This is a genomic window from Sphingobacterium bovistauri, from assembly GCF_020295405.1.
Taxonomy (GTDB): domain Bacteria; phylum Bacteroidota; class Bacteroidia; order Sphingobacteriales; family Sphingobacteriaceae; genus Sphingobacterium; species Sphingobacterium bovistauri.
On record NZ_JADEYP010000031.1, the window covers coordinates 1 to 45613 of the forward strand.

Below are 45613 nucleotides of genomic sequence, written 5' to 3' on the forward strand. Positions count from 1 at the left end.
AACAGACCTACCAATTGAGCGCTTACAGGATGATTATCCAAATATCTTCTTTAAAAAAAGCCCGAATTCCGTTGTCATTCGAGTACCCTCACGCACCAGGTTCCAATCTCTTGTGACGATCTCTCCGGTATCCAGTACCGTCCAGCGACGACGGCGGATATGTAGCGTAACTTTCTGACCTCGAATGGGAAAGTCTGAAATTTCAGTGGAAGGCATAAACCCCTTTGACTCCAACTTGCTGTTCTCATAACTTGTCGGAGCAATATTAAGCTCATCTAAATAAATATGGAGTTGATTGTCAACTTGATCGACTTCTAAAATCTGAAAATATTCCAAAAGCCCTTCGGGCATCAATAAGGATAGTAATTTACGTTCGGCTTCTTGCAAGGGATATCTGTATTAAGGATACTAAATTAAGAAATTTTTAACACTCCCCCCAAGAATTCAGCTTGATCCATACTAGATTCGGTATAGAAGCTACCCCTATGAATTTTTAGGATTGTTATTAAATAACAAATGAATAGAGCAATCTAATTCATTTGTTACTTTAACAAAAAAAAAGCCTCACATTACTGTGAAGCCTTTAGAAGCGGGTAAGTAATCGGGCTCGAACCGACGACCCTCGGTACCACAAACCGATGCTCTAACCAACTGAGCTATACCTACCGTGATTGTGATACAAAAGTAGCATAAAACCCCATTCTTTGCAAATATTTCCGCAAAAAAAACCTCATTGTGAAATAACACAATGAGGATTAGGGAATTATTTTTACAATACGATTAAATCATATCAACGCTGCGCTTCACAAATGATGTCAAATCAGCTCCTGTCAACAATCCACGGGACAATAAAGCAAGATCAAACGCTTGTTTTGCTAGTTTTCCACCTTCTTCTTCCGAACTTTCGATGATTCGTTTCACTAATGGGTGATTACCATTAACAGTCACTTTGTAATTGTCAGGTAAGTTACCATAAAAGCCCATACCACCGCCAGTTTTTGCCATATCTTTCATACGACGCATGAATTCATCTAACGTTACAGACACAGGCAATTCGTCAGCAGCTAGTGCTTCTACATTCACATTCATATCTGTACGACTGATTGCCTTAGTGAATAATTCGGATGCTTTTTTACTTTCTTCCTCCGACAACGTTAATTCTATTTTTTCATCCTTTTGAATCAATTTGTCGATTATATCTGAATCAATGCGCTTCAGTTGAACCTTCTCCCCTCCTTTTTGTTCCAAATAAGAAGTGAAGTGTGTATCCAACGGCCCATCCAATACTAATACTTCATAGCCTTTAGTCTTAGCCGTAGAGATAAATCCATCTTGCTGAGCCACATCTGAAGTATACAAATAAACGATGTTTCCATCTTTGTCTGATTGAATATCCTTTATCTTTTCGTAATATTCTTTGATCGTATAGTTTTCACCATCGGTATTTTTCAATAGACAGAATTCATTTGCCTTTTCTGCAAATTTCTCTTCGCTCAACATACCATATTTGATAAACAAACCGATGTCATTCCATTTCTCTTCAAAACCCTTGCGATCAGTTTTGAAAATCTCTTGCAACTTATCTGCTACTTTCTTCGTAATGTAGTTACTGATTTTCTTTACATTTCCATCTGCTTGCAAGAACGAACGTGATACGTTCAATGGGATATCTGGTGAATCAATTACGCCGTGCAACAACATCAAATACTCAGGAACAATGTCTTTCACCTCATCCGTGATAAATACCTGACGTGAATACAATTTGATTTTATTGCGTTGAATTTCTAATTCATTTTTGATTTTAGGGAAATACAGAATACCTGTCAAGTTGAACGGATAATCTACATTCAAATGAATCCAAAATAATGGTTCATCAAACGAATTAGGATACAATTCACGGTAAAAAGCCAAATAATCCTCATCTTTTAATTCTGACGGTGCTTTTGTCCATGCTGGATTTGTATTGTTAATAATATTATCAACTTCTACAGATTTGTACTTTGCTTTACCTTCTTCATCCTCACCATCCGGCTCAGACGTAGTTTTAGTACCAAAGCGAACTTGAACAGGTAAGAATTTAGCGTATTTATCTAAAATTTCCTGAAGTCTAAATTTGCTTAAGAATTCTTTAGAATCTTCGTTGATATGAAGAATCACATCTGTACCGCGTGTAGTACGTGTACCTGCCGAAATTTCATAAGAAGTGCTACCGTCACATACCCAATGTGCAGCTTCTGCCCCGTCTTGATACGACAAAGAATCTATTTCAACTTTGTCAGCGACCATGAATGCTGAATAGAAACCTAAACCAAAGCGACCAATAATTTCATTCGCGTCATTAGCCTCTTTAAATTTCTCCATAAATTCAGTTGCGCCAGAGAATGCAATCTGATTGATGTATTTTTTTATTTCTTCAGCGGTCATACCGATACCATTATCCGAAATAGTAATGGTTTTCGCTGTTTCATCAAACTTCACATCAACTACCAAGTCACCTACTTCGCCATTAAATTGACCTAAAGATGAAAGACGTTTGATTTTTTGTGATGCATCTACTGAATTAGAAACTAGCTCACGTAAGAAAATCTCATTGTCCGAGTAAAGGAATTTTTTGATAACGGGAAATATATTCTCGGTGTGAATCGAAATAGTACCTTTTTCTGTGCTCATATATATTTATTATTTCAAGTTTAAATTTTACAAGATAGAATCATCAAGGCACGTTCCAAAAGGTTTAGTTAAGACATTTTGACAGAAAAAGTGTCAAAATTTAATTTTATTTGCAAAAAGAAAAATAATCTACTACATTTGTAGAGTATTCAGAATTGCTAAGCAATACCAACCGAGTGTAGACACCGCGGTGGTAAAATAATACGGGTTCAACACCAAAATAAACGTTCTGAAATAACGCTTGTTTCCCAAAAATTTCTGAATACAATTTATGGTTTAACCTTTTAAATTTTTAAATTGTATGTCAAACACAATCCATCTTTATCAGCACTTAATCGAAAAATTCAGCAATTATTCGATTGAAGAACTTATCCAACTCAATAATGAAACTGTAAAAGGTCAAGGTTGGGGAACTACTAAAGCAACCTTTCGAACAGCTATTATCACCGCTTTTTCAAGAAAGGGCATTGATCTGTCACATATTATTTCCAAAGAAGATGGTTTTACTTCCGTAAAATCAGTACCAGTTCGGTTGGAAGACAATACACTTATTCCATTGGCCTATTAACTATTTCAAACACAATAATTTTAATCTTTTGCCAAAAGATTATGCACCAAAAAAGAGACGCGATGCGTCTCTTTTTTGGAATTGATAATTGTCAATTTATAATGACTATTTTTTAATACAACGACCATCAAAAAATATTAATTTGCTTTCGCCAGTGCATACAATGCGAAAGTCCCTAACCAATGCGACCCCATATAATCATCCTTTGCAGATAAATTTGGCAATGAAAAATTGACATGGTCATTAGCAATCACTTTTAAGTGTGATAGTTCGACTACTTTTTGACTTATTCCATATAAACAAGCAGCACGACTATAGTTCAAGCCGTCTAAATGCACTAATTTACCATCCGAACGATCTTTTACAATAGCCGGCTTTAGTTCGAAGTCTTTAGCAAACAAATTTGGCATAAATTTTTTCAACCAATTTCTATATATATCCCCATCTAAGACTTTTGACATAAAATAAGCTTCTTCCAAACAAGGCGAAAGGAAATCATAACCACTTGGCTCATATGCCAAATCACAATTCACATCGTGCTGAAAAAGTCGTTTACCATGTTCAATTATCGCATTTTCAAAAGCTTTGTCACCTACAGATCGAGCATAATCTAAAGATAGGGACAAACCAAAAGCTGAATTATCATGCTGACCAGCACGTATTGGATAAACTAATTTTGGCAAATAATCTATATAGCGTTGTACTAATACATCAACTAAAGGTTGTAAATTAGATTTCCATCGCTTCGCATCGGCATCATCCCATTTAGATAGACTCTCCTGCAACTTAAATAACCATGCCCATCCATATGTACGCTCAAAACTTGTATTATTTTCATCATTAAAAAACGACAATTCAACAACGACATTTTCTGCTGTGATATGCTTATTTAATAATGCCCTAATATTTCCATCTGCATCCAAAGATGGGTATTTTTGCATCAACTCTACAATAGACCAATAGCCATGCACGGAAGAATGCCAATCAAAACAACCATAAAATATCGGACGCAACTGTTTTGGAGATTTCAAATCTGCATCAGAACCCAAAACTTGCATCAATTTATTTGGATATTCGACCTCCAAACAATGTATTGGTAGTTCAAAAATACCCTTTGCTTTCTCTTCACTCAACACAATTTGCTTGACTGTATCTTGTTGATTTAAGGATTGATTAACCTTTGACGACTTATCACTACAACCCCAAAAAGATATTGCAAGATAAAACAATGGAATGGAAACAACTTTAAACTTCATTTGTTAGATTTATATGTTAATTATAACTTTAAAAGTAAAACAAATTTATAAACTAAAAAAACATGAATATTACAGACTTAATAACTGGCGGTATAGGTTCAAAAGCGATCTCAACTATTGCTAAAACTTTAAATATTGACGAAAGCAGGGCAAAATGGATTGTTGCAGCAGCTGTCCCTTTAATGATTGCTGCGCTTAATTATAATTCTAAAAAAAGCGCTGAAAAAGAAGAAGGAATCAACAAAGCATTAGAGCAGCATGGTAACAGCAGCATCTTAGACCAATTAGGTGGAATATTAGGTCAAGGTCCAACGGATGATGACAATAAAATTGTAAATCACATGTTTGGAAGGAATACTGAATTAGTAACAAATAGTTTAGCTGAGAAAACAGGTATATCTACTTCTCAAATCGGAGGTGTATTAGCTACTCTGGCTCCTATTGTAATGGGGTATTTAGGAAATCAAAAACAACAATCATCTGGAGGCGGAATTGGAGATTTAATAGGAAGTGTACTTGGTGGTGGTCAATCTAATTCTTCTGCTGGTGGTGGAATTTTAGGTTCTATTCTAGGTAGTGTACTTGGTGGTGGCGGCGGAAGTAACCAACCTACTTCTCAAGGCGACTTGGGAGGCTTAGCAGATTTGGCAGGTGATTTTTTCAATCAAGGAAACGACAATAATAAAAAAGGCTCAATCCTTGACTCCTTAGCTGGAATTTTCGGGAAATAACCTCCACTATTATAATAGAAAAAGCGATGAATGTACATCGCTTTTTCTATTGTATTTTTAAGTAGATAAAGTTATCTATATTTCTTCAAGCGATTTTCCTTTTGTCTCTGGTAGGAACAAAATAAATATAAACGAAAATACAACCATAACAGCGTAAAGAAGAAAAATGTAAAAACCTCCTTGGGCATTTCCCTCTACTATGATAGGAAATATCCAAGAGATCAACGCTGCAAAAACCCAATGTGTAGTACTTCCCAAAGAAGAGCCTTGGGCCCGTACTTCATTTGGAAATATCTCTGCCAGGAACACCCAAATTACAGCCCCCTGTGATAAAGCGAAACAAGCGATAAATCCTATGATGTAAAATAAAAGATAACTTGAAGCTTCACCTTTTAATCCATAAGCTGTTAACATTAAAAAAATAAACATTCCTATTGCCCCCCAGAGAAGTAACTTTTTACGTCCTACCATATCAATAATACTCATTCCTAAAAGTGTAAATAGAACATTTGTTCCACCAATAAATATAGGCTGTAAGTAACTTAAACCTGCATCAAAACCAGCCATATCAAATATCCGTGGAGCATAATATAATATAGCATTAATACCCGTCATTTGGTTAAAAAATGCCAACATCACCGCTAAAATGATTGGTTTAAAATATCTCGCTTGAAATAAAGATGTTACTTGAGTTTGCTTATCATTAACCAATGTTCTTTCAAGACCCAATTTATCAAATACAACATTCGCCTTTTCACTATCTCCATTCAATGCCAACCAACGTGGGCTCTCAGGAATATTTCTCAATAACGCATAAAATGCTATAGATGGTATCGCCATAATGCCCAACATGTATCTCCAAGCATTGTCCCCTAAATTAGCAAATAAGAAATTTGTTAGATAGGCTATGAATATCCCAGACACAATCATAATTTGAAATAACCCAGTTAATTTACCCCGGTCCTTTGATGGTGAAATTTCAGTGATATATACAGGACCAACGACTGAACTAATTCCAACAGATACTCCACCCAAAAATCTAAAAAATAAAAACATGGACCAGAATCCTGCAAGTGCACAACCTATTGCAGACAATAAATATAATACAGCAATAAAGAGCAACACTTTTTTCCTGCCATATTGATTCATAATTTTACCTGCATATAGAGCACCTAAAATTGTACCTATAAGAGAAATAGATACAGTTAAACCATGCCAAAAGGAATCCAAGTGCCATAGTTTTTGTATTATTCGCTCAGCTCCAGAAATGACGGCAGTTTCAAATCCAAATAGAAAACCTCCTAACGAAGCAATCAAAGCATATTTCCAAACATTTTTCATAATTAGTTGATTAAATTGACTCAGAATTTCTTGTTGTATATTCAATCATTCCTAAAAACATATTTACTTCGTCCATAGAAGCAATTTGAATTGGAATGGTACAACTTGATTGTAAATTTTCGAAAAATAAATTATGCGATTTTGCAATACTCCCTCCAAGAATAATTACATCTGGATTAAGTGGAATAATATATTGCGCAATAAACTGTTGTAAAGCAATACATAAGAAGTTGAAAGCTTCATTCTTTTGCACTTCCCATTGTGGATGAATCACCAAATCTTTAATCTCCTCAAAACTATCCTGATCTGACTTTTTAACTTGCGCCAACATTCCTCGCGTTGATATATAATCTTCAGAAATACCGTTTCTAAAAGGTGAAGAACCATAATTTAGATCTTTGACAAACCCATTAACATAAAACGCTGAACCTAAACCAGTTCCTAACGTCAATCCAACAACAGCTTTATCAAATTTATTCAACCCAAAAACTTCACCCAATAAAAAGGCTTGCGCATCATTATAGAAGTAGATTCTGTCTGAAGAAACTTTATATTTATCTGAAAAATAAGCCTTTAAATCCATATTCAACAACGATTGATATTTATGCATACCATCCATTAATGATATACCATGTATATAATCGAAGGGACCTGGAATAGACACATAAATTTCAGAAATAGCTTCTTCTATTTTTTTCAACACTGAAGAAATCGCCTTATCCCATTGAGATAAGACAATATTTCTATCTGCCATACTATCTAAATCTACACGTGCATACCCATCTTTATAAAGCTTTTTATCAACTTTATGTACAACTGCGCACGAAATATGTGAACCTCCTACATCCAAGCATAAAACTAAACTATCCATCATTACTATTTAGTGTTTGGAAGCGGATCGAAGTTTGTTGGGTTTTTGGGGTCAAAAACAGCCACAGCCACTTGTGAATCTGCACAGCCATAGTATAAAAACCATTTAGATTTATAATATGATAATCCTTGTATAAAAACAGTTCCATCAACATATTGGCCACTTTTTTCAAAATCTTCCATCGGTCGCAAAAAAGGAGTATCCAATCTCTGAATTACCTTTGTAGGGTCATTTTTATCAAATAATACTTGACCTGCACTATATGTTCCTAGTGTAAATCGCTGATCGGCTAAATCTTTATTATTTTCATTTTTTCCATTATAGAGCAGAAGGATACCCTTATCTGTTAACACTGCAGGTGGACCACATTCTGTAAGTGCACTATCAAAAAATCCAGGTCTAACTTCAATAAACTTTTTCAATTCACCATTCTCATCTAAAACAGGCTCCCAATCAACTAGATTATCTGATGTTGCCCCTTTCACCCCATGTTCACCCCAATACATCCAATATTTTCCATTGACTTTAGTAATAACAAGATTTCCATCTCGTATTGTAGTTAGAATTGATGCTGACTTATGAGACATCTCCATTAAAGGCTTGTAACTCGAATTTTCGAATATAGGCCCATGCTTCTCCCATTTTCGCAAATCTTTTGAAGTAGCAACACCTAATCTAGGTACTTTTCTATTCCATTGGGTATAGAACACTACAAAAGTACCATCTTCTGTAACCGCAACACGAGGATCTTCCACACCTCCTGGCCACTCATATTCCTTTTGGTTATCATCTGCCGGAAACAGTACAGGTTCAGTATATCGCTCAAAATTGATCCCATCAATACTACTTGCTAACCCTAATCTAGAAGTACGCAAACCTATTCCTGTAGCCGTATTGTCCTCTGCCCTATACAAGACAAATAATGTATCATCTTTTACTACAGATCCAGGATTAAACGCATCACTTTCCTCCCATTTTAACATTTTTCCAGCCATTGGGTCTAGAAATACAGAATTAGTATCTGGTTTAATTATTGGATTGACTCCTTCGGGTCTTTCAAAACCTCCAAGAACCCAATCTGGAATTTGATTAATGACTATTTCTTTCTTTTGTCCTGAACAAGAAATCAGAAATAAAGATGATGCTACAAATAATATATTTTTCATAATTAATAATCTGGATTTTGCGATATTTTACCTACTGTTTTATCTACTTCTGCTTGCGGAATTGGGTACAACATGTGTTTGTCTGCAAATGGTTTACCTAATGAGTTTAATTTCTGTTTAGCAATCCCCCATCGTCTCAAATCAGAAAAGCGATGACTTTCAAATCCAAGTTCTACACGACGCTCTTGTTGCAACCAAGCCATAGCGTCAGTTGCACTTGCATTTGATGCACGGTCAGGCAAAAGAGAATTATCTCCTCCACGAGCACGTTGACGTATTTTATTTATTATTGCTATACCTGCAGCCACCTGATTATCTTTAATCAAAGCTTCAGCTTTCCACAACAATATATCCGCATAACGAATGTAGATTCTGTTTACTGGCGAATTATCATTTCCTTTAAAACTACCATTTTGTGCGCCCAATAATTTATAAATCTGTTGATCAGTTATATTCACTGTTAGTGATTTTCTTGGATCACCACTTTCAAATGAATTTAAAAAATCTGCTGATGGCGCTATAAATCCCCAGCCGAGTAATGCTGTGAAACCATTACCACGACTAGGTTGCATTCCAGGTTGATGATCATAAATAAAAATATTCTCACGCTCTGTATAGGCTTTTGAATCATCAAATGCATCAAAATAGTTGACATTTAAGTCATAAAAGTTTAATTGTTCAATAGCATTTACCTGAGCTACAACACCTTTCCAATCCTCTTCAAATAGAGATACTTTAGCCAACAATGCCATAGCTGCACCCTTTGAAGCTCTCCATTTTTCAGAATCACTACTGAATCGAGCATTAGGCAACCCTCCTATTGCAATATTTAAATCCTCCTTAATTTGTTTGAAAACCTCTACTTTACTCGTTCTAACAGCAACTTCATAAGCCTCATTAAAATTTGATAAAGGTTTAAGTAATAAGGGAATATCTCCAAACAACTTCACCAAATCAAAATAGAAAAACGCACGTAAAAATGAAGCTTCTGCTAACAAACGCGTACGTTGCTCATCTTGTATATTCAACTTTGCTAAAGTAGTCGGATCTGTAAGTTGAAAGATTGCTGTATTACTACGTGATATTCCTTCATAATTATATTTCCATATTCCAGCAAAAGCACCGTTTTCAGGAGTAAAATTGAAATTTGCAATATCGTCCATCCAAGCTTGATCACCATCAGGCGACCATTTTTTAATAACATCTCCTGAAGCAATATCTTCTAATAAAAAATCTGGACGAACTACTAGACCGCCATTCCAATCCCAATTACCATAAATATTCAATGTATAAGACAAAGGACGGTAAGCGTTTTCTATACCTGTACGAACTGTTCCTTCAGTAGGATCCACTTGCACTTGTTCTTTTGTCAAAATACCAATAGGATCTTTATCCAAATATTTAGAACAGCCAGTCATTGTTATTGCCGCTCCTATTATATATAATTTAAAATTTCTCATGACTTAAAAATTAAAATTAAGACCTACCAAAATAGATTTAGACTGAGGATAAGTGCCTTTATCTATCAGATCAGTTGTTTCTGGGTCCAGCCCCTTGTACTTGGTCCATGTGAAAAGATTTTGACCTGATACATATAGACGAGCATTATTTACACCTAATCTCTTTGCATATTGACCAAATGAATAGCCGACTTCTAAATTCTTCACTCTCAAAAAAGATGCATCTTCGATGTAAAGTGTAGAGAACTTGCTTATCCCAGTATCCTCAAATGCAACACGTGGTAATGTATTCGATGACCCCTCTCCATCCCAAGCATCCAACATACGAGTAGTATAATTAAATGGGCGTGTATCAAAATCTATAATACGCATACCATCATTATAACGATCTACTTTACTTACTCCTTGAAAAAACACATTCAAATCGAAACCTTTGTAATCAAATCCCGCAAAGAAGCCATAACTTAATTTAGGTATTGGATTGCCAATAAATGTACGATCCATATCATTTATCAATCCATCAGCATTCAGGTCTCTGAATTTTATATCGCCAGGCTTATTCGATGGATTGGTAACACCATGTAAATGACTAGTTATCTCATTTTGATTTTGATAAATTCCATCCATTTGATAGCCATAATATACATCTAAGGGCTGACCAATTTCTGCTCTCGAATATGTCCCGATAATACGTGGTACATTTTCATGCAATGCAACCACTTTATTATCTATACTTGTTATATTTCCACCAAATGAATAATTGCCATCAGTTCCTAATCTATTTCTATATTTTGCTGTGAATTCAAACCCCTTATTATCAACTTGACCTGCATTCACATAAGTTGCATCAACATTTCCAATAAATGTAGGAAGACTTACTGCCAATAAAATATCTTTTGTTTTCTTGTGAAAAACATCAGCCGTAACCTCCAACTTGTTATTCATTAAACGTAAGTCAATACCCAAATTGTTTTGCAATGTACTTTCCCATCTTAAATCTGGGTTACCGTATCGTGTTATATTTCCCTCTCTGCTAAATAATGACAAATAAGCGTAATTAGGTATATTTTGATTACCCAATTTTCCTGAACTTCCTCTTAATTTAAGGAAATTCACAACACCATCGCTTGGGAAGAATCCCTCATTACTCACAGTCCAACCTAATGCAATTGAAGGAAAATATCCCCATTTATTATCAGATCCAAACCTAGATGATGCATCTGCACGTAAGTTTCCTGTTATATTATAACGATTTTTATAAGAATATGTAGCAGAACTAAATACAGAAAACAACCCCCATTCATTAGCAAATCCTCCATTCCATAAGTCTTGCCCTGTGCCACCTAAATCCATATATTGAAACCTATCAAGTGTATATTCAAATCTTCTCCGTGAAGCATTAATTGAATTACTTACATTGTTTATAAACTCTGTACCTACCAAGGCATTTAATAAGTGGTCACCAATAGTTTTATCATAACTAAGTATATTATTCCAAGTGATTGTATAATCCTCACCTCTATCTTCATTCAAACCATTAGGTCGATTATGCCTTCCTTGACCAATATCCACAGATGGATTAACTCTTTCATCATCACCAAAATTTTGCATAAACACCTTACTATGATTGAAATTTAGTTCAACACCAACATTTGATCTGAAACGTAAAGATTTATCTTTCAAAATATCTACCCCTGCTTCTACATTACCAAATAATTTGAATTGCCTCTGGTTATTATTTGAGTAATAAGCTTGAGCTATAGGGTTTTGAGACCATTCGTATAAATTAGATTGAAAATTTGTTGGGCTTACATAAAATGGCAAATCCGTAAATCGATTGTGCTCCGAATAAGTTGGATCATTTTGATCTCTATAGACACCCAATACAGGAGGTCTCAATAATGCATGACGTATAATCCCTGGTACATCTCCTCTAGAAGATACAACCATCTTATCTTGATGATTCAATAAGATATTAGTCTTCAACTCCACACGATCTGATAGTTTAGCTCTAACATTAGAACGCAATTCTAAACGTCTATATTTATCATTATTAAATTTTACTATACCATTTTGATCATAATATCCTCCAGAAAATAAATAAGATATCCGTTCAGTAGCACCTGAAGCAGATAATTGCAAACTGTTTGTTTTCCCTTGTTCAAACAATTCATTTAGCCAATTTGTATTTGAAAGATCAGTTCTATTCTTTTGAGCTGCATACGGATTATTTCCTGAAGAATTTGAATTAGCCCAAGCTCTTTCTAGTGTATTTAAATAATCTGTAGTATTCATCATTTCAGGAAGATTAACAGCGTTGTTTACACCCGTATATACATTCACATCAAACTTTGCACTTCCAACTTTTCCAGATTTTGTTGTTATTAAAATTACACCTGCTGCAGCTCGAGAACCATAGATTGCAGCCGACGAAGCATCCTTTAATACAGAAATTGATTCTATATCTGCAGGATTAATGAAACTAAAATTGGTTGTAGGAATCCCATCTACTACAAATAAAGGTGAATTATTACCAATAGTACCCACACCTCTAACCCTAATGTCTATTGCATCTCCAGGTTGTCCTGTAGATTGTGTAATATTAATACCACTAGCTTGCCCCTGCAACATCTGAGCTACATCCTGTACTCTTCGTTTCTCAGCAACTTTCATATCTACTCTACTAACTGCTCCTGATATATTTGACTCTTTCAAACTATTATATCCGACAACTATAACCTCTTCTACTTCCTGAGTATCAGAATCTAAAGTAATTTTAAGATCATTGTCTCTAGATGTAATTACATAATTAACTGTAATGTAACCGGTATACGTGATAATCAATTCATCACCTTCTTTCGCCGAAACACTAAACTTACCATCTGATTTAGTAAAAGTAACCGCATTAGAGGTTTTGTTACGTACAGAGGCGCCTACTAAAGGTTGCCCCTCCGAGTTAACGACACTCCCAACATAAGTCTGCTGACTCAAGGAAGTCACAAATGACACCCGTGTACTAGAATACGCATGATGTAGCGGGATACAAATGGAGACGGAGACAATACTACATAATACTGACATCCGTTTATTAAAAAACTTTAATCTGTTCATAATGATTTAAATTGGTTATATCATTAAATTGCAAAACCGGTTTTGCAATTTAATTTAAATTTAGATTATCTAATTTATAATTCCAAATTTATTTTTTTGAACTAGCTCTTATAATCAATTCTGAAGGAATTATACATTCTTCGATCAGCTCGATCGAATCATTTAAACGGCTTATGATCATTTTTACAATTTCATTTGCAATAGCTTCCAAAGGTTGTCTAATACATGTTATATTGGGAGTATAAAGTTCAAACAACTCGTGATCATCAAAAGCAGCAATTCCATAATTCGTTGACTTACCTATTGACTGTAAGACCTTCAAAGTCTTTACACATAAATAATTTGTGCTAAAGTATAATGCATCCAATTCTGGGTATTTATGCAAAAACGATAGTAATTCCCCTAAGCCTTTATCTTGATTAGATCTGTAAGGTAATTTCAAAGTGAAGCTTACTAAAAAATTATCATTTAAGACCTCTTCATAACCTCGCAAACGATCTGTCATTTGAGGCTGGTCTGAATCAATGGTGATCATGGCTATTTTTTTAAATCCTTGATCAACTAAATGTTGTACAGCCTTCTTACTTGATGAATAATTGTCTGTTCCAACATAATTAGTACTTAACCCAATAACTCTCCGGTCAAACACTACTAATGGGAAATTTTTATTACGAATTTTTTGAATATTTTTCAATTGTCCTACAGCAGGAGAAATTATAATACCTTCTACCTTTTTTTCTATCATAGTTTCTAGAATTTCGTTAGAAATCTTAGTATCCCCCATTGTACTACTATAGAAAACTTGGTATCCGTATCTTCTTAAATTCTCTTCTATATAAAGTGCGATAGGTCCAAAAAAAGAATCGCCTATGTTTTCAACTATCAAACCTATGGTTTTAGACTTACCTGTCGCCAAACTCTGTGCTAAAGCATTTGGTTTGTAACCAATCTCTTCGACATAGTCTAATATACGTTTTGCTAAAGCTTTACTAATACGCCCCTGCTCTGCCTTTCCATTTATAACTAAAGAGACAGTAGATTTAGAAACTTTTAAATATTTAGCAATTTCGTTTATAGACATTTAATGAATAATTTAATCAATTACAATATTAATAACTAATTATAATATGCTCAACACATTTTATTTATTTTATATGTCTACTATTCTTAAAGCTACAATAATCATTATGTATCATTAAGAAATCATTTAAACAATCTTAGTGTACTTTTTACAATAAGCTTTCATTTAAAACTATTCATTATCAGTTTATTTAGCTACATTTGCAGGGTCTAAAATAGTTTTATATGTCAATTAACAAAGGCTTGATAGCTCTTGCGTTCGGTGGTCTTGCCATTGGGATGACAGAGTTTACCATGATGGGTATTCTACCTGATATCGCTAAAGATGTAAATATCGATATCCCAACAGCAAGTAATTTAATAGGTCTTTACGCATTAGGTGTGGTAGTAGGCGCTCCTACTCTAGTAGCAGCTACATCCAAATATCCTGCAAAGAATGTGCTATTATTTCTTATGTTGTTGTTTTTTATATTCAATGCCATTTTCACATTTGCTCCCAATCAATGGAGTTTGTTTATCTCAAGATTTATTTCAGGTCTACCGCATGGTGCTTTCTTTGGAATTGGCTCAGTGGTAGCTGCTAAGTTAGCCAAACCTGGAAAAGAGGCACAAGCCATATCTATCATGTTTACAGGAATGACCATAGCAAATTTGGCTGGCGTGCCCTTAGGTACATACATAGGTCACCATTACGACTGGCGTATTACCTACGGAGTGATTAGCGTACTGGGATTATTAACTTTTCTCACTATTTATTTGTGGATGCCGACTTTCCCTGCGAGTAAGAATAATAATATTATCAAACAAATTAGTTATTTCAAGCGCTGGGACGCATGGTTAATGATAGCAATTATTTCAATAGGTACAGGAGGTTTGTTTGCCTGGATTAGTTACATCTCTAAGTTAGTCACCACTGTTTCTGGTTTGTCAGAAAACAGTGTTTCCATTATTATGATACTTATAGGTGCAGGTATGTGTGTAGGTAATTTATTAGGGGGCAAAGTCGCAGATTCATTATCACCAAGTAAAGCTGCTATCGCTTGTTTCCTAGCTATGGCAACCTGTTTATTAATTCTATTTTTTGTTGCTCATATTACCATCTTAGCTTATCCCATGGCATTTATTACAGGAATGATCGCGTTCAGTATAGCACCTTCTTTACAGATGATGCTTATTAATAATGCTAAGGGAGCAGAAACTTTTGCTGCATCAGCAGGACAAGCCGCATTTAATATTGGAAATTCAATTGGTGCATATTTAGGTGCTATTCCAATCATATATGGCTTTTCTTACAATTACCCATCTTTAGTTGGTGTGGTAATGGCAAGTATTGGTGCTGTATTAACGTACGTATTCTTAATAAAGGTGGAAAAGAAAGACAAATCTACTAAAATACCTTCATCAGAATCTATTAATCAATTTCAAGAAGCATAATAATACTTCTTAACAATACTCAGAAAGCTCAATTTTAGTAAAATTGAGCTTTCTGAGTATATATAAAATGTTTTAAAACTGAAATAATACGAAATCACTCCGCATTTAAACAACAAAAGCTTTGATTTATAACCAATTAATCATCACATTCAACAAGATTTAATTATATTTACGCACTAAATCAGTTTAAACAATAGTTTTTATCTACCTTTTAATACATCGATCTAAAAAGTGCGTATCGACATCTCTAAAGTATTTGATAATGAAAATTATCTTATTGCAAAGTTAGTGCAATCAGATCATCATGCATTTGAATATATATTTAACATGTACTACCCACGTATTTGTATTTATGCACTTCAATTTACTACTGAGAATGCCCAAGCTGAAGATATAGCTAAAGAAGCCTTTATTAGAATTTGGAAAGCTAAAACTGTGTTCAAATCAATCGAACATCTTAAAAACACCCTTTATCAAAGTGCCCGACAAATAGCCACAAATTATCAAGTAGCCAATCAACGTTCCATAAATCGTGAGCTCATCTACCAAATGAATCAAGAGCAACACGAGGAACATGCCATGCACAATATCATATATACAGAAGTAATGTCAGAACTGTATAATGCCATTCAAAAACTTCCAGAACAAGCTAAAAATGTCATAATATCGACTTATTTGGAAGGGAAATCTAATCAAGAAGTGGCACAAGAAATGAGCCTTTCGTTACAAACAGTAAAAAACTATAAACTTCGAGGAATAAAGCAGTTACGACAATTACTTTCTTCAGAAATTTATATACTACTTATTGCTACTAACTTTTTTTTAGAAAAAAATTAACTTCAATAAGTACTTTTCATATTCGGTATGGTAATAGTAGTATAAATCTACCATTAATGTACCAGAATCAACACGAACCACAAGAAATTGGTCAATTACTTTTAAAAAAAATAAATGGAAATTTATCATTAGAAGATGAACAAGTTTTGAAACAATGGTTGTCAGCGGACCCACGTAATCAAGCATTGTACGCGCGTTGTATTGATCCATTACAGCAGAAACAAGTGTATGCATTCTTAAATAAGATAGACACCTCTAAAGCTTGGTTAGAAATTCAAACAGATTTAGAAATCACTCCTACTAAAATTCATAAAAGTAATCGGTATATATGGCGATACAGTGTTGCAGCTGCATGTGCGTTATTAATAGGATCTATTTTCTTATGGACAAAGCATAACAACACCTTAAATAACACCGAGACTATCACTAAACTGGATTATAAACCCGCTTCGAATAAAGCAATCATAAAATTATCCAATGGTGAGTCTTTTACATTAGATAACAATCAAGATTTGGTTGAAGTTAACTCGAAATCCATCACATATAGCGATGGAAAGACTATAACTTCAACCGATGACATTACTTCTGCAGAAATCAACACACCTAGAAGTGGGTATTACAAAATAATTTTACCAGATGGAACACAGGCACAACTGAATGCCGAAAGTAGTCTTTCTTACCCGCTGACTTTCCATGGTCATACACGTGAGGTTTGGATTACCGGTGAAGTTTATTTTGATGTAAAAAAGAATGAAAAACAGCCTTTTGTTGTACACACCCAGAGACAAGAGATACAAGTTCTAGGAACCTCATTTAATGTAAATGCTTATGATGAAAAAAACAGTATCAAGACCTCACTAATAAAAGGAATTGTAAAAGTCGCTAACAAATCGAATAAAGCTTCTTCGTCAAAAATATTGTATCCTAATCAACAAAGTATTTTAAGCACGGGCAAAATACTTGTCAAAGAAATAGATCCAAAAGTCGAAATAGCATGGATAAATGGGAAATTTAATTTCGATGGTAAACATCTCAAAGAGGTCATGCTCGAAATATCACGTTGGTATGATATTGATGTATTTATAAGTAATGACGTACCTAATATTGAATTTTTCGGAGGTACATTCCGCAACAATAACCTATCGACTATTTTATCCTTGTTAGAACAAAACAACATATCCTATACAATATCAAAGGACAAGAAATTATATATCAAAATGAAAAATTAACCTAAAAAAATGAAAGGAGAGCCCATAAAAAAATAACAAATAATAAAAAAAGCAGAGAAATGAGGCAACATTTCCCTGCTCAAAAAATGGTTCAATTAAACTGAACTATAACCTATGTGTAAGTAACAGAACTCTAACTAAACCTTAACAAATTTAATGAATTTAAATTACTTATTACGAGTGATAAAACTAACCGCGTTCCTGTATTTTACAGCTTTTTTACAAATTAGCTTTGCTTCTAATGCGCAAACTATTACCCATAATTCCAAAAGAGAGTCTTTGGAAAAAATACTTCAGATTATCAAATCACAAACACAGTTTGAAGTTTTGGGTACTAAAAGTATGTTGGATAATAGTGTTCCAATATCCATTGATGCTAAAAACATGCCATTGGAAACTTATCTACGAAAAGCTTTTGAAAAGCAACCCGTGGGTTTCAGAATTGTAGATCATACAATTGTCCTCACCAAAAAAAACACGTATAAATCACTTGATGCAAATCGTATGGTATTGGAACAAAAACAATCACGCATTATTTTAAAAATAATAAATGAAAAAAAAGAACCAATAGCAGGCGCTACTATTGCCTCTACTACAATTAACCTAGGAAATACCAATGAAAATGGAGTGTTTCAAGTTGAAACAGCTCCAGCAGATGGTATTATCATTGTAAAAATGCTTGGCTACGAAACTTTGAGACACAAATTGGCAGAAGGAAAATCTGAGTTCACATTAAAACTTGAAGAAGAAGTAAATGAAGTAAATGAAGTTATCATAACTGGATATCAAACTATTAACAAAAATTCTTTCACTGGAACTGCAATTTCCAAATCTGGAGAAGAATTGAGACAAGTAAATCCACAAAATGTATTACAAGCGATACAGGTGTTTGATCCTTCATTCAAATTATTAGACAATAATTTATTGGGATCCAATCCTAATGCTATGCCTAATATCACAATAAGAGGAACTTCATCGTTACCTACAGGAAACAATGAGATATTACGTCGTGATAACATCACCACGAATACCAATATGCCTGCATTCATACTTGACGGTTATGAAGTCGGTGTGGGTAAAATCTTAGACTTGGATATGACCCGTATTGAATCAGTTACGCTACTTAAAGATGCGGCGGCTACTGCAGTATACGGATCTAGAGCAGCAAATGGTGTTGTGGTTATTACTACCAAAGCACCTAAGGAAGGTCAATTACGTATTAGTTATTCCCATGAAACTCACGTAAACACCCCTGATCTAAGAGATTATAAACTTCTCAATGCAGCTGAAAAACTTGAATATGAACGATTGGCAGGATTGTATAGCAATGAAAATCAAAATGTCTCTCAAATTGAGCTTGATAGGTTATACCACAATAAGCTAAAGAGTGTCGTTGGTGGTATCAATACGGACTGGATTTCACAACCGGTACGTACTGCTTTAGGACAGAAACACGGAATCTATTTGGAAGGAGGCGCTCCTACATTCCGCTATGGTGTTGATCTTCGTTATCAAACACGTCCTGGTGTAATGAAAGAGTCTTCTCGAAATCAATATTCTGGTGGTGTAAATTTAAGTTATCATCTTAAAAACAAAATCAGATTCCAAAATGAGCTTGCTGTTAGTATGGTCAATGGTCATGAGTCTCCGTATGGAAGCTTCTCAAGTTATGCCCGAATGAATCCATATTATAGAATGACTGATGATAATGGGAATATTATTCAGCAGGTAGGTGGCTGGAATAGGTATTATAGCAATGGAGCATCTGTAGCAGAAAATGTGTTAAACCCTTTATACAATGCAACATTAAGTAATTTCGATCAGTCGAAATATTCAGAAATCATGAATAATTTGGCTATAGATTATGAAATAGCATCCGGTCTTAGATTAAGAGGTCAATTGAGTTTATTAAAAAGAATGAATTTATATGATACATTCTTATCACCTAAATCAAACGAATTTTACAACTACCCAACATCTCAAACTGATCAAAAAGGAAGCTATTCGAGCGGTAACAACGACGAAATATATTGGGATGGTAATATCCGACTGAATTGGATGAAAAGCATTGGTAAAAACCTAATCAACCTAGTAGCTGGATCAAACATACGTAGTGATTTTTCCGACTACCGTATGTTTACAGCACATGGATTTGCAAACGATAGATTCACAAGCATAGGATTTTCAAAAGGTTACCTTGAGAATGCTAAACCATACAGTAGTTTGAATGAGTCAAGACTTATTGGTGCATTTTTGAGCAGTAATTATTCTTACGACAACAAATATCTACTAGATTTCACTGTTAGGGCAGATGGTTCTTCGAAATTTGGATCAAATAATAGAGTTGCTCCTTTCTGGTCTACAGGTATAGGTTGGAACACACACAATGAAGAATGGTTCGATTCAGAAGTATTTTCCTTGTTGAGATTTCGTGCGACTACTGGTATGACTGGTGCTGTTCAATTCTCACCGTATATGTCGCGTACAACATATAATTACGACCAGGGCAATTGGTATTCATCGGGTATCGGTGCTATTGTAAATAATTATGGCAATGAAAACCTAGGCTGGCAAAAAACAAGATCAACAGATATTGGTATTGATGCAGGCCTTTGGAAAGATCGATTAACTTTATCTGCAAGATATTATTACAAATTAACTAAGGACATTCTTGCGGATATAAATATAGCTCCATCTACCGGATTCGTCTCATACAAAGAAAACTTGGGAGATATGGAGAACAAGGGTATTGAACTTAATTTCAATGTTTTCGCTGTGAAAAACAGCGATTGGACAGTAAGTTTTATGGCCAATATTGTACGCAATGAAAACAAAATTGTTCGCATCTCCAATGCACTAAAAAGCTACAATGACCGTGTAGATGAAGCACAGGGCGAAAATGATTTAATGGGTGTACCATTGTTGAGGTATAATGAAGGTCAATCTGTAGATGCTATTTATGCAGTACCGTCTTTAGGTATCGATCCTGAAAATGGTCGTGAATTGTTCAGAAAACAAGACGGTTCACTTTCTTACAATTGGGATGCTCGAGATATAGCCGTTGTAGCAGTAGCCACACCTAAAGCCGAGGGATTTTTGGGTGCCACTATACGTTACAAACAGTTTTCTGCTGTTACATACGTCCAAGTTCGTGTAGGAGGAAAATCTTATAATCAAACATTGGTGGATAGAGTAGAAAATGCGGATCCAAGATACAATGTAGACTCTAGGGTATTAGAAGAGAAATGGAAACAACCAGGTGACCTTAGTTTTTACAAAAGTATCCGTGATTTAGGGCAGACTCGTGTTTCTTCAAGATTTATTATGGACGACAATTTAGTGAATTTACAATCCCTATTTCTATCCTACGATGCCAAACAAGAGTTTGCTCAGAGATTCAAATTATCAAATTTGAGATTTAATATCACTACCAATGATTTACTCAGATGGTCATCTATACAGCAAGAAAGAGGAATTAGTTATCCATTTGCACGTAGCCTAAGTTTCGCACTACAAGCATCTTTTTAACAGAATAAATATTTGAAAATGAGAAGATCACTATCATTATATATTATCATTACAACACTACTTTGTACCTCCTGTGCAAAATGGCTTGATATTAAACCTGAAACAGAAGTAGATAAATCACAATTATTCACGACAGAAGATGGGTTTAAAGAAGCCTTGTTAGGAATTTACATTAGAGGCAGTAAAACAGATTTGTATGGTAAAGAATTAACAGTGGGTATGCCTGAAGTATTGGCACAAAACTACACTATGGCAACATTTGATTCGCACAGATATAAAGCCACATCCCAATACAAATACGACGACCAATATTTTATCTCAAGAAAAGATAATATATGGAAAGGTCTTTACAACGGAATTGTAAATGCCAATTTGATATTAGAAAATATTGACCAACAGCGTCGACTATTCTTTGAAAACAATTATGAGCTAATAAAAGGTGAAGCACTAGGGCTACGTGCCTATCTTCATTTTGATATTTTACGTCTATTTGCGCCGAGCTATATTCAAAATCCAAATGCTAAAGCAATTCCTTATGTGACAGTGTACAGTAACCTTTCAACACAATTTGCTACAGTGGCGACAACTATTGATTCTATCGTTGTTGATTTAGAAAAAGCAAAAGTATTGTTAGCAAATGACCCTATTATCAAAAACTCCTATCGAATAGGTTATCCAAATCAAATAGATACATTATTAAATTCTGAAACTTCCAATCCTGATCTTTTTCTGCAAAACAGAAGACATCGAATGAATTACTTTGCTGTGTGCGCAACTTTAGCACGGGTTCATTTGTACAAAGGAGATTATGCAAAAGCATTGACAAATGCTAAAATCGTAATTGACTCCAAGAAATTTCCTTGGACAAATACGACAGACTTTATTGCTGTAGATGACAAAAACAAAGATCGAATCCTGTACAAGGAGATTCTATTCGGATGGTACATTCCATTATTGAATACAGAACTAAACACAAATTGGTTCTCCAACGGTAATTCTGGAATGTATTTAGAGCAAATTGATGCACAATCAATTTATGAGACCTCAAGTATAGGAGCAACGGATTTACGTTATAACCATTGGTTTATGACCGTAAGTAACGGTAACAATTATCTTTCAGAGATTGTCAAATACCGTCGTAATCCTCTATCTGATAATCAATCGGCCAATTTACACTTCTTGATGGCACCAGCTTTAAAATTAAGTGAAGTGTATTTGATAGCAGCAGAAAGCAGTTACGATAGTAACCCAACTCAGGCACTACAATATTTGGATGAAATCCGTAGAAATCGAGGTATCGGACAGCCTGTACTCGTTTCTAACAAACAAGAGTTCATTCGAGAAATTTTGAAAGAATTAAGGAAGGATACGTTTGCTGAAGGTCAACTTTTTTATGCTTACAAAAGACTGCACTCTCCTATTGCAGGATTACAAGGAACAACTATTCAGCCGGACAACAAAATATTTGTTTTACCTCTTCCAGACGATGAGATCATTTATGGAAATCAAAAAGATTGATGTATGAAAACAAATTTAAAATTAGCATATACAGTTTGGAGTATAATATTGACAGCAATTATTTTAACAGCCTGTCAAAAGGATGAGTTAACGACTTTTGATCACGACTCGGGAATTTACTTCGACCTATTAGGTGATGACAGAGATAGTATCATTTATACATTTGCCTACAATATGAATAAAGCTTCAGATACTGTACACATACCTGTAAGTATATCTGGAATTAGAGAATCTAAAGATAAATCATATAGCGTCTATGTAGAAGCTGACTCTTCAACTGCTAGTGAGGGCATACATTACCAAAAGCTATCGGAAAATTATATCGTGAGCAGTGGAAATGGTAAAACTACGCTGCCAGTAATCATACACAATACACCAGATCTAGAAGAAAAGAGTGTATCCTTAATTATCAAATTAAAGGAAACTAATGATTTTCACATTGAAAACCCTAGAATCATTCGCACTCGAGTGGTATTTTCAGCACGACTAGAGCAACCTATATGGTGGAGTATGTGGCTAGGTGAATATTCTAGAACCAAACACCAATTATTCATGATAGCGACGGAACAAACAACTTTGACAATGGATGGACTCGACGCTCCAAAAAACTTATTTTTTGCTGACATGCTGAGAATTATGTCAAATAATCCTTTCCAATGGGTGGATAGAAATCCTCTTAAGGGTTACGAAATCAAAACAGATGATAACGGTGCGACCTATAAATTCTTTCACAAAGAAAACCCAAATAGGACAATATTACTCCGTAAAAATGCTGGATCAGGATTATACCATTTTATTGACGAATTAGGAAGAGAGGTAAGATAATGAAAAGAAAAACACAGAGTTTAAGGATATTTCAATATAGTTTGGCTTTTTTATTCATATTAGTACTTGGATCTTGCTATAAGGACAAAGGAAACTATGCGTATAATATGCCTATTGAACCAAAAATTATAGGGCTAGATACCCTATACAATGCAATGGTCGGAGATAGCCTTATTATCAATCCAACTTTCGAAAATATTGCGAAAGAAGATATTGAATGTACTTGGGAAATTGCCGTACCTGAAGCGATAGACCCTACCCAATATAAGTACGTAGGCAATTCGGTACGTACTATCTTTGGTCTGCAAGCCAAATTATATAATGCGCGCCTCACCTTATTAAATAAATCAAATGGAATCAAATACTTTCACGACTTCAAGATTCAAGGTCAAACTGAATTTTCAAAAGGATCACTCGTGCTGAGTATAGAGAATGGTACTACTCAATTATCCTTTGTTAAACCAAATGGAGAGGTGCAGCCAAGAATCTATGAAGCTATAAATTTGAAACCTCTACCATCCATTCCCCTATCTATACATTACATCTCCAATAAATTCACAGGCAATACGCCTTTAGGCTACTGGATAGTGTGTAAAAATGATGGTGTCAGAATCAATGTCAATAACCTCAAGCAGGAAGAATTAAAATCTGGAACAATAAAAGATAACTTCTTCCTACCTCCCGCTTCTATAGATATTGGAAATCTACAAAAGCATGAGCAAGGAGTATTAATGGGTGTTATCAACAATAAATTCTATGGTGGTATCACGACGACTTGGGATCAAGCGAATACCTATGGAATGTTTGGAAATTATGCGGATGGGGATTACGAGCTAAGTGACAAATTTGTGATGCTGAATATCAACAACCAGGTAAGTTTCGTTGGCTTTGAAAAAACTAGAAAACAATTTTTACGTTTCAATGTCTACGGAGCACCGATGTATTTTGGCACACAATACACCGTATCCAGTACCGCTACATTTGATCCGACTAACTTAGGCTTAGACTTGCTGCACATTGTTCAAATCAACAATACTGATATTTACGCTTATGCAAAAGATGCATCAGGACAAATATTCGAATTGAAATTTAATGTGAATTTCAATGGTCCCTTTACCTTCACTCCTTTGCATAAAATAGCTTTTACAAACCAACAGATACTAAATGCAGCTAGCAAAATAGTAGCTACACGGGTAGGAAACATTTTCATCGCTAGTGGAAATAAGGTATACAGATACACTCCAATTAACCAGAACTTGACTGAAATAGAAACAAAATTCACAGCAGACATAACTATGCTCAAGCTTACAGAAGATGAGCAATCTTTGGTCGTTGGTGCAGGAACAAGTATTTATTACACCAATATTACGACAGGATCAAATGGTACACTCAAGGAGAAAATCGATGGTTTACCTGGTACAAGTATTGACATGACATGGCGTTAACCATCAAAAAAGAAAATTTTATGAAATCAATTTATTTAGTTTTAACTATAATATCGCTTGGTATCACAGCCAATGCTCAAAACCCAAGTTTCTCTATTGATGGCAAAGCCTCAAAAAAATTAGAAGGGAAGAAAATTTACATCGACTATGTGAGCGGCGGCTATTCTAAGGCCGATTCAACTGTCATTAAAAATGGTAAATTCTCCTTCACAGGTAATGTAGAGGAACCAAACTATGCTCGCATGATACTTGACACTGAAGGATTGGGTAAAATGAAAACTCAATACAACGGTGATAGATTGTATTTTTATATTGGAAATGAAAACTTCAAATTCAACATAAAAGATTCTATCAAAAATGCAGAAATTACGGGTTCTGATTTACACCAGTCCTTCGTAAACTATATAAAGTTTATCGGCGGTGACTTTATGGACATTATTGATCAAGGTAACGCTGCATTTAATGCTGTACCAGAAGATGCTGCAGACAAAAATGATCAATATGTAGCTATCAAAGCCAAATTCGATAAAAAATTTGATGACAGGAATGACAAACAGCTGGAATACGCAAAACTAAATCCAGCGTCTTTATTCGCAGTTGAGGGGTTGATAGAAGTAGCAAACAAAAGAGGTACAAAAGCAGTAGAACCAACATTTTCAGATTTAAGTAAGCCAATGAAGAGTTCTATTAAAGGTAAAGAACTAGAGGCTAGAATCTTTGCCGATAAGAATATTAAAGTTGGCAGTATAGCACCCAATTTCTCACAACCTGACCAAGACGGTAAAATGATTCAATTAACCGATTTCAAAGGTAAATTTGTCTTATTAGATTTTTGGGCCAGCTGGTGTGCACCTTGTAGAGCTGAAAACCCGAACCTTAGGAAAGCCTATATTAATTTCAAACCTAAAGGATTAGAAGTATTTGCGATCTCCATAGACGAAAACAACGGTCGTGACGCTTGGATTAAAGCGATCAAAGATGATGATCTTCCTTGGATTCATGCTGCAGACCTAAAAGGCTGGCGCAACGAGGCAGCCGTGCTTTATGGTGTGAGGGGCGTTCCTCAAAACTATCTTATCGATCCCAATGGTAAAATAGTAGCGATCAACCTCAAAGCAGAAAACCTGCACAAAGTATTAGCCGATTACTTAAAGTAATGTTGTATTAATTTTTAAATTGTGACAAACCAGATTATAGAAATATAGTCTGGTTTTTAAAAAATATAGGTTATCAGAATATATACTGTAAACAACAAAGCTCAACTTCTATGAAGTTGAGCTTTTATTTTTAGAGCCTCTTATCGGAATCGAACCAATGACCTACTGATTACAAGTCAGTTGCTCTACCAGCTGAGCTAAAGAGGCTGTTGGAGTGGAGGGAGAAGGATTCGAACCTTCGAAGCCGAAGCAACGGATTTACAGTCCGTCCCATTTGACCGCTCTGGAACCCCTCCAGACCTGTGAATTCTCACATTTAGAGCCTCCTATCGGAATCGAACCAATGACCTACTGATTACAAGTCAGTTGCTCTACCAGCTGAGCTAAGGAGGCGTATTATTTAAGAACGAGCTGCAAATATCTTAAGTTGATTTCAATAATGCAAATATTTACAACATAAAATCCGCCCCTAAATAGTAATAAACTGAATATCAAATCATTTTTTTTTGTAAAAAATAGTTTGAATTATTGCCCATAGCTAACTTTAACAGTGATATTCGCAGTTTTTGCTCTAGATGAAGTATTAAACACACCGCCATAAGAGAAATCTTCGTTATTATTTTGACCTGTAATTTGGAATACCCCTAGATCAGCTTTAAGCAATGCTCCTAAACTTCCCCCCGATTCTTTAGCAATATTCTCCGCACGTACTTTTGCATTTTTAGATGCTTCAGCGATTAATGCCAATTTCAAATCTTCCAACTTTGAATAATAATAACTAGGTGCATTGGAAGCTAATTCTATACCTTGAGAAATCAATGCTGAAATTTCACGAGATGCATTATCCACCTTATCCAAATCACGAGATTCAATACTAACTGTTTGATTCAAACTATACCCCGTAAATGTATTAAAACTATTGCCTCTCTCATCCGTATGGTAACTAAAATCACGAACGATATTTACAGCATCGAATAGTATTTCATTTTCCTTAATTCCCTTTTGAACTAGAAAATTTTTAACCAAATCACGATCTTGTTTTAGTTGTTCTGAAGCTTCGCTCAAGTTTATAGATTTGCGACTATAAGATGCAGACCATTTTACAATATCAGATTCAAAATCCTTCTTCGCATTACCTGTTACATTAATCGTATTCGACACTTTGAATTTGTACTTATATGCATTTCCTAACACCCAAGAAGCTCCTATTAGCCCTATAGCTGCTATAATACTGACGATAACCGTTGTTGATTTCATAATTTAATTTATTTTTTAGTGTATAACATATACTAATATAATTAACGTGCCAAAATTGTTGCAAAAGAATAATTATTTATTCTATAATTTTATTGTCACATTTAATGCATACCCAAATGAAAAATACTACTTTGTGCTGTATATTGATGTCGACCTTTTCTTTAACAAGCTTGGCACAACAAAAACCACCTATTGATCACACAACTTTTGATTCATGGAAAAACATATCTTCCCAAAACTTCTCAAAGTCAGGAAAATATATTTATTACACAATTTCACCGCAAGAAGGTGATGTTGTAACTGAATTAAAAGATCAACACAATAATTTACTTCTTCAATTAAACAGGGGTAACTCATCACGAATTACCGAAGACGAAAAATTTTTCATCAGTGTCATAAAACCTTTTTTCAAGGAGACTCGTGAAGCCAAAATCAAGAAGAAAAAAACAGATGAAATTGCAAAAGATTCTTTATCTGTTTTCAATATTGCGACTAAAGAAGCTATAAATCTTGGAGCCATCAAAAATTGGAAAACTCCACGTCTTAATAAAACCTATATTGCCTATCAGCAAGAAATTGAAATTACTGCTAAACAAGATTCATCTCAAAAAAAAGAAGCTAAATCTGATTCAACCATTACTAAAGCAGTAGCTAAAAAGTCAGCACCCAAAAAGGAAACAGTTTTAATAATTTATAATTTACAAACGAAAGATACTACGCACATATCGAAAGTCGATAATTACTATTTTGACGATAATGAGAAATACATTGTATACGACAGAAAGGGTACTGAAAAGGATACGACTAATCAAGCAGGTTTATATTTATATGATTTAGCGAATAAAACTCAAAAGAAAATTAGCAATGGTAAGGGCAACTACAAAAACATCACTTTTGATGATCAATCCCAAAAACTTGTATTCCTAGCCGATAAATCTCCAGAAAAATCACTATTAAAAGATTTTAAAATCTACAATTTTGAGTGGAAAACAGATACCGCAACGATTTTAATAGATAAACAATCTACTGGTATTCCGGAGAAATGGCATGTATCAGGAGATGGTAATTTATCATTCAGTGCTGATGCTAAAAAATTATTTATTGGCCTCGCTCCCATCCCCAAGGTAAAAGATACTACGTTAGTGGATTTCGAACATGCTAAAGTTGATATTTGGCATTGGCAAGACGACTACTTAATGACACAACAATTGGTTAATGCAAGCCGTGAAAGAGCTATAAGCTATGATGCAGTTTACCATTTCGCCAATCAACAACTGATCCCATTAACGGATAAAAATTTTGGTAGATTGTTCACCACGACGAATAGCAATGAAGAATGGGCTATAACCACAAGCGTAGCTAAAGAAGCTAAAATAGCTAGCCAATGGTCATTAGGTAATCCACAAGATATTTATCTTGTTTCAACTATCAATGGACGTAAAAAAATAATAAAATCAAATCACAAAGGTCAAGCTTACTTATCTCCAACAGCCAGTCATGTCGTTTTTTATGATGTAGAAAAGTCTTCTTGGTCGCTGTATGACATTACTACAGGACAAGAGATCGCATTATCTGATGGATTATCAGTTTCTTTTGCGGATGAATTGAATGATGTGCCAGCATCCCCAAGTTCCTATGGAATAGCTGGCTGGTCTCAAGATGGTAAAGGAATTTATATTAATGATCGTTATGATATATGGTATTTTTCATTTGATGGAAAGATAAAATCGAACATTACGCAGTCGTTCGGAAGAAAAAACCAAATTGTTTTACGTGCTCAATTATTCAAAAACAATGCGCCTCGTGCTATCACTAATTATATTAACTTCAAAACTCCTCTTTTATTAACTTCTTTTAATGAAAAAACTAAACAAAACGGATTTTTCAGATTAGATCTATCCAAAAAGAATGGTCTGAAAGAAATTATCCAATCGCAAAATGTTTACAAAAGATTAATCTCCAATGATAACAACACAATTTTCGCTTTATCTAGAGAAAACTATGTTGAATATCCAGATCTATACCTTACAAAAGATTTTAGCAGCCTAACAAAGCTTACAGACATCAACCCACAGCAAAAAAACTACAATTGGGGTACAACTGAATTAGTAAAATGGAAAACACCAAATGGATATGATGCGGAAGGAATATTGTACAAGCCCGAAGATTTCGATCCGAATAAAAAATATCCTATTATTTCTTATTTCTACGAAACGCATACTGAAGGATTGTATAGCTATCATGAGCCGGCACCTACTCCATCGCGTTTAATGATCTCTTATTTCGTCAGCAATGGTTATTTGGTATTCTCACCTGATATTCGTTACCAAACCGGCCATCCAGGTAGAGCAGCGGAAGAATATGTAAACTCCGGGATGAAATATTTGACAAAATATCCATGGGTAGACGCCACAAAAATGGCTATTCAAGGTCAAAGTTGGGGTGGTTATCAAGTAGCTCACCTAATCACACGAACGGACATGTACGCTGCCGCTTGGTCTGGTGCACCTGTCGTAAACATGACTTCTGCATATGGTGGGATTCGTTGGCAAACAGGTATGTCAAGACAATTTCAATATGAACAAACACAAAGCAGACTAGGTGCAACACTATGGGAGAATAGAGACTTATACATTGAGAATTCACCATTATTCTTTATGGATAAAGTAAAGACTCCTGTAGCTATCATGCATAATGATAACGACGGCGCTGTGCCATGGTATCAAGGTATTGAAATGTTTACTGCACTACGTAGATTACAAAAACCTGTATGGTTATTAAATTATAATGGAGATGAGCACAATTTGATGCAACGTCAAAATCGTAAAGATATCCAAAAAAGACAAGCACAATTCTTTGACCACTTTTTAAAAGGTAAGCCAGCAGCAGATTGGATACAACATGGAGTGAAAGCCATTGACAAAGGAATTGATTGGGGGCTCTCAACAGAAGAATAAAAATCGACAATAAACAAAAACAGCCGTTAAAGTTTTGAACTTTAACGGCTGTTTTTGTTAGATCCAATTTATCTTATCTTCAATTAAGCATTGATATTTCTATTCTCCAATTTGCGCACGAATAAATTATAGTTTTCATGTTTCTCGACATAGATCGCTTCTCCTGCATCTATAAAACCGTCCAAAGCGACAGCATCATACCACACACCATCAATCTCAATCTTGCCAGATGGACGCAATACTGTTCTAGCTACCCCATCCTTATTCAGCAGGTTTAACTTAGGCACAGATGATGTATAACCAGTTTCTGAACGTTGCTCATCATCTAAAACTAAACGCTTGAAAGCAGATGATCGCATCAAGTTTTTTCCAAAAATCACCATAAGTACCACCGAGAGTACCATGGATCCGATTACTACTAAGAATGAATTCACTAATAAGCCTGGTTTAGATATTTTAAAATCAAAAAAATCATTCGCTAACATAGAAAATGAAAGACCACAAAGTACAAATATAATTCCTAATATACCTGCTATACCAAATCCTGGAATTACAAAAACTTCCAATGCCAATAGTATAACACCAATTACAAAAATAGCAATCTCCCAATGATCAGCCAATCCTTGTAAGTATAAAGGTGCAAAGAATAATGTCGCCGAAATAATAGCAATGACCAAAGCAAAACCTATACCTGGAGTTTGCAATTCAAAATATATTCCAGCGATTATACCCATTATCAAAAGTCCACTAACTAATGGATTTATTAAAAAACCAATGATAAAGTCTACCCAAGTTTTTTGATACACTACAATTTTAGGATCTTGTAAATTCAATTTCTCGTAGACATCATTTATGCTGGTGACTTCTGCATTGATAATCTTAGCTTTTGAAGCTTCTGCTGCCGTAAAAGTTAAGATTTTACCATCTTCCTTTAATTCTGGAATTGATACAGTACCGTCAACAAATGCTTCAGCGATTTTAGTATCTCGACCTTTTGCTTCGGCAGTCGCCCGCATCAATCCACGCATGTACGATTGATACTTTTCAGGCATCACTTCTCCCTGTGGATTGACCACACTCGCCGCACCTAAAGATGCTCCACTTTGCATAAAAATATAATCTGAAGCTAATGAAATTAATGTCCCAGCTGAGGCTGCGTTATTATTCACATACACAACAGTCTTAATTTTGGAATTAAGTAATAATGTACGTATAGAATCTGCGAAATTAACCGCCCCACCGAACGTATTCATCTCAATCAAAAAATAATCTGATTTATTGACAAGTGCCTGATCATACGACTTTTTAATAATACGCCATGAATTAGGTCCTACATCCTCTTTTAAGTCCGTTTTAAAAACTGTTTGTCCTTGCACAAAGGTTATCGCAATTAAAAATGAAAATAAAAGAATAGATTTAGTAAATTTGTGTAGCATATTTTTGAGCATTTGTATGAATAAATATACAATTAATAAAGCATTTGAACGAATTTTTCCATATCCAATATGGAAGATTGAGGTCGATTGTGCGCATGCTCAAATAGCAATAGAAAGTCGCAATCCACAGACTACATTACCTATATTTTCAGTGCTTTCATTTGAAGGAAATTATACACTTGAAAATTATGAAGTAGATAGTAAAGAATGGACTTTGGAGGATGTTCAAGGTGATTTTTTAATTCTTAAAAGGTATGGAGATTACTCGCCTGTTCAAGCCGGTATTCAAGTAATTCATACACCCTCGAGCACATCGATTTTTACCTATATGGAATATGTTATAAAAGAAGTCTATAAAGATGTAATTATAGCTCATCACCGCTCTATTCCTGCTGGTTTAGTATTCTACATCGATATTAAAACAGGCGAAATATCAAACCAAAACACAGAAATTCAAGAGTTTCCTTTTCGTAATATTCAATACCCCATTCCCTATCAAGGCAACCTGCCTTCATTTTTGAATGAAATATCCTATATAGATCAAATTTGGCTACAACCGTACCATGATTTATTCTTGTGGTCGTACCACAGTCAAACATCTAACAAGTATAATTTAAACCTTTCATTATCCTCAAAGAATGAATTATATGACAGTAAAGTAGTAATAAATGACATGGACAAATTAATCCCTCAACCCTATTTTACCGTCAAAGAGCATATTTTCTTTTTATCAAGTAATAAAATGAAAATTTCCTCGTATTTAGTATAATTGTAAGATATGAAGCAGAACAAAACTATTAAAACGTATCATAAGTTAACTTTTTTATTTGTTTTTGGATTGTCAATGCCTGCGTTTGCAGCTGCACATCATGATAATACAGTGATAAAACCAAGTTTATCGATAGCAATAGATTCCATAGGGACAGAAAATATTAATGGCAAAAGATTTTTAATCCATCGCTTGGCATCTAAAGAAACCTATTATCAGTTAAGTCGTATTTACGGTATTCCTGTAAACGACATTATGACCGCCAACAACAAAAAGAACCTTCGTGTAGGTGATAATGTACGTATACCTCGTGGTGCTGCCATAGAAGTTAAACCAGCTGCGGCAAACGTCAATAAAAATGGACAAAATCAAACCGCAAATCGACAAACAAATACACCTGTATTAATCAATCCTAATGAAATCACAGAGTATAAAGTCGGAAAAAGTGAAACTTTGTATGCGATCTCCAGAAGATTTGGAATATCTGTTCCCGATATTAAAAAAATAAATAACCTAACTTCAGATAGCCTTCGTGAAGGTCAAATATTGAAAATCCCTAATCATTCATTGCCTGTTGAAGAGCCTGAAGTACCTGTAGTCACACCTATACAAGAAGAGATAGAGGAAAATAATCCTATAGATGATTCAGCATTCAAGCCTAACCGCTACGGTATCAGCGAAACAAAAGAAAAAGGTGTAGGTGTATGGTTAAGTGATTTGGAAAATGATGGAAGTACAAGTTTGGCTTTACACAAGACCGCTCCTATAGGAACTATTCTAAAAATCACGAATCCTATGAATAGAAGTGTTACCTTTGCAAAAGTTGTCGGAAAATTTAACGACAATCATGACACACAAGGGGCAATAGTTATTCTATCAAAATCTGTAGCATCATCGATTGGAATCTTAGACAAAAGATTTCAAGTCGAAATCACTTATGGTGTACCCTTGAATTAAGAATTATTCATTAAATATAGTAAATGGACAAACCATACGTAATTGGTATAGCTGGAAGTAGTGGGTCTGGTAAGACATTTTTTCTTAAAAGCTTTTTAAATCATTTTGAAGAATCAGATATTACGTTGATTTCACAAGATGATTATTATATCCCAGCCAACACAAAGACACAGGAAGAAAATAGGCTGTACAATTTTGATTTACCGACAGCTATAAATCGTGAAGCTTTTTACAAAGACATCAAAGATTTATTCGAGGGAAAAACAATTCACAAAGAAGAATATACGTTCAATAATCCCAACATCAAACCAAAGATGTTGGAAATTAAGCCAGCACCCATATTAATTGTAGAAGGATTATTTATATTTCACTACACAGAGGTGAACGATTTATTGGATTACCGAATTTTCTTAGATGCAAGTGAGGATGTAGCATTAGAGCGTCGACTGAAAAGAGATTTATTGGAGCGTGGATACGATCACGATGATGTCATGTACAAATGGATCAATCATGTTGTACCATCTTACAACACTTACCTATTACCTTATAGAGAAACTACAGATAAGGTTATTATCAACAATACAGACGATCCAGCGACAATCAATTCAGCTACAGATTTAATTTCTCAAGATTTAAGAGAAAAATTAAACTTTGTTTAATTTAAAATCATTCTAAATAACTATCTTTGTAGCATGAGCATGCAAAGTGAGTTGAATCAAGACAATTGTATAATTACTGATATAAAAGAATCAGCAAAAGGATTTAATCCCTTTGCTGATTTTTCATGTTGCGCCCTAAAGAAATGTTGTAAAAAATATAAACGAGGCAAACGTTGTAAAAAGTGTCCTGATAGGTAAGGTTTGAATGACTTAAGATTTTATTCAATTGTTAAATTCATCAAAAACTACCGTCCAAAAACTTTCACTTAATGAACCTATAGTCTTATTAATTATAATTCCCTCATCAGTAATAATAAACTCCTCAGCTGGCTCATTAATTCCTAAACTCTTTATTTCTTCCAACAACAAATTACAAGAATCAAATATTTTAGGATTTAATTTTCTATAATCAGTCAAAACTCTTTTATAATCAATTCTGTCGTTACAATCACCAATTATTGAATACAGATTTCCTAAATATAAGTGTAGATTATTTAAATTCAATTTAGTCACCTTTTTATGGAAGTTATTCCCTTTTACTAACTCATAATCTACAATAAACCTATCTTTCATCCCTCCTATCTCTAAATAAAGATTATAAAATAATTTATGCTCAATGCAGTTAGAGATATGTTGAACACAATCTCTAGGTAAAAATTCTTTTAATTCATATGGCATCCTAATATAGAGATCAGGAAATACCCCACCAAAAACTTGATTTATACACAAATGACATAACTCATGGTTAAATGCGCTTACACACACTTTATTTAATCTAAATTCAACATTATCATCAGTTGTATATAATTCAGAAAAAGATTCATTCCATAATAAAACTTTTACGTTTTCTCTATTCCTAATCATATTCCATAATTCAGTATTAGTACTAGTAATTAACTTATTTAGAATATTCATTATTAATCAATTTGGTAAAAACATCATAACACTACTCCTCATTATAATTTAAATCCTTATCAAAACTTTCTTTGAGTTGAGATAATGCAAATATCGCTATACCACTAAGCAAAATTAAGGTAATTCCTGCTGCCCAAATTATTCCATATTGATTGACCAAGTAGCCGTATAGCATTGTGGAAGGAATTAATGCGCCACGTACAAAGTTAGGTGCTGTGGTTGCTACTGTAGCACGAAGGTTAGTTCCAAATTGCTCCGCTGCAATGGTTACAAAAGTAGCCCAATACCCAACGCCCAAGCCCATTAGAAAAGCCAACAACATAAACTTCTCCTCTGTAATTCCTTGGCTTGTTAGATACCAAATCGAAGTAAGCAAAATCATGATTTGGCAAATAAACACTACTTTTTTACGTGACTTTAACAATTGTGCCAATAATCCAGCAAAAAAATCACCAACCGAAATACCCAAATAAGTAAACATCACACCCTTCCCTGCACTCAACAATACAGGTGCACCAAGAGCCTTTCCTATTTCTGGAGATTGTGTAACCAACACCCCTACAACGAACCAAATGGGCAATCCAATACACAAACAATAAATATATCGTACAATACGTTCTTTGCTCGCAAATAATAATTTAAGGCTTCCTTTTTGAATATGTTCTTGCGAAGCTGTTTTAGAAAACATCCCTGACTCAAACGTCCCCACACGCATCAACAACAATAGCAATCCCATACCTCCGCCCACAAAATAAGCTGTACGCCAATCAAACCATTCGGAAACAAAATAAGCTAATATAGCCCCCAACACCCCCACGCCTGCTACAATCATGGTTCCATAGCCACGCTTATTCTTTGGCATACTCTCACTAACTAGGGTAATGCCAGCCCCTAGTTCGCCAGCTAAGCCTATACCCGCTATAAAACGTACAATGGCATAGGTATTTACATCTTGAACAAACCCATTATAGATATTGGCTAATGAATACAGTAATATCGAGCCAAATAGCACTTTGATTCGTCCATATTTATCCGCTATAACGCCCCATATTAACCCACCCAACAGTAATCCTCCCATCTGCATATTCAGTACAAATTCACCCTTGCTTCGCATCAATTCTTCAGGAACACCAATATCTTGAAATGACTTGATCCGTACGATAGAAAATATAATGAGGTCATAAATATCTACAAAATAGCCTAAGGCAGCTACAGTCACTAGTAAAACTATATTGCTTTTCTTCTCCATGTTTAGGTTGATTATAAAGGAAAGATAGCACACAAAATTATTTTAAACAACATATTGCGAACATTTGACGATTGTACTTTCAATAAGTCGTACTTTTGCGCCATGAAATTATCACCATCAAGTCTTAAGTGGGTTTTGCGTACTTATCCCCCATTTTTCTTTCAAAGAATATGGGTAAAAGAAATCTATGCAAATTTTAGAGGAGCTGAGGTTAAGATTTACAAAAGTTTTTTAAATATCAACTCCAACAAAACAGTTTTCGGAGGAACTATTTTTTCAGCATTAGACCCCATGCACTCTATTCTTTTGGATCAGGTATTTAAGCAAAAAGGGCTAAAGAAAACCGTCGCTTGGTTAAAATCTGCTAAAATTGATTATTTGAAACCAGGAACAACAGACTTAACATACCGCATTAATATTAATGAAGATGAGTTAAATGAAGCGTTCCAAACGATAAAAGAAAACGGCAAAGTCATCAAAACTTTTACTACAGAGGTGTTTGATATGAAGGGTGTGAAATGTGCCGTTTGCCAAAATGAAATTTATATACGAGATTTGACATTTGATTTTAGCAAATTAAAACACCTTATTAGAGAAAAAAATAAAACAGCATAAACTGTATTCATATGAAAAAAATTATTTTAGCAGGAATCGTTGGCCTAATCACTTTCAACAGTTGCCAACAAAAGTCAACTAAAGACTCTACAGAAATTCAAAAATTATCAGCTGAAGCTATTGTCGTGCATGATGAAATAATGCCCCAAATATCACACTTCGACCGCGCTACAATAAAAATTGACTCTATATTAGAAAATCTAGCTGGTATAGCACAGAAAGATAATACTATTGACACTGCGACAGTAAAGTCTGATTTAGAAACGCTGAAAGTGAATTTGGAAGATGCAACAGATAATATGATGACTTGGATGCGTGACTACGCCCCTGATAGCACTGACGTATCTTACCAAAAAGTTGAAATTGAAAAAATAAAAGCTATGAAAAAACAATTTGAGGACGTTTCACTAGAAAGTAACACAAAATTAGGCAAATTCTAATCCTATGATAAGAAATTTTTTAGCAGTAGCTGCCGCTACAATTGTTTTTCTATCTTGTGAATCTCAAGCTCCAAAATTGCCAATCATTGGGGACAGAGAGGTGATTGAAAAAGTAGTTGATGGCAAGTCGGTAGTCGATACTATTTATCCAGCTATTCCTGATTTCAAGTTTTTAAATCAAGATAGCGTACTGATAAGCAATAAAGACTTTGACAATAAAATATATGTTGCCAACTTCTTTTTCACACATTGCCCAAGTATATGCCCAACTATGCAACGTAATCTGTTAAAAGCATATCAAAAATATAAAGGTAATGAGGCTATTGCTTTCTTATCACACAGTATTGATTTTAAATACGATCATCCCCATGTCTTGAAGTCTTACGCTACTAAATTAGGCGTGGAAAACGACCAATGGCAATTCGTGACAGGATCTAAAGCTGACATTTATGGTATTTCAGATAAATACCTGATTTTCACAAAAGAAGATGAAAATGTCGCAGGTGGTTATGACCATTCAGGTTATTTGGTTTTAATAGATCACAACAAGCACATTCGTGGTGTCTATGATGGAACTAATGACGAAGAAACGGAGAAACTTTTAAAGGAGATTGATATTTTATTAGCAGAATATAAGTAAGATGAAATTCATTTATACACTGCTAATTTTTGGTTTGATGATAATTGGTTTCAGCCAGTTATCATCTTGCCATAATAATAACCTAAATATTCAAACAGCACAATATGCTGTAAATGGGCAAAAACTCTATCGTACACATTGCCAAAATTGTCACGGTGCTAAAGGTGAAGGTTTAGGTAAACTTTATCCCCCACTTACTGACAACAAATATCTTACAGATAATAGAAATAAACTAGCCTGTATTATTAAGAATGGTTTATCAGGAGAAATTGTGGTCAATGGCGAAATCTATAATCAAGCTATGCCAGCTATAGCTACATTGACAGATTTAGATATAGCGTATATTTTGACCTATGTGACGACACATTTTGGAGATTCTGATTCAACTTTTACCCAAGAAGAAGTTAAAAAAAACCTTTCTAACTGCACAAAATAGACTACTTATAAATCAATGTTCACTTAATTTTAGGATTAAGCAATGATTTTAAAAGGAAGTATTCTGTCTATCTTAATCTATTTAATTGTATCTGCTAGTTACAGGGAATAATGGTGTTCTCAAATTTCACTATCATATCCTATTTCTATTACTGCTTACAATATCTTATTAGCTATTCACAATTGGTTTTATCCTCTTATCAAATTAGCTGATGGTACAATCGCATTCTATACATTTCTAAATAAAGCAAATACACTAAACACAACAGAAATTAAATTAGAATATAGAGCCCAAGATTAGCTAGTTATAACTGATAACTAACATTTCATATTGGTAAATCAAAAAAAAGTTAAATACATTGAAAACAGTAAAAACAAATCGATTTATAGTCAAAATTTAGTTACTATATAAAAAAAGAAAGGTTTTCAAACGGGGAGAATGAAAACCTTTACTAACCAATTATAAACCTAAATTATGATAGTACAAATATAAGTGTAATCAATACACTATGCAAGTGATTTTGTTGTTTTAACAATTATTTAACATTGGAAAATAATTTTAATAGTTTTATCACAATAATTTGACAGTTTAAGGTCATTACATTGCGTACATTTGCAAACCGAATGAACGTTCAATTTACAGATAAAATAGATAATATCTTTAAAAGTACATTACACTTAATTAAAGATAACGGCTTTCATGGCACACCAATGAGCCAGATTGCCAAACATGCCGATGTAGCTATTGGCACTATTTACCATTACTTCCCTTCTAAAGATGAGCTGATATTAGCCCTATTTGAATATTGTAGAAAAGAATTGTATGCCCATATATTTCAGCATGTAAATCAAGAAATGGATTATAAAGAACAATTCTACTCTGTATTTAAAAGCTTCTGCACATTTCATATTCATCAACGTGAGTATTCTTGTTTTTTCGAACAATTTTACAACTCACCATACAATGAGATTATACGCCAGAAAGAATTTTTGGAAGGTCCTTATGGGCAAAATACATTCATGAAGTTTATTCTTCGTGGTATACAAGAAAACCATTTCAAGCCTTTGGATGAGAAAATCATTTGTTCTGCCTATATAGGAGCAGCAATCTCATATGCAAAGACCGTTGTTTATGGTAAAATAGATTTTAGTGAAAAAGAATTAACAGATTTGATAGACATCATCTGGACTGGAATAAAAAATAATGATTAATTATGAAATATAGATTTAAGTATCTCCTTCCCTTATTATTTTGTGCTATAACAGGAACATCTATTGCACAGTCTCAACCGGAGCTGGGTAGCAATGCTACACTAGACGACTTAATTAGCTATGCATTGCGCAACAAAATTGATTTGAAGCAAGCACAATTAGATAAAGAAATTGGCGAAAAAGAGATTGCTTCTGCCTTATCAGGCTGGTTACCACAGATCAATGCTACTGGTAATATTGCTCATGCGCTTCAATTACCTACTGTAAATATCGGAGGTAATGACATCGCAATGGGACAAAAAAACACGACTGCCCTGACATTCCAAGCCGAGCAAGCTATACTAAGTCCGCAACTGTTTCAAGCATCTAAAGCTTCGAAATTCGTACGAGAGAAAAATGATTTAAATGTCGAAAGCACAAAAATCAATACTATCGTGGATGTGAGTAAAGCATATTATGATATTTTGACAACCGAAGAACAAATCAAAATTATCAATGAGAATATTGCACGATTAGAACGTCAATTGACCGAAGCTACTTCGCGTTACGAAGTCGGTTTAGTCGATAAAACAGATTTCAAAAGAGCGCAAATCTCTTTGAATAATGCTAAAGCAAGCTTAAAATCAGCTACAGAGAATCGCAAATTCAAATACGATTACCTTAAATCTATATTAAATATCCCTACAGAATCTAATGTATCGTTATCTTTTGCAAACCAAAGTATGGAAAGTAACATCCTATTAGATACTGCGGAATTGGTACAAGTAGCAAACCGAGTAGAATATAAACAAATTCAAAATTTGCAAGAAATCCAAAAATTGAATACCCAATATCAAAAATGGAATTTCCTACCCAAATTGAATGCTTTTGCAAATTATGGAATGAATTATCGTGATAATGAATTCTCTAACCTTTACAACAATAACATCCCTTCCTCAAGTGTTGGATTAAGCCTATCTGTTCCGATTTTTCAGGGTGGAAAACGTATCCATGAAATTCGTAAGTCAGAGTTGCAAGAGCAACGTATAGAATTGGATTTGCAGAATTTGGAAAATCAAATCAGTGCACAGTATTCTGCTGCCATGGCTTCTTACCGTGCGAATATGAATGAATGGCGCAATGCAAAAGGTAATATGGAACTTTCGGAAGAAGTATACAATACGATCAAACTACAATATGATGCTGGTGTCAAAACATATTTGGAATTGATGACAGCTGAAACAGACTTAAAAACCTCTCAATTAAACTATTTGAATTCTTTATATGCAGTATTAGTTAGCAAACTAGATATTCAAAAAGCTTTGGGAACAGTAACAACAAATAATTAAAAAAAACCTTTTCAGACAAGAAAAATACGATGAATAAAACGCAATTATTTTCAGCATTATTGATAAGTTCGGGATTGATAGTACAATCGTGCAATTCAAAAGATAATAAACAAACTGCGCAAGCACAACAACCTGCCGCTGCTACTCCTGTAAGTATGGCTGTAGTAGGAAAAGAAATAGTGACTGGCATAAAAACATACCCTGCAAATGTAGTTCCTTTACAAGAGACGGAAATTCGTGCGGAGGTATCGGGATATATTACCAACATTTACGTGACAGATGGTGCTTTTGTGAGCAAAGGTCAACGATTGTACGAAATCGACCGTACACGCTACCAAGCTGCTGTAGATCAAGCCAAAGCTAATTTAGCTATTGCTAAAGCTAATTTGGAACGTTCACAAAAAGATTTACAACGTTACCAAACGTTAGCAGAGAAGGATGCGATTGCAAAACAAACTTTGGATTATGCTTTGACGGATGTAAACAACCAAAAAGCACAAGTACAAGCCGTAGAAGCTGCTTTGACTACTGCAAAGACGAATTTACAGCGATCAGTAATTGTTGCCCCATTCTCAGGGTCCATTGGTATTTCACAGGTTAGAAATGGTGCTTTGGTAAGTGCTGGTTCTACTTTATTGAACACAATCTCCTCTACAAACCCTATAGCTGTTGAATTTCAAATTAGTGAAAAAGAAATAGCAGAATTTACAAAATTGCAAGCTAACGCATCTGGTTCTGAAATTTATGCAACACTTCCTGATGGATCACGCTATCCAGAAGCAGGTCGTATCACAACAATTGATCGTGCTGTAGATAGCCAAACTGGTACTTTAAAAGTCCGTGCATCTTTCAGTAATAATGCCAATATATTACGTTCAGGATTAAATACGACTTTAAATTTGGCTAGTACTTCAGCTCAAGAAGAGCTTGTTATTCCTTACAAAGCTGTATTTGAGCAGTTGGGGATATTCAATGTCTATACAGTTAATGACAGTAGCAAAGTAGAATTAAAACAAGTGACTTTAGGTAATAAAATCGAAGACAAAGTTGTTATTAGCGCAGGATTAGAAGCTGGACAAAAAATTGTATTAGATGGAGCTGCTTCATTACGTCCAGGTACTCAAGTTGTAGACGCTACCGTTCAGAACAAAAAATAATATTTGCCAAAACTTTAAATAAATAATAATGATTTCAGAAGTATTTATTAAAAGGCCCGTAACGGCAATGGTAATTTCCATATTGATTACGATCATTGGAGCCATTTGTATTACGACCTTACCGATTAGTCAATACCCCTCTATTGCACCGCCAACAGTAACAGTTACAGCGAACTACACTGGAGCAGATGCACAAACAGTAGAGCAAACGGTAACGACGCCTATAGAAAGTCAAATCAACGGTACACCAGGCATGATATACATGTCTTCAAATAGTATGTCCAATGGACAAGCACAAATTACTGTGACATTTGAAGTGGGCACAGATATCGATATTGCGACACTTGACGTACAAAACCGTGTAGGAATTGCAGAACCCTCCCTACCTGAGGCTGTTCGACGTTTAGGAGTTACAACACGTAAAGCCAACTCAGATATTTTGATGTTAGTGTCATTGGTCTCTCCTAATGGAACACGTGATGATAAATTCTTAGCCAACTATGCGAGTTTGTATCTGAAAGATGCATTGATGCGTGTAAAAGGTGTAGGTGATGTGACTGCATTCGGCCAGCCATTCTCGATGCGTGTATGGTTAGATGCGAATAAACTAGCTAACCTAAACATGACCCCAGCAGATGTATCTGCAGCCATAGCTGAACAAAATATTCGTATACCAGGTGGTTCTGTCGGTGGTCGTCCTCAAGAATCAACAACAGTTTTTGAATATCCTGTTATTACCGATTCAGATCTTTCTGAAGTGGAAGATTTTGAAAATATTGTCGTAAAAACAAATACCGACGGCTCTTTAGTCTTATTGCAAGAAGTAGCGCGTGTAGAGTTAGGACAATTTAACTACGGTTCTACTACAAAGGTAAATGGTATGCGCTCAACAGGTATGATGATCAATCAAACTCCTGGAGGAAATGCTGTTGAAACTGCTGATGGTATTTATCAAACTTTAGATAAATTAAAGCAATCATTCCCAGAAGATGTAGACTATGTTATCGGATATGAGACAGTTTCTGTTGTTAATGCATCGATTGAGTCAGTTATCATGACCTTAATAGAAGCTTTGATATTAGTAACTGTGGTTGTGTTTTTCTTCTTACAAAGCTGGAGAGCAACCTTAATTCCTGTATTAGCTATTCCAGTATCGATTATTGGTACGTTCATATTCTTTACCCTATTTGGATTTTCTATCAACAATTTGACCATGCTAGCCTTTGTATTGGCAATTGGTATTGTGGTAGATGATGCTATTGTAGTAGTTGAAGCCGTTCAACATTATATCGATCATTATAAAATGTCGGCTAAAGAAGCTACCATACGTGCAATGAAAGATATTACGGCACCTGTTATAGCTATTGCTTTAATCTTAGCTGCTGTTTTTGTTCCTGTTGGCTTTATTCCAGGAATGGTAGGGCAATTGTACCAACAATTTGCGATCACGATTGCTGTATCCGTAATGCTATCGGCATTTATTGCCTTGACATTAACGCCAGCATTATGTTCAATCATGTTGAAACCTACAGCTGTAAACAAAGAATCAAAAGGCTTGAATAAGTTCTTCTACAAATTCAACCTATGGTTTGATAAGGTTACCTATAGATATTCTAAAGGCGTTCAGAAATCAATCAAGGCCGCTCCTTTAGTTTTAATCATTTTACTATGTATTTTCATTGGAACAGGTTGGATGTTCCAAACTAAGCCTACAGGTTTTATTCCTACAGAAGATGGAGGGATGTTCTTTGCTGGGGTCAACTTGCCAGAAGGTTCATCATCTGGTCGTACCAACGAGATTTTGGAAGAACTAGAAGTTGAGTTGCGTAAAGATTTTCCTGAAATCAAATATGTAACCACGATCTCAGGAATTAACATCTTAAATCGTTCATTCAAACCAAATGGTGGTTCATTATTTGTTTCACTAAAACCTTGGAAAGAAAGAACGCGTACTGCAAGTCAAATCACAGGTGCTATAATGGGTAAATATGCTTCATATTCCAAAGCACGTGTTTTAGCGGTTACTCCTCCTGCTATCCCGGGATTAGGTTCTACTGGAGGTTTCTCTATGCAAATCCAAGATTTACAAACGGTAGATATCAAACAATTCGAAGCACAAGTAGGTAAATTTTTAGCGGCAGCGAATCAACGACCTGAAATTGGCATGGCTTATACCTTGTTTAATTCAAATTCTCCAAACTATAAATTGGAAGTGAATCGTGAACAAGCCAAAAGAATGGGGGTGCCTATTTCTAGCATTTATTCTACTATTTCAGCATACCTTGGAAGTAGTTATGTAAATGACTTTACAAAATATGGCCGTAATTTCCGTGTCGTGACACAAGCAGATACAGAGTACCGTATGAATATTGAAGACATCAATAAATTATACGTAAAAAATGTCCAAGGTAATTCTGTTCCTATGGGTGCATTGGTAAGCTATGAGTTGACTACCATGCCATCTATCATTAATCACTACAACATCTTTAGAAGTATTGATTTATCAGGTAGTGCTGCGCCAGGTTACAATTCGGGTGATGTGATCAATGCATTGGAAGAAGTAGCTGCAGAGACTTTATCTGATGGTTTTGACTACCAATTCTCAGGCTTATCATTACAAGAGAAGCAATCTGGTTCGAAGACTATTCAAATCTTTGCATTATGTATCTTGTTTGTATTCTTGTTATTGGCTGCATTGTATGAGAGTTGGTCAGTACCATTCTCTATTCTACTTTCAGTTCCTTTAGGTATTTTCGGAGCGATTCTTACGTTGATGTTTATACCTTCATTGGATAACAACATCTTTGCGCAAATTGGTTTGGTAACGATTATTGGTCTTGCCGCGAAAAATGCGATTTTGATTGTTGAATTTGCTAAAGAACGTGTGGATATAGGTATGAATTTAGTTGATGCGACTATTGATGCTGTAAAATTGCGTCTTAGACCAATTATCATGACCTCATTAGCCTTTATCTTAGGTATTATTCCGTTAATGCTTTCTACTGGTGCAGGAGCTGCTTCACGCCAAACTATAGGCTGGACAGTATTCGGCGGTATGACTGCTGCTACTTTCTTAGCTATTTTCATAGTTCCTGTGTTATTCGTAGTTATTACACGTTTAGCATATGGTAAAAAGAAATTAGCTGAATTAGAAGCTTCATTTGATGAAGAAAAGAAAAAGCAGTTAAGTGCACATTAACATACAAATATTCAAAATAAGAAAAGCCAGCATTTGGACATGCCCCAAAAAGTTAGACACTTATTTGGGGCATTTTTATGAGAAAAAATCAGAAGTATAATTTCAATTTTAAGTTACGTTTAGTAACTATTCTTCAGCAGGGCAAAGATAGTATTGGAGGT

The 45613-nt window shown here is 34.7% G+C and carries 35 protein-coding genes, 4 tRNA genes and 1 riboswitch; of the genes, 22 read left to right on the forward strand and 17 right to left on the reverse strand.

Going from position 1 to position 45613, the window contains the following annotated elements; translation table 11 throughout:
* Positions 1–33: 33 nt before the first annotated feature.
* The 3 genes from IPZ78_RS14275 to htpG all read right to left on the reverse strand — a co-directional run bounded on the left by IPZ78_RS14275 (position 34) and on the right by htpG (position 2670).
* A complete protein-coding gene (locus IPZ78_RS14275; RefSeq protein WP_225552058.1) occupies positions 34–387 on the reverse strand; it encodes an ISAon1 family transposase N-terminal region protein in 354 nt (117 codons plus the stop codon).
* Between the two features lie 205 nt (positions 388–592).
* A tRNA-His gene (locus tag IPZ78_RS14280) sits at positions 593–666 on the reverse strand.
* A gap of 114 nt (positions 667–780) precedes the next feature.
* The gene (htpG, locus tag IPZ78_RS14285) at positions 781–2670 is read right to left on the reverse strand and encodes a molecular chaperone HtpG (RefSeq protein ID WP_225554668.1); all 1890 of its coding nucleotides are present in this window, start codon (positions 2668–2670) and stop codon (positions 781–783) included.
* 140 nt (positions 2671–2810) lie between these two features.
* A riboswitch (SAM-I-IV-variant riboswitch) is annotated at positions 2811–2903 on the forward strand.
* Positions 2904–2971: 68 nt separating this feature from the next.
* On the opposite strand from htpG, the gene IPZ78_RS14290 reads away from it, so the two are divergent.
* Positions 2972–3238, forward strand: coding sequence for a 5-oxoprolinase (locus IPZ78_RS14290; RefSeq protein ID WP_225554669.1), 267 nt, complete (start codon positions 2972–2974; stop codon positions 3236–3238).
* Positions 3239–3375: 137 nt separating this feature from the next.
* Here the strand turns inward: IPZ78_RS14290 and IPZ78_RS14295 are convergent, their stop codons facing one another.
* Positions 3376–4494 (reverse strand): DUF2891 domain-containing protein, encoded by a 1119-nt coding sequence (locus IPZ78_RS14295; protein WP_225554670.1) that lies wholly within the window; start codon positions 4492–4494, stop codon positions 3376–3378.
* A gap of 62 nt (positions 4495–4556) precedes the next feature.
* Between IPZ78_RS14295 and IPZ78_RS14300 the strand changes: the two genes are divergently transcribed.
* A complete protein-coding gene (locus IPZ78_RS14300) occupies positions 4557–5225 on the forward strand; it encodes a DUF937 domain-containing protein (RefSeq protein WP_225554671.1) in 669 nt (222 codons plus the stop codon).
* A gap of 75 nt (positions 5226–5300) precedes the next feature.
* Here the strand turns inward: IPZ78_RS14300 and IPZ78_RS14305 are convergent, their stop codons facing one another.
* The 6 genes from IPZ78_RS14305 to IPZ78_RS14330 all read right to left on the reverse strand — a co-directional run bounded on the left by IPZ78_RS14305 (position 5301) and on the right by IPZ78_RS14330 (position 14255).
* A complete protein-coding gene (locus tag IPZ78_RS14305) occupies positions 5301–6566 on the reverse strand; it encodes a sugar porter family MFS transporter (RefSeq protein ID WP_225554672.1) in 1266 nt (421 codons plus the stop codon).
* 10 nt (positions 6567–6576) lie between these two features.
* Positions 6577–7440, reverse strand: a complete 864-nt coding sequence (locus tag IPZ78_RS14310) for an ROK family protein (RefSeq protein ID WP_225554673.1) — start codon at positions 7438–7440, stop codon at positions 6577–6579.
* A 2-nt stretch (positions 7441–7442) separates the two neighbouring features.
* Positions 7443–8603: a glycoside hydrolase family 130 protein gene (locus tag IPZ78_RS14315; RefSeq protein ID WP_225554674.1), complete on the reverse strand. Its 1161-nt coding sequence runs from the start codon at positions 8601–8603 to the stop codon at positions 7443–7445.
* Positions 8604–8605: 2 nt separating this feature from the next.
* On the reverse strand, positions 8606–10063 hold the full coding sequence (locus IPZ78_RS14320) for a RagB/SusD family nutrient uptake outer membrane protein (protein WP_225554675.1): 1458 nt from the start codon (positions 10061–10063) through the stop codon (positions 8606–8608).
* Positions 10064–10066: 3 nt separating this feature from the next.
* Positions 10067–13174, reverse strand: a complete 3108-nt coding sequence (locus IPZ78_RS14325; protein ID WP_225554676.1) for a SusC/RagA family TonB-linked outer membrane protein — start codon at positions 13172–13174, stop codon at positions 10067–10069.
* 88 nt (positions 13175–13262) lie between these two features.
* Positions 13263–14255, reverse strand: coding sequence for a LacI family DNA-binding transcriptional regulator (locus IPZ78_RS14330; protein ID WP_225554677.1), 993 nt, complete (start codon positions 14253–14255; stop codon positions 13263–13265).
* Between the two features lie 224 nt (positions 14256–14479).
* Between IPZ78_RS14330 and IPZ78_RS14335 the strand changes: the two genes are divergently transcribed.
* The 8 genes from IPZ78_RS14335 (at position 14480) to IPZ78_RS14370 (ending at position 26227) form a co-directional block, all read left to right on the forward strand.
* Positions 14480–15688: an MFS transporter gene (locus IPZ78_RS14335; protein ID WP_225554678.1), complete on the forward strand. Its 1209-nt coding sequence runs from the start codon at positions 14480–14482 to the stop codon at positions 15686–15688.
* 231 nt (positions 15689–15919) lie between these two features.
* A complete protein-coding gene (locus IPZ78_RS14340; RefSeq protein WP_225554679.1) occupies positions 15920–16525 on the forward strand; it encodes an RNA polymerase sigma factor in 606 nt (201 codons plus the stop codon).
* A gap of 56 nt (positions 16526–16581) precedes the next feature.
* The gene (locus IPZ78_RS14345) at positions 16582–17754 is read left to right on the forward strand and encodes a FecR family protein (RefSeq protein WP_225554680.1); all 1173 of its coding nucleotides are present in this window, start codon (positions 16582–16584) and stop codon (positions 17752–17754) included.
* A gap of 156 nt (positions 17755–17910) precedes the next feature.
* Positions 17911–21282: a SusC/RagA family TonB-linked outer membrane protein gene (locus IPZ78_RS14350; RefSeq protein ID WP_225554681.1), complete on the forward strand. Its 3372-nt coding sequence runs from the start codon at positions 17911–17913 to the stop codon at positions 21280–21282.
* An 18-nt stretch (positions 21283–21300) separates the two neighbouring features.
* Complete coding sequence (locus IPZ78_RS14355; RefSeq protein ID WP_225554682.1) at positions 21301–22800, forward strand: RagB/SusD family nutrient uptake outer membrane protein; 1500 nt, start codon at positions 21301–21303, stop codon at positions 22798–22800.
* A gap of 3 nt (positions 22801–22803) precedes the next feature.
* Positions 22804–23625 carry a DUF4843 domain-containing protein gene (locus IPZ78_RS14360; protein ID WP_225554683.1) on the forward strand — a complete coding sequence of 274 codons (822 nt, stop codon included), beginning with the start codon at positions 22804–22806 and terminating at the stop codon, positions 23623–23625.
* Complete coding sequence (locus IPZ78_RS14365) at positions 23625–25070, forward strand: PKD-like family lipoprotein (protein ID WP_225554684.1); 1446 nt, start codon at positions 23625–23627, stop codon at positions 25068–25070. The genes IPZ78_RS14360 and IPZ78_RS14365 overlap by 1 nt, the downstream gene beginning before the upstream one ends.
* A 20-nt stretch (positions 25071–25090) precedes the next feature.
* A complete protein-coding gene (locus tag IPZ78_RS14370; RefSeq protein WP_225554685.1) occupies positions 25091–26227 on the forward strand; it encodes a TlpA disulfide reductase family protein in 1137 nt (378 codons plus the stop codon).
* Between the two features lie 134 nt (positions 26228–26361).
* Here the strand turns inward: IPZ78_RS14370 and IPZ78_RS14375 are convergent.
* From IPZ78_RS14375 to IPZ78_RS14390, 4 genes are all read right to left on the reverse strand, one after another.
* A tRNA-Thr gene (locus IPZ78_RS14375) sits at positions 26362–26434 on the reverse strand.
* Between the two features lie 8 nt (positions 26435–26442).
* Positions 26443–26523: transfer RNA gene (locus IPZ78_RS14380), tRNA-Tyr, on the reverse strand.
* A gap of 24 nt (positions 26524–26547) precedes the next feature.
* Positions 26548–26620 (reverse strand) — tRNA-Thr (locus IPZ78_RS14385).
* A gap of 132 nt (positions 26621–26752) precedes the next feature.
* A complete protein-coding gene (locus IPZ78_RS14390) occupies positions 26753–27484 on the reverse strand; it encodes an SIMPL domain-containing protein (protein WP_225554686.1) in 732 nt (243 codons plus the stop codon).
* A gap of 170 nt (positions 27485–27654) precedes the next feature.
* Between IPZ78_RS14390 and IPZ78_RS14395 the strand changes: the two genes are divergently transcribed.
* A complete protein-coding gene (locus IPZ78_RS14395; protein ID WP_225554687.1) occupies positions 27655–30441 on the forward strand; it encodes a S9 family peptidase in 2787 nt (928 codons plus the stop codon).
* An 83-nt stretch (positions 30442–30524) separates the two neighbouring features.
* Here the strand turns inward: IPZ78_RS14395 and IPZ78_RS14400 are convergent, their stop codons facing one another.
* Positions 30525–31877: an NfeD family protein gene (locus IPZ78_RS14400; protein WP_225554688.1), complete on the reverse strand. Its 1353-nt coding sequence runs from the start codon at positions 31875–31877 to the stop codon at positions 30525–30527.
* Between the two features lie 16 nt (positions 31878–31893).
* Between IPZ78_RS14400 and IPZ78_RS14405 the strand changes: the two genes are divergently transcribed.
* Genes IPZ78_RS14405 through IPZ78_RS14415 form a run of 3 tightly spaced genes read left to right on the forward strand, consistent with a single transcriptional unit; the run spans position 31894 to position 34262 of the window.
* Positions 31894–32646 (forward strand): hypothetical protein, encoded by a 753-nt coding sequence (locus tag IPZ78_RS14405; RefSeq protein WP_225554689.1) that lies wholly within the window; start codon positions 31894–31896, stop codon positions 32644–32646.
* Between the two features lie 9 nt (positions 32647–32655).
* Positions 32656–33603: a septal ring lytic transglycosylase RlpA family protein gene (locus tag IPZ78_RS14410; RefSeq protein WP_225554690.1), complete on the forward strand. Its 948-nt coding sequence runs from the start codon at positions 32656–32658 to the stop codon at positions 33601–33603.
* Positions 33604–33626: 23 nt separating this feature from the next.
* The gene (locus IPZ78_RS14415) at positions 33627–34262 is read left to right on the forward strand and encodes a uridine kinase family protein (RefSeq protein WP_225554691.1); all 636 of its coding nucleotides are present in this window, start codon (positions 33627–33629) and stop codon (positions 34260–34262) included.
* Positions 34263–34484: 222 nt separating this feature from the next.
* Here IPZ78_RS14415 and IPZ78_RS14420 read toward each other — a convergent pair whose 3' ends face one another.
* Both IPZ78_RS14420 and IPZ78_RS14425 read right to left on the reverse strand, forming a co-directional pair.
* Positions 34485–35126 carry a hypothetical protein gene (locus tag IPZ78_RS14420; protein WP_225554692.1) on the reverse strand — a complete coding sequence of 214 codons (642 nt, stop codon included), beginning with the start codon at positions 35124–35126 and terminating at the stop codon, positions 34485–34487.
* A gap of 82 nt (positions 35127–35208) precedes the next feature.
* Positions 35209–36426: an MFS transporter gene (locus IPZ78_RS14425; protein WP_225554693.1), complete on the reverse strand. Its 1218-nt coding sequence runs from the start codon at positions 36424–36426 to the stop codon at positions 35209–35211.
* 102 nt (positions 36427–36528) lie between these two features.
* Here IPZ78_RS14425 and IPZ78_RS14430 point away from each other — a divergent pair, with 102 nt between their 5' ends.
* The 8 genes from IPZ78_RS14430 (at position 36529) to IPZ78_RS14465 (ending at position 45452) form a co-directional block, all read left to right on the forward strand.
* Positions 36529–37041, forward strand: a complete 513-nt coding sequence (locus IPZ78_RS14430) for a YiiD C-terminal domain-containing protein (RefSeq protein ID WP_225554694.1) — start codon at positions 36529–36531, stop codon at positions 37039–37041.
* An 11-nt stretch (positions 37042–37052) separates the two neighbouring features.
* On the forward strand, positions 37053–37481 hold the full coding sequence (locus IPZ78_RS14435) for a transposase (protein ID WP_225554695.1): 429 nt from the start codon (positions 37053–37055) through the stop codon (positions 37479–37481).
* A gap of 4 nt (positions 37482–37485) precedes the next feature.
* A complete protein-coding gene (locus tag IPZ78_RS14440) occupies positions 37486–38121 on the forward strand; it encodes an SCO family protein (RefSeq protein ID WP_225554696.1) in 636 nt (211 codons plus the stop codon).
* A gap of 1 nt (position 38122) precedes the next feature.
* Positions 38123–38557 (forward strand): c-type cytochrome, encoded by a 435-nt coding sequence (locus IPZ78_RS14445; RefSeq protein WP_225554697.1) that lies wholly within the window; start codon positions 38123–38125, stop codon positions 38555–38557.
* A gap of 623 nt (positions 38558–39180) precedes the next feature.
* Positions 39181–39768, forward strand: coding sequence for a TetR/AcrR family transcriptional regulator (locus IPZ78_RS14450; protein WP_225554698.1), 588 nt, complete (start codon positions 39181–39183; stop codon positions 39766–39768).
* A 2-nt stretch (positions 39769–39770) separates the two neighbouring features.
* Positions 39771–41096 carry a TolC family protein gene (locus IPZ78_RS14455; RefSeq protein WP_225554699.1) on the forward strand — a complete coding sequence of 442 codons (1326 nt, stop codon included), beginning with the start codon at positions 39771–39773 and terminating at the stop codon, positions 41094–41096.
* Between the two features lie 29 nt (positions 41097–41125).
* Positions 41126–42253 (forward strand): efflux RND transporter periplasmic adaptor subunit, encoded by a 1128-nt coding sequence (locus tag IPZ78_RS14460; RefSeq protein WP_225554700.1) that lies wholly within the window; start codon positions 41126–41128, stop codon positions 42251–42253.
* A 28-nt stretch (positions 42254–42281) separates the two neighbouring features.
* Entirely contained in the window at positions 42282–45452 is a 3171-nt protein-coding gene (locus IPZ78_RS14465; RefSeq protein WP_225554701.1) for an efflux RND transporter permease subunit, read from the forward strand.
* The last annotated feature ends 161 nt before the right edge of the window (positions 45453–45613 follow it).

What these genes read in the sequence shown, in the direction of transcription:
- htpG (WP_225554668.1), bottom strand. Translation starts at nt 2,670, where the DNA reads ATGAGCACAGAAAAAGGTACTATTTCGATTCACACCGAGAATATATTT.
- IPZ78_RS14290 (WP_225554669.1), top strand. Translation starts at nt 2,972, where the DNA reads ATGTCAAACACAATCCATCTTTATCAGCACTTAATCGAAAAATTCAGC.
- IPZ78_RS14295 (WP_225554670.1), bottom strand. Translation starts at nt 4,494, where the DNA reads ATGAAGTTTAAAGTTGTTTCCATTCCATTGTTTTATCTTGCAATATCT.
- IPZ78_RS14300 (WP_225554671.1), top strand. Translation starts at nt 4,557, where the DNA reads ATGAATATTACAGACTTAATAACTGGCGGTATAGGTTCAAAAGCGATC.
- IPZ78_RS14305 (WP_225554672.1), bottom strand. Translation starts at nt 6,566, where the DNA reads ATGAAAAATGTTTGGAAATATGCTTTGATTGCTTCGTTAGGAGGTTTT.
- IPZ78_RS14310 (WP_225554673.1), bottom strand. Translation starts at nt 7,440, where the DNA reads ATGATGGATAGTTTAGTTTTATGCTTGGATGTAGGAGGTTCACATATT.
- IPZ78_RS14315 (WP_225554674.1), bottom strand. Translation starts at nt 8,603, where the DNA reads ATGAAAAATATATTATTTGTAGCATCATCTTTATTTCTGATTTCTTGT.
- IPZ78_RS14320 (WP_225554675.1), bottom strand. Translation starts at nt 10,063, where the DNA reads ATGAGAAATTTTAAATTATATATAATAGGAGCGGCAATAACAATGACT.
- IPZ78_RS14325 (WP_225554676.1), bottom strand. Translation starts at nt 13,174, where the DNA reads ATGAACAGATTAAAGTTTTTTAATAAACGGATGTCAGTATTATGTAGT.
- IPZ78_RS14330 (WP_225554677.1), bottom strand. Translation starts at nt 14,255, where the DNA reads ATGTCTATAAACGAAATTGCTAAATATTTAAAAGTTTCTAAATCTACT.
- IPZ78_RS14335 (WP_225554678.1), top strand. Translation starts at nt 14,480, where the DNA reads ATGTCAATTAACAAAGGCTTGATAGCTCTTGCGTTCGGTGGTCTTGCC.
- IPZ78_RS14345 (WP_225554680.1), top strand. Translation starts at nt 16,582, where the DNA reads ATGTACCAGAATCAACACGAACCACAAGAAATTGGTCAATTACTTTTA.
- IPZ78_RS14350 (WP_225554681.1), top strand. Translation starts at nt 17,911, where the DNA reads ATGAATTTAAATTACTTATTACGAGTGATAAAACTAACCGCGTTCCTG.
- IPZ78_RS14355 (WP_225554682.1), top strand. Translation starts at nt 21,301, where the DNA reads ATGAGAAGATCACTATCATTATATATTATCATTACAACACTACTTTGT.
- IPZ78_RS14360 (WP_225554683.1), top strand. Translation starts at nt 22,804, where the DNA reads ATGAAAACAAATTTAAAATTAGCATATACAGTTTGGAGTATAATATTG.
- IPZ78_RS14365 (WP_225554684.1), top strand. Translation starts at nt 23,625, where the DNA reads ATGAAAAGAAAAACACAGAGTTTAAGGATATTTCAATATAGTTTGGCT.
- IPZ78_RS14370 (WP_225554685.1), top strand. Translation starts at nt 25,091, where the DNA reads ATGAAATCAATTTATTTAGTTTTAACTATAATATCGCTTGGTATCACA.
- IPZ78_RS14390 (WP_225554686.1), bottom strand. Translation starts at nt 27,484, where the DNA reads ATGAAATCAACAACGGTTATCGTCAGTATTATAGCAGCTATAGGGCTA.
- IPZ78_RS14400 (WP_225554688.1), bottom strand. Translation starts at nt 31,877, where the DNA reads ATGCTACACAAATTTACTAAATCTATTCTTTTATTTTCATTTTTAATT.
- IPZ78_RS14405 (WP_225554689.1), top strand. Translation starts at nt 31,894, where the DNA reads ATGAATAAATATACAATTAATAAAGCATTTGAACGAATTTTTCCATAT.
- IPZ78_RS14410 (WP_225554690.1), top strand. Translation starts at nt 32,656, where the DNA reads ATGAAGCAGAACAAAACTATTAAAACGTATCATAAGTTAACTTTTTTA.
- IPZ78_RS14415 (WP_225554691.1), top strand. Translation starts at nt 33,627, where the DNA reads ATGGACAAACCATACGTAATTGGTATAGCTGGAAGTAGTGGGTCTGGT.
- IPZ78_RS14420 (WP_225554692.1), bottom strand. Translation starts at nt 35,126, where the DNA reads ATGATTAGGAATAGAGAAAACGTAAAAGTTTTATTATGGAATGAATCT.
- IPZ78_RS14425 (WP_225554693.1), bottom strand. Translation starts at nt 36,426, where the DNA reads ATGGAGAAGAAAAGCAATATAGTTTTACTAGTGACTGTAGCTGCCTTA.
- IPZ78_RS14430 (WP_225554694.1), top strand. Translation starts at nt 36,529, where the DNA reads ATGAAATTATCACCATCAAGTCTTAAGTGGGTTTTGCGTACTTATCCC.
- IPZ78_RS14435 (WP_225554695.1), top strand. Translation starts at nt 37,053, where the DNA reads ATGAAAAAAATTATTTTAGCAGGAATCGTTGGCCTAATCACTTTCAAC.
- IPZ78_RS14440 (WP_225554696.1), top strand. Translation starts at nt 37,486, where the DNA reads ATGATAAGAAATTTTTTAGCAGTAGCTGCCGCTACAATTGTTTTTCTA.
- IPZ78_RS14445 (WP_225554697.1), top strand. Translation starts at nt 38,123, where the DNA reads ATGAAATTCATTTATACACTGCTAATTTTTGGTTTGATGATAATTGGT.
- IPZ78_RS14450 (WP_225554698.1), top strand. Translation starts at nt 39,181, where the DNA reads ATGAACGTTCAATTTACAGATAAAATAGATAATATCTTTAAAAGTACA.
- IPZ78_RS14455 (WP_225554699.1), top strand. Translation starts at nt 39,771, where the DNA reads ATGAAATATAGATTTAAGTATCTCCTTCCCTTATTATTTTGTGCTATA.
- IPZ78_RS14460 (WP_225554700.1), top strand. Translation starts at nt 41,126, where the DNA reads ATGAATAAAACGCAATTATTTTCAGCATTATTGATAAGTTCGGGATTG.
- IPZ78_RS14465 (WP_225554701.1), top strand. Translation starts at nt 42,282, where the DNA reads ATGATTTCAGAAGTATTTATTAAAAGGCCCGTAACGGCAATGGTAATT.